The sequence below is a fragment of the Pseudomonas sp. 2024-210 genome, from assembly GCF_045062345.1.
Taxonomy (GTDB): Bacteria; Pseudomonadota; Gammaproteobacteria; order Pseudomonadales; family Pseudomonadaceae; genus Aquipseudomonas.
In genome coordinates, this window is the sequence record NZ_JBJGEJ010000021.1 from 1 (window position 1) to 55,379 (window position 55,379).

Below are 55,379 nucleotides of genomic sequence, written 5' to 3' on the forward strand. Positions count from 1 at the left end.
CCACCAACACCCCCAGGAACATGCTTGATGACGGGCGCTCGTTATGAAGCACTGTCTGCCAGTAGCGCTATTGGTCAGCGGGTTGCTGCAAGGTTGCATTGAGTCGCGGCCGACGATGTTGGGGGCTCCCGTTTCAGGGATTAACCACACTTCGGCCGCCATCAATCAATTCAGCGTCAATGGCGGCGGAGGCCCGAACCTCGGCCCCTACGGCGGTGGCCCAAGTAGCGAGATGTGCTGTGCGATGTTGCCGGTGCAATGGCGCGAAGGGCTGACCGTGGTGGTGGAGTGGGAGAAGGATCCGTCGCCTCATGATTATGCGAATTGGACAGAGCCACTGTTTTCTGATGCCTGGAGTGGACGTATGAAAGGACATCAAAGCAAATACACCCGTCACCGCGCCGTCGTTGAAGTTGCACCCTATAAAGAGCTGGGCGTCGTTGATGTGCATTTTCTGCCCTGCGATCAAGTGGTGGTGTCGGCTGTAGCGCAACTGCCCGGAATGCCGGATTACCCCTATAACTTTCCCCGCCGAATGGAAGTGCCCAGCCCATGCCCGACACCATGATTTGCCGCGTATTTCTGCTGCTGGCGGCCACCCTGATGCTGCACGGTTGTGTCGAGTCGCGGCCAACGATGTTGGGCGCTCCCGTTTCAGGGATTAACCACACTTCGGCCGCCATCAATCATTTCAGCGTCAACGGCGGCGGAGGCCCGAACCTCGGCCCCTATGGAGGGGGGCCGGGTAGCCAGATGTGCTGTGCGATGTTGCCGGTGCAATGGCGTGAAGGGCTGACGGTGGTGGTGGAGTGGGAGAAGGATCCGAATGTGGGGGCTTCGTTGAATTGGCCTAAACCCCGCTACTCCGAAGGCTGGTTTGCCGCAGCGAAAGAGCATCAAAGCAGATACACCCGTCACCGTGCTGTCGTTGAGGTTGCACCCTATAAAGAGTTGGGCGTCGTCGATGTGCATTTTCTGCCCTGCGATCAAGTGGTGGTGTCGGCTGTAGCACAACTGCCCGGAATGCCGGATTACCCCTATAACTTTCCCCGCCGAATGGAAGTGCCCAGCCCATGTCCGACTCCGTGAATACGTTCGATAAACGCCCGCCAGCGGAACCTCTGGCGGTGACCCCGGAATTCCCTGAAAAGGGGTTGTTACCCTCTCATCCTCAGCAGGTGGCCGATAACGGTATCGCGCAGCGCAAAGTGGAGCGTCAGATTGCGATTGAAACCGAGCGGGCTGCCCTGGCTGCACATCGGGGTTATTTTGGTCCGCCGTGTATGGATGTGTTGAACATCACCTTGTGCTTTGACGGCACCAATAATCATGAGCCGTCAGATAAATTGAGCAAGCCACCCACCACCAGTAATGTGGCGCGGCTTTACCATGCGAGCCTCGGCGACCTTGAAGGCGCATTGCAAACCCGAATCGGTCAGTTGGCTTTTTATCGTTACTACATCCCCGGTGTGGGCACCGAGTTCAAGGAAATTCACGAGTTCGGGCCGAGCAGCTCGGGGCTGAGCACGGCTACTGGGGGCGAGAATCGCATTAACTGGGGACTGACCCGATTGCTGGATGCCCTGAAAGTGTCCTGTCGTGAAAAACGGCTTGCACCTGCTGATGCCTACGCACTCATCCAGAAAATGGGCACGTCTGTGGGCATGGATGCCTTGGGGGCTTCACTCGTTAGCGACGGTTATGCCCGGCGCAAGGCTGTCCTTGAAGGCCCAATTCGCGAGTTACAACAAAAGGTCGAGTTACAGAACCGCCTGAAAACCGCCCCGCTGATCAAGGCCATGCGCCTGTATGTGTACGGCTTTTCTCGTGGTGCTGCCGAAGCACGGGCCTTTGCCACTTGGCTGGAGGCGTTGACCAAGGTCGAGGTCGAGGGTGAAACCTGTTATCTGTTTGCAGGATTGCCCATCAGCATTGCCTTTATGGGGCTGTTCGACACAGTGGCGTCGGTGGGTGTGGCGTATCTGGCGCCCTTTGCCAGCGGGCATATGGGCTGGGCTGATGATTCGCTGCGCCTGTCGGATTCGGAGGTGTTTCTGGAGCGCTGCGTGCATCTGGTTTCGGCCCACGAGCAGCGCGCCTGTTTCCCGCTGGATTCGATACGGCGCAAAGCGCGGCCTGACGATCCGCTGTGCCCCTCGACCTATCGCACTGGCACCGTTGAATATCTGTACCCCGGCATGCACTCGGATGTGGGCGGTGGCTATCCGCCGGGAGATCAGGGGAAGTCACTGGAAGGCAGTCAGGACGTTTTGTCGCAAATCGCCTTGCACCATATGTTCAGTGAGGCCTACAAAGTCGGTGCGCCTTTGCAGGCGCCCAGAGATGCGCTTCATGTTGACCAACGGGAGCGGAGTCCTTGGCTGGTGATGGATGAAGAGACCGAGATTGAATATGGCCTTAGCGAATCCCTCATCCAACACTTCAACACCTGGCGCACCACCCTGATCCCCGGCTCGCTGGAAACCGCCATGGCCCATCAGGCCGGGCTGATCACCGGTTGGCGCATCCACCGTTATGCCAGTTACTGGTTCGAGGATTCAGCCGCTTACTCTCACGTCACCGGTAAGTACCCTGGCGAAAGCCCGGACATGACCGTTAAAGAACGCGAGGCATTCAAGGCCTTGCACGCGATGCAACTGGCAGAAGATCAGGCCGCTCGTTCCGGCCAGCCGTTACCCGAATGGTCGGACAGCGAGCGCGAAGCGCGTATGCAGCATGAGCACACCAAGCGGGCCTTCGAGCAGCGCATCGGCGCGTCCACCCCCGTCGCCATCAACACCGCCAAAACCTTTGAACCCTCGCTGGACCACAGCCAGTTGAGGGCCGCCATGAACGAGTTCCGCGTTGACTACGTGGCCGAGTGGCAATTGCCGGAAAACTCGGAGATGTTCACGGTCGGTCGGTTCGTCGATATGGCCGCCGGCGGGCTGGTGTATCTGACCAACGAAGAGGACGAAGCCCAGCAGTACGCCGCTCTGCGCCGGGCGGGCAATCGGGCCTACTCCCGGTTGTTCAATGAGCAAAATCAGCCGCTCAATGATGAGGCCAGGCAACTGCTGAGGCTGTTCGATGAGTATGTGCACGATTCCCGTGCCTGGTTTATGCATTCGTTTCTGGGCGAGCGTGAACCGTTCAGCGACTACTTTCGTTACCGCACGATTTTTTTCGACGATGAGAGCAACAAGGCGCTGTCGTTACTGGCCCGGGCCGGGCAGGTGGTGGGTGTCGCGGTGGCGATCGCCAGTGTGGGCTTGAGCATCAAGCGGCGTGATCCGCGCTATCTGGTCGGGCTCATCATACCTTCGCTGGGGCTTCCGGTATTTCGCGGCAAGGTCGGGGCGCCTGAGTTCAGCGCCATCGATACCCTGACCGGCGTGGCTTTGCCGATGCTTGAAGACACCCAGGGCGTTCGCGCGTTTACCCAGGACACCGGCAGCATCGTGAAGCTGCTCGATTCACTGCCTTTGCCACCCGCGCTCGATGAAACCACTGCGACCACCCCGGCCCTGCAAACCGTGCTAACCGCCGCGCTGGCCGCTGCGGCCGTGCGAAAAGCCGAGGAAGAGGCGGCGTATCAGGCCAGCTTGACCCCCGAAGACAGACGCCGTTTGCTGAAAGCCCAGGAGCTTGAGGAGCGAAAACGCCTCTGGATTGAGCAGGCCAAAGCGGCGGTGAGCAGATTTTGACGCCTACTAGTAAAAGGTGCGCTCGGCCTTGAAGGTCAGCAGTCCGTCACACTGGCTGTTCTGCCCCGAATAGGCAGAACACTCGGCGCCATCGAGGCTTGAGTCGCTGTAAATCAGGTTCAGGTCAATGCCCATCCAGGGGCGCGAGAAGGTCACTGACCAGTCATTGAACGCGCGCACGCTGCCACCTTCGGCGATGGAGACGGGGGTGCCCAGTTGGTGGGTGGTGTATTTCATGCGCACCCCAAAGCCAAATGGCTGGTTGACGCCAAGGTCGGCAAACAGCGTGCTGTCGTGCCGGTCTGGGTCATTGCTGAAGGCCGCACCAAAGCGGGTACCCAGCACGGTAAGCCCGGCAAAAATCTGCTGGCTGTCGAGGGAGGTAACTTTGGGGTAGCTGTAATGAATCAACCCCAGCTCGTAGCTCAGGCTTTGGTCGAAAGGGTGTTTGTAGCCCAGGTAGGAGTCGACTTCGAGGTTGCTGCCGGGTTTGATGCCCATGGTCGGGGCCCATTGCCCCACATACCAGCCGCTTTCGTGGGTCACGTCAAGCCCGCCGTGAAAGGTCGATCCGGGGCTGGTGGGCTTGACCAGACCCTGCGCCATGCTGCGGGTCGGTTGAGTGGCGAGCTTGAGGTCGAAATCACCCAGCTCGCGGGAGAACACTTGCGCATGCACTACCGTGCTGGCCAGCAACGTGCCGGTCAGCAGTAACGTCTTTATGAGCATAGTGACCCCCTTGGCGGCTGGAAGGCTTGATTTAGACGCTTCAGAGCATACGGATGATTGCCGACCGACGAACGCCGTTCGTCAGTTTTTGACTGATCGTAAAGGTTAAGTGCGAAATAAACGGGGTAAAGCGAGAGTCCTAGCGCCTTGAGGGCAAAGCGCGTAAGGACCGGATGACGCGAGGGGTGTTACTTTTTACCGAGCGTGATTTGCTTGGACGGGCCGAAAGTTTGGCCGCTGACACCTTTGTTGATTTGCTGGATTTCGCCGCCGGATTTCAAGAATGCTTCGATTTGAGCATTGATGGAATCACTGGTTTCAACAGCGGGAGCTGGCTTTGCTTTGCTGGCGGATGCTTTTACGCGCATGGCGGCTATTGACCTGTAGAAAATAACTAGGTCGGCGATAGTACCTGAAAAGCTTGACAAATGCTTGTTAAATATCTTTCTGAAATAACTGAGGCGCATGGAGAATATATATAATTTTCTGCCCGATAGTTCTCTAACTCGCTGTTTTAATTCATAACCCCATCACCTTTCAGGCGCTGGGGAGGCAGGCTTTCAACGGTTGCAAGCCCGCTTTTGACTGACGAATGGCAGTTGGGGTGCGACAAAAAGTCCTGATATATCAGGCGTCTCTGCGTTTTTTTGATGGCCGGGTGGCACCACGCGAATGCGCCCACCTAAACTCGGGTAGAATGTCGCCCACGTAATGAGGGTATTGGACATGGCTTTAATCGGTCGCTACAACAGTTTGCAAGTGGTTAAACATACAAACTTTGGTTTGTATCTGGATGGCGGGGCGGACGGCGAAATACTCTTGCCTAACCGATATATCCCTAAAGATATTCCAAGTGAAGATGAAGACTGGCTTAACGTCTTTGTTTATTTGGACAGCGCTGACAAGTTAATTGCCACCACTGAAAAACCTAAAGTTCAGGTCGGTGAATTTGCCAGCTTGAAAGTCGTGGAAGTTAATAGCATCGGTGTGTTCCTTGATTGGGGCCTGCCGAAAGATTTGCTGTTGCCTTACTCCGAAGAAAAACGCCAGATGACCGCCGGCGAATATGTCGTGGTCCACGTCTATCTTGACAAGCACACGCGCCGCATCACCGCGACGGCCCGTCTTGATCGCTACCTGGACAAAACCCCGGCCAACTATCAAGTGGGCCAGGAAGTGGATTTGTTGGTGGCAGAAGCCACGGACATGGGCTTTAAAGCCGTGATCAACAACAAACACTGGGGCTTGATCCACAAGAACGAAATCTTCAAGTTCATGCGGGCGGGCAAGCAAGAGAAAGGTTTCATCAAGGAAATTCGGGCTGACGGCAAAATCAGTCTGAGCTTGCAGCCGGTCGGGCAAGAAGCCTCCAGCAGCTTGAATTCCAAGATCCTCACCCAGTTGCGTGACAACAACGGCGTGTTGCCGGTCAGCGACAAAAGTGCGCCTGAGGTCATCAGCAACCTGTTCGGAGTCAGCAAAGGCAACTTCAAAAAAGCCATTGGTGCACTCTACAAGGAAGGCAAGATTGCGATCCACCCGGACCGCATCGAATTGATCTGAATACCACCCAAGGAGGTCGGCATGAGCAAGGCAGTGTGGGCGTATAGCGGTGCGTTACTGGCTTTTCTGGTGCTCGACGGCCTGTGGTTGGGTGTGCTCATGAGCTCTACCTATAAAGAGCTGCTGGGTTCACTGATGCTGGCCCAGCCCAAGTGGGGGCCAGCCATTGTCTTCTACCTGATGTACGTACTGGGCGCTGTGTACTTTGTGGTACTCCCGGCCCTGAGCCGAGGCAGTGCGCGCAGGGCTGCGCTGGCCGGTGCGTTCTTTGGGTTGGTGGCCTATGGCACTTACGACATGACCAACTGGGCGACGCTGCAAGGCTGGTCGGCCCAGTTGGCTTTGATGGACATGGCGTGGGGCGGTTTATTGACCTGTCTCGCCTCACTCTCGGGTTATTGGGCCGCTCGCAAAATGGCGGCTTGACCCCTCCCGTTTACAACTGAGCTGTTGAGCTTTTTTCAGGTAGTACTATGAGTGTTTCGCGGCGAGCACCGGATGCTTTCGCACTGCAGGTCATGTTGGGACTGTGCCTTATCTGGGGCGTGCAACAAGTCGTTATTAAACTTGCAGCCCCAGACATTGCACCCGTGATGCAAGCCGCCGCGCGTTCTGGCATTGCAGCGCTGCTGGTGGCCGGGCTGATCTGCTGGAAAGGCGGCTGGGACCAGGTGCCCACTACTTGGCGCGGAGGTTTGCTCGCCGGTTCGCTGTTTGGTCTGGAGTTTTTCTTTATCGCTCAAGGCCTGGCGTTGACCAGCGCCGCCCATATGTCGGTGTTCCTCTACACTGCGCCCATCTTTACCGCCCTTGGCGTCAACTGGCTGCTGCCCAGCGAGCGCTTGCGGCCGTTGCAGTGGCTGGGAATTTTTCTCGCGTTTGTAGGCATTGCCTTCTCGTTTGCAGGGGGCGTGTCGTTTGCCGACATGGATCGCAACATGTTGCTGGGCGATGCTTGCGGGATTCTGGCGGGCATGGCTTGGGGCGCAACCACTGTGGTGGTGCGTGGCTCGCGCTTGTCTGAGGCACCGGTCACGCTGACGTTGTTTTACCAATTGATGGTCGGTTTTATCGGGTTGCTGGTGATTGCTGCTATTAGCGGTCAGATCAGCCATGTCAGCCTGACCGGTGTAGCGGTCGCCAGCGTGCTGTTTCAGGGGTTGGTGGTGTCCTTTTTCAGTTATCTGGTGTGGTTCTGGCTGCTCAAGCGCTATATGGCCTCCAACCTCGCGGTGTTCTCGTTCATGACGCCTATGTTCGGCATCACGTTTGGCGTGCTGGTCCTCAAAGAGCCTTTGAGCGCCAACTTTTTAGCGGGCGCGGTATTGGTGTTGTTGGGTATTACCTGTGTCAGCGCTGAGCAGTGGATTCGTCGCAAGGTGCGTGCGTTGCTGGAGCATTGACGCTCTGCACGGCCAGCAGCCCGGCCAGAACCAGCCCGCTGGCAGCAATAATCAGTGCCGGGTGCAGCCCGCCACTGAAATGGCTGCTGAGCGCGGCAAGCAATGGCCCGCACAGTTGACCGACGGCGAAACATGCGGTCAGCAGAGCGGCATTGCGCTGCGTGGCGTGGGGCGCCAAGTCCCGCGAGCTTTGCATCACCAACGGCATGCAGGCTAAAAATGGCGTGCCGCACAGGATGACACCCAGCGCCAGCCCGGCGCTGCTCGGCAGCAGGCAGGCCATCACGCCCAGCGCCTGAACCCACAAAGCGCCCATTAACCACCAGCGTGTGGTGCCCGGATGAGGGCGGCGTAGACTGATCAGTACCACCCCAATCGCTGCACACAAACCAAAGGCGGGCCAAAACAAATCGGCTTGCCACTGGCCGTGAAACTGGGCGCTGGCCATCTGCGACAAAAAGGTGGCGGGGATGATATAGCCCAAGCCATACAGCCCATAGATGGCGCCGAGTCGGCGGATGCCCGGCTGGCGGGCGTCGAGCGGGGCAACCTGAGTCCGATGCGGCAATACAACCGGCTTGGGCAATAAAGGACTAATGCCCAGCACCATGATCAGCGCGGCCGCCGCATAAATCAGCCACAGCGTGGCCGAGCTTTGCCCTAGCAGGTTAGATCCCAGCGCCAGCAGGCCGGTAAGCAATACACCGGCGCCCGGCCCGGCAAACACCAGTGCACCCAGGCGGGGGCGATTGGCACTGACTGCCAGTTGCTGACTCAGTGAGGTGATCATCACCATGACCCAGGCGCTCGCGATACCCGCGCCGAAGCGCAGCAGCAGATGGGGCCAAAACCCGTGCGCCCAGAATGACACCAGCGTCAGCCCGACACACAACCACAAGCCGGTGTGCAAGCGTGCGCGCACTTGATCGGGGCCTTTGGCGCGCATCGCATCCAGTGCGCCGACCAAATACCCCAGGTAGTTGGCGGCTGCAATCAGGCCGGCACCCGTGAGGTCAATCTGGCCTTCGCTGATCAAGTGTGGCAGTTGCGGGGTGAGGGAGAATCGGCCAATGCCCATCGCCATAACAAGTGCGGTAAAGCTGGCGATCAAGCGGGTCAGGGGAGACATGGTGCAGATTCCTGAGTGAAGACAATGACCGTCAGGCTATCGAGTGTTGACTTTCTTTAAAAATGAATAATAGTGAGAGACTTGTTCAGTTTTGGAGAATGCAGTGGAATTCAGCCAATTGCGGATTTTTCAGGCGGTGGCCGAAGAAGGTTCGATCACCCGTGCGGCTGAGCGCTTGCATCGCGTGCCCTCTAATCTGTCGACCCGCCTCAAGCAACTGGAAGAACAGATGGGTGTTGATCTGTTTTTACGAGAGCGCCAGCGCTTGCAGTTGTCGCCCGCGGGTAAGGTACTGCTGGATTACACCGCGCGTCTTTTCGCCCTGCACGATGAGGCCTTGAGTGCCGTTCAAGGGGGGGTGCCGTGCGGCACGTTTACGTTGGGGACGATGTACAGCACGGCGGCTATTCATCTGCCCAGCCTGTTGGCGCACTATCACCGGACATTTCCGGCGGTGAACCTGCAGGTGCAGTCAGCACCCAGTGGCGAATTGCTGACGGGTCTGCTGACCGGGGCACTGGATGCTGCACTGGTCGATGGCCCGCTGGAGTTGGCCGGGCTGGACGGCGTCGAGTTTTGCCAGGAGCAACTGGTCTTGATCAGTGATCTCGACCACCCCCCGATTACCCGTGCTCAGGATGTGCAGGGCAGTGAGGTGTTTGCCTTCCGCCAGGGATGTTCGTATCGGGCACGTCTTGAGGCTTGGTATGCCAGCGATCGGGCGGCGATGGGCCGGGTCATGGAAATCGAGTCTTATCAGGGTATGTTGGCGTGTGTGGTGGCCGGATCAGGGGTCGCGTTGATGCCCGCGTCGATGTTGGCCAGCTTGCCGGGGCGCGAAAATGCGCGTGTACATCCCTTGCAACAACCTTTTGCCAGCGCCACGACCTGGCTGATGTGGCGAAAAGGGCGGGTGGGGGCCAATCTGAACGCTTGGATCGAACTCCAGCAGGCCCGGCCAGACAGCGTTTCGGCGTTGCAACTTGATGTTTCGGCGTAGGTCCTATTTGTAGGAGATTAGCCTAAAGTTCATTGACCTTAAGCAAGCATCTTGTAGGACTTAGGACTATTATCTGTCTGAAGCGATCGCAGAATTAACGTCGCCAGCGTCACCCCAAGGGGGAAATATGAAAGACAAACTGCAAACCTGGCTCCATGACCTCGGCGTTGCCTTGGGTTTGCTCGAGCCGCCCATGCAACCTGTGCCGATCCCGGTCGAAGATCCGCGCCGTCGGCCACAACGTCGTCGCTAAGCGGGCACCCGCTTGCAGGAGCAACACCTGGTTGCTCCTGCAAGCCGAGTCTTAGACAGCGCTTGCCAACGTGGCAGGGCGTCGATCCAACAGGCTGACCACTACAAAACTGACCAAGGCCACATCCAGGCTGTAGTAAATCGGTGTGTTGGCTTCCAGCCCATCCTTGAACATAAACACCAAGGCCGTGATAAAGCCCAGGCCCATGCTGGTAATGGCGCCGGCAGTGGTGGCGCGTTTCCAGAAAATCGCCCCGATCAATGGCACCAGCATGCCGCCGACCAGCAGGTTATAGGCCAGGGTGAGGGCGCTGATCACGTCATTGACCACCAGAGCGATTCCCAGCACGGCAAAGCCGGTCAACAAGGTAAATAGCCGATTGATGGCCAGGCTCGATTGTTTACCGCCACGCAATTTAGGTAGCAGATCTTCGGTCAGCACCGTGGAAGCCGCCAGCAAGCCTGCGCTGGCGGTGGACATCATGGCCGCCAGTGCAGCGGCAATCACCAACCCGCGAATACCGTCCGGCAGCGACACTTTGACGATGGCGGCAAAGGCGTTGTTGACGTTGCCCAGATCCGGAATCAACACGTGAGCGGCCATGCCGATCAAGGCGCAGGTCAGGCCATACACGATGCAATAGAGACCTGCCACAGTACCGGCATACTGGGCCACTTTTGGTGTTTTGGCGGTAAACACGCGCTGCCAGATGTCTTGCCCGATCAAGATGCCGAAAAAGTAAATCATGAAGTACGTGATGATCGTGTCCCAGCCGATGCTGGTAAAGCTGAAGCTGGAAGCGGGCAGTTTGCTCACCAGTTCATCCCAGCCGCCTACTCGGTACAGGCAAATAGGCAGCAGTACAAACATCAGGCCAACGGTCTTGATCACAAACTGCACGATGTCGGTCAAGGTCAGCGACCACATGCCACCAATGGTCGAGTACACAACGACCACGCCGCCGCCCAGCAGTACCGAAACCCAGAAAGGCAGGCCGAACAGCACTTCAAGCACGGTGCCGATGGCCAGAATCGAGGTCACGCCGATCATCAATGCGTAGGCCAGCATGATCACGGCGCTGGCTTGACGGGCCATCGGGTTGTAACGCTTTTCCAGCACTTGGGTCACGGTGAAAATCTTGAGCTTGAGCAGCGGCTTGGCCAGGAACAGGTTGAGCGCGATGATCCCGCAGCCCAGTGCGGCGCAAAGCCAAAAGCCGGAAATCCCGTGTACATAACCCAGGCGCACGGTGCCGACTGTTGAAGCGCCGCCCAGCACGGTGGCGGCCATGGTGCCCATGTACAACGTCGGGCCCAGGTTGCGACCTGCCACCAGATAATCTTCGTGGGTTTTAGCCTTGCGCATGCCGTAGTAACCCAGCACCAGCATTGCCGCAGCGTAGATAAGGACGACCAGTAGATCTAAAGCCATGGGGGCGAGTCTCCAGTTTATTGTTATGAGGGGCTCAGGCGATGCGAGGCATCACGGCAGGTTCCAGGGCAGTGATGCGCTCACGGCGCGGATCATCGGGCGCAAAGACCGCGCCGGGTTCCGGGAACAGACTAAGCAGGGCCAGGTACAGGAGCGACGCCAAACCGAGCGTCACCGGCAGGCTGATGTCGATGCCTTGTGCCAGATTGCCCAGCGGCCCGACGAACTGGCCCGGCAAGTTGACGAAGCACAGACCCACCAGCGCGCTGGGAATCCAGGCGCCCAATCCGCGCCAGTTCCAGCCGTGCTTGAACCAGTAGCGCCCGCCGCGCTCGCCACGGGTGAAGACTTGCAGGTCATCCGGGCAATAGAACCCGCGCCGTGTGATCAGGCCAATGATCATGATCACCATCCACGGCGTGGTGCAGGTAATGATCAAGACAGCAAAGGTCGAGACGCTTTGCACCAAATTCGCGGCGAAACGGCCGATAAAGATGAAGGCAATCGACATCACGCCGATCAATAGCGTCGCCTTTACCCGCGACAACAGACGTGGGAACACGCTGGACAGATCCAGCCCGGTGCCATACAGCGACGTTGTGCCGGTGGACATGCCGCCGATCAGGGCGATCAGGCACACCGGCAGGAAGAACCAGCTCGGCGCCACAGCCAGCAGCCCACCGACGTAGTTGTTGGCGGCGATATAGTCCGGGGCTTTGCTGGCAACGATGGTGGCGGTGGCCAGTCCAAACACAAACGGGATGAGTGTCGCGAGCTGCGCTGCAATCACTGCCAGCATGATGCGGCGCTTGGGTGTGTGGCGGGGGATATAGCGTGACCAGTCGCCGAGGAACGCACCGAAGGAAATCGGATTGCTCATGGCCACCAGTGCAGCCCCGATAAAGGCGGCCCAAAAACCGGTTTGACCGAGGGCGACACTGCCGGCGAAGTGGCTGTCGAATGCCGGGGCAAACGCGACAATCCCCAGTAGAAACAGCAAGCTTGCGGCCCATACGGCAATGCGGTTGACCCACAGCATAAAGCGAAAGCCGTAAATGCAGACCGTCAGCACTAGGATCGCAAATACGCCATAAGCCAGGCCCAGACTGAGGTCTGTTTCAGGTAGGCCGACCATGCGCTTGGCACCGCCGATCAAGGCATCCCCTGAGCTCCACACCGAGAGTGAGAAGAAGGCAATTGCGGTCAGCAGTGACAGGAATGAGCCGACGATGCGCCCGTGCACACCGAAATGCGCCCCTGAAGACACCGCATTACTGGTGCCATTGAGGGGCCCGAACAGCCCCATCGGCGCCAGTATCAGCGAGCCGAGCACCACCCCTAGGACAATGGCCCAGAGTCCGGCTTCAAACGACAGGCCAAACAGCACGGGAAAACTACCCAGTACTGCCGTGGCAAAGGTATTGGCGCCGCCGAAAATCAAGCGAAACAAATCGCCCGGCCCGGCACTGCGCTCGTTATCCGGGATCTGTTCGACCCCGTGGGTTTCTATCTGACGCACATTCTTATGGTTATTTTTATTATTCATGATCAGCTCCGATCACATTGGCTAAGGGGGCGGCAGCCCTTCCGGCATCGCGGATAAATGTTCATGACAGGCCAGCCACAGGCCTTGTTGTTCTTGTGCGCTCGATGCTTGCCTCTTGAAGACAATGGTCTCGCGTTCCTGGCTAAAAAGTTGCTCCCCATGCATGCGCAGCTCGGTGGCCACGTCATGCACAAACACCGCCGTGTCACCGTGCAGGCTGACAAAGGCGTTGCTCGAGGTGCAGCTCAGCACCTCGAAGCCCTCGTCCCGACGCCAGCTGTCCCACATCGCCTGATAGGCGTCGCGGCTGTATAGCGGCTGGGGCAAGGTGTAAAACACAAAGCTGGCATCGGCGCTGAACGCGCCGAAATAGGCTTCGCGGTCGTTGCGCGCAAAGGCACAAACCAGTTGCGCCGCAGCGCTGAGCACCTCATCACGTTCGCTCATCATCGGCCCTTAGCGGTGCGTCACACCGGGGAGCACGCAGAGCATTTCGTAGAGCAAATTGGCCCCCAGCAACGAGGTGTTGCCGGTGGTGTCGTAAGGCGGCGAGACTTCTACCAGATCGCACCCGACCAGGTCGAGGCCCTGGCAGCCGCGAATCACTTCAATCGCCTGGATGGTGGTCAGCCCGCCGATTTCCGGGGTGCCGGTGCCTGGGGCCCACGCTGGGTCAATGCCGTCGATGTCGAAGCTGAGGTACACCGGGCCGTCGCCGACTTTTTCGCGGACTTCGGCCATCAGCGGGGCGAGGGATTTGTGCCAGCACTCTTCTGCCTGCACCACGCGGAAGCCTTGTTTGCGGCTCCAGTTGAAATCTTCAGCGGTATAACCCTGAGCGCGCAGACCGATTTGCACGACACGGTCGCAATCAAGCAGGCCTTCTTCCACCGCGCGGCGGAAGGTGGTGCCGTGAGCGATTTTTTCGCCAAACATGTGGTCGTTGACGTCGGCGTGGGCATCGATGTGCACCAGCCCGACTTTGCCGTGTTTTTTATGGATTGCGCGCAGGATCGGCAGCGTGATGGTGTGGTCGCCGCCCAGCGTCATCGGGATCACATTGTGCTCAAGGATTTCATCGTACGCCTCTTCGATGATGCGCACGGCGTCCAGCAGATTGAAGGTGTTGATGGCTACGTCGCCGATGTCGGCGACCGACAGCGAGTCGAAGGGAGCGGCGCCGGTGGCCATGTTGTAGGGGCGGATCATCACGGATTCGGCGCGGATTTCGCGTGGGCCGAAGCGGGTGCCGGCGCGCAGCGACGTACCGATGTCCAGCGGCACGCCGATAAAAGCAGCGTCCAGCCCGGCGGCGGATTGCAAATGAGGCAAACGCATCATGGTGGCGATGCCGGCGAAGCGTGGCATTTCATTGCCACCCAGTGGTTGATGAAGAATTTTGTCCACGGTAAGGGCCTCGTCGTTTGTTGTGGTTATGGCGGCCGATTCTGCGAAAGGAGCGAGGCGGGAAGAATCGCTGGAGGCAAATACTTAGTTCAGGTTTTTCTAAACTAATGGGCGGGATCTGGGTAGACTTTGCGCCATTGGCCCTCACCCTCACCCTCTCCCGGAGGGAGAGGGGACTGATCGCCTGCGGTTTCAAGAACACCTCAAATCAGCCTCCTCTCCCGGAGGGAGAGGGTACTGATCGCCTGCGGCTTCAAGAACACCTCAAATCAGCCTCCTCTCCCGGAGGGCGAGGGGACTGACCGCATGCGGTTTCAAGAACACCTCAAATCAGCCCCCTCTCCCTCTGGGAGAGGGTTGGGGTGAGGGTAAGCCACGCCGCCGAACTGAAATAAGCCCGGAGCCCATATGGCCAACGCTTTGCCCGACCTGAAACTATTGCGAATATTTACCAGCGTTGTTCGCCATCAGGGCTTTGCCAATGCACAGCAGGCGCTCAACCTGTCCACCTCGGCCATCAGCACCTATATGAGTCAGCTGGAGTCCAGTCTGGGTCTGGTGTTGTGTCACCGTGGTCGGGGTGGCTTCAGCCTGACCAGCAAGGGCGAGTTGTTCCATCAGGAGACCTTGCGCCTGTTGGGCGAGCTGGAGGGCTTTGAACAGTACGCGGCGGCGCTCAAGGGCGAGCTGCGCGGCACGTTGAACCTGGGGGTCATTGACTCAACCGTCAGCGACAAGGCGTTGCCCTTTGCCCAAGCGATTGGTGCCTACAACCAGGAGCACCCGGCCGTTCACTTGCATTTGTCGGTGATGAGCCCCTACGAACTGCAATTGGGTGTGCAGGACAACCGCCTGGACTTGGCGATTGGCGCGTTTTCGTCGCGAATGAGTGGGTTGGTCTATCAACCGCTGTATCGCGAACAACACTGGCTGTATTGCAGTTCCCGGCATCCGCTGTTTTCTGAACGTCGCATCCCTGAGCCGGTGATCACCCAGCAGCGCATGGTCGGTCGGGGTTACTGGAGTCAGGCCGAGCTGGCGCGTCATGGTTTCAAGCACAGCGCCGCCACGGTCGACAGCATGGAAGCACAGCTGATTCTGGTGCTGTCGGGGGCTTATATCGGTTACTTGCCCGAACACTACGCCGAACCCTGGGTAGACAAGGGCGATTTGCGCGTGCTGTTGCCTGCGACCTTTGGCTATCAGGCGCCTTTTTCAATGATCGTGCGCCGAGGCCGTAGCCGTGAGCCGCTGATCCAGACGTTCCGCGACCTTTTGAAAGCGCAACTCAACCCACTTTGATCGAGAGTTTTACTCCCATGTCCCGAGCTCAATGCTCTCGTTGCATGCGCCCGCAAACGCACTGCTTGTGCGCCTTGATCCCGCAACTGGATAGCCGCACACGGGTGTTGCTGTTGCAGCACCCCAGTGAAGTCAGTCATGCGCTGAACACGGCGCGACTGGCCGCATTGGGATTAACCCATGCGCAATTGCTAGTTGGCGAGGTGTTCGATGATCTTGATGCGTTGATTCACCTGCCGGGGTATCAGGCGCGATTGCTGTTTCCGGGTGAAGACGCGCAGGTGCTCACTGCCCATGCGTCAACGGATGCAAGCCTGCCGCTGTTGTTGGTGGTGCCCGATGGTACTTGGCGTAAAGTGCGCAAACTGCTGCACCTCAACCCCTTGCTGGCGCAATTGCCTCGCGTCACGTTGCCGCAAGGCGCGGTGTCGCGTTATCGGCTGCGCAAGGCGCCGGGGCCGGGCGCGCTGTCGACGCTGGAAGCGATTGTGCAAGCGTTGGAAATCCTTGAAGCACCGACGTCGTTTGCACCGCTGCTGCGCCCGTTTGAAGCGTTGATCGAGGGCCAGATTGAGGCCATGGGCGCTGATACTTATGAGCGCAATCATGGTGATAAACCCTGAGCGCCTCGATTTTTTCGTAGCAGCTGTCGAGCTCTGCGAGGCTGCGTCCGAGGACGAAGTCCTCGTCATGCGGCTGCTTCGCACCCGAACGCGGCCTCGTTTCACTCGTCCGCTGCTACGAATGGGGGAGGGTCAGGGTTTTTCGAGGGTTTTCTGGCGCAGGATGTAGATCGTGACACACACGGCACTGGTTAGCATGAAGCCTCGCGCCCATAGCAGGGGCACCAGGTAGCAAGACAGTCCGATACTCAGCCACATGAGGCCAATGGCATAGACCTTGCCCTTGAGGGGGATGCCATTGCCTTCGAGGTAGTCGCGGATCCAGGGGCCCAGACGCGGGTGGTTGACCAGCCACTGATAAAAGCGCGGCGAACTGCGCGCAAAACAGGCGGCGGCCAGTAACAGAAAGGGGGTGGTGGGTAAAACTGGAAGGAAGATGCCAATCACCCCCAACGCTACGCTCAGCCAGCCAATCGCAAACAGAACATAACGCAGCAACCGCGAACGGTTGCTGAATGAGGGCGGTGTCACAGAATCAGTGGTGACGTGGCTTGAGGATCGCCGGCTTCTCGTCAGGTGCCTGGCACAGCAGGAACAGGGCGGTCAGCGCTTCAGGGATTTGCACGATCATGTCGTCCATCAGGTTGGCGTCCTGAGCGATGTCGGCGAACTCAGGTTGGTCGTCGAACAGGCCCGAACCCACCATGATTGGCAGCAGCATTTCGCTGACTTCTTCTTCAGCGGTTTCAAACCAGGCGGCTTCGCGCATGAATACGCCTTCCATAAAGCCGATGCACCAGCCGCGCAGGTCGGAGTCATCCGGCTCGTCGCCCAGGTCCAGGTCACACGGCAGTTCGAACTCTTCGTCCGCTGCCAATTGGCGGGCAATGTGCGCCTTGAGTTGAATCAGGGTCGCTTCGATCTCTTCGCGCTGGGCGTCGTCTTTGTAGTGCGGGGTTTCGGAGAAGATGGCATCAATCCACTCACGTTCCGGCACTTCTTCAGAACAGATTGACAAGGCAGTCAGGAAGCCGTGAGTGGCCACGTAGTCCAGCGCCTCGTCATGCAGCTCGTCGGCGTCGAGGAAGACTTGCAGGCGGGTTAGTTGCTCAGCGAAGGACATTAAAGGACTACCTAGTAAATAAACAATGCCGAATTCTAGGCTTTCTTGAGCGTTCAAGCCAGTCACAGCGCACATTTGCTGTGACTTCCCGGCGATCGGCAGGGCAATTACAGCGCCCTGCACGCCGGAGCGCTCGGGTATACTGCCGCGTTTTGTGATGCCCTGCGACCATTCCGGCATATCCCGCGTCTCGTGCCCGAGCTTTTAACAGGGCTTGCGGCCGGCCGGTACGCCTGTTTGCAGGGGTGTTTCGGCGATTTCTGGAGTTTCTATGCTCGAACAGGCTCAACGCGTACTCAAAGACATCTTCGGCTACGACAGTTTCCGTGGCCGTCAGGGTGACATCATTGAGCGCGTGGCCAACGGTGGCGACGCCTTGGTGTTAATGCCCACCGGCGGCGGTAAATCCTTGTGCTTCCAGGTGCCGGCGCTGTTGCGCGACGGCCTGGCCGTCGTGGTATCGCCGCTGATTGCCTTGATGGACGATCAAGTGGCCACGCTGGAAGAGTTGGGGGTGGCTGCGGCCGCGTTGAATTCGACGCTGAGCGCCGAGCAGCAGCGTGACCTGGCCAGCCGGATCAAGCGCGGTGAAGTCAAAATGCTCTATCTGGCCCCCGAGCGTCTGGTGCAGCCGCGCATGATGGCGTTCTTGCAGAGCCTGGACATTGCCTTGTTCGCCATCGACGAAGCGCACTGCGTGTCTCAGTGGGGGCATGACTTCCGCCCTGAGTATTTGCAGCTGGGTCAGTTGGCCGAGGTGTTCCCCACGGTTCCGCGCATTGCCCTGACCGCAACCGCCGACAAGCGCACCCGCGAAGAAATCGTCACCCGGCTGCATTTGCAAAACGCCGAGCGCTTTTTGTCGAGCTTTGACCGGCCCAATATTTTTTACCGCATCGTGCCTAAAGAGCAGCCGCGCAAGCAGTTGCTGGCATTTCTGTCGGAGCGGCGCAGCGATGCGGGCATTGTTTACTGCCTGTCGCGTAAAAAAGTCGACGAAGTGGCGCAATTCCTCTGCGCTCAGGGCTTCCCGGCGTTGCCTTATCACGCAGGCCTGCCCAGCGAAACCCGTGCGGCCAACCAGAAGCGCTTCCTCAATGAGGAAGGCCTGATCATGGTGGCCACCATTGCGTTCGGTATGGGCATCGACAAATCCAACGTGCGCTTTGTTGCGCATCTGGACTTGCCAAAGTCCCTTGAAGCTTATTATCAGGAAACCGGCCGGGCAGGGCGTGATGGCTTGCCCGCCGATGCGTGGATGGCCTACGGCCTGCAAGACGTGGTGATGCTCAAGCAAATGCTGCAAAACTCCGAAGGCGACGAGCGACACAAGCGCCTGGAGCACCACAAGCTCGATGCCATGCTGGCGTTGTGCGAAGAGACCCGCTGTCGCCGTCAGACCTTGCTCGCCTATTTCGATGAAGAAATGCCGCAACCTTGCGGTCATTGCGACAACTGTGTCGATGGCGTGCAAACCTGGGACGCCACGGAGCCGGCGCGTCAGGCCTTGTCAGCGGTTTACCGCACGGGCCAGCGCTATGGCACCGGCCACCTGATCGACGTGTTATTGGGCCGCGAAAACGAAAAAATCCGCAGCATGGGCCACGAGCGTTTGGCTGTTTTCGGTGTCGGCAAAGCCCGCGCTGAAGGCGAATGGCGCACCTTGTTCCGCCAATTGGTGGCCCGCGGTCTGGCTGATATCGACATCGAGGGTTACGGCGGTTTGCGCCTGAGCGACAGCTGCCGGCCGTTGCTGCGTGGCGAAGTAAGCCTCGAGCTGCGCCGCGAGCTTAAACCGCAAACGTCGGTTAAAAGCACCTCCGCCAGCCCGGCCAGCCAGCTGGTGCGTGGTGAAGAGCGCGAACAATGGGAAGCCCTGCGCGCCTTGCGCCGCAAGCTGGCCGAAGAGCACGGCGTGCCGCCATACGTCATCTTCCCCGACTCGACCTTGCTCGAAATGTTGCGCAGCCAACCCGGCACGCTGTCCCAAATGGCCACCGTCAGCGGCGTGGGCGCGCGCAAACTGGAACGATACGGCGAGGCGTTCCTCGAAGTGCTGGCCGGTCAGGCCGAAACACCGAAAGTCGTGGCCGATATCCGTCACGAATTGATCAGCTTGGCCCGCGCCGGCATGACGCCCCTACAAATTTCCGGGCAGTTGCAGTGCTCGGAAAAGAACGTTTACACCATGTTGGCTGAGGCCATCGGGCGCCAGGAACTGTCGTTGGAACAGGCGCTGGACTTGCCGGAAGAGTTGATGGCTGAAGTGCAAGATGCCTTCCTGGACGGTGAAGGCGAGCTGCCTAGCGTTGCCAGCATTGCAGAGCAATTCAAGGGGCGAGTACCGGAAGGGGTGCTGTATTGCGTGCGTGCGGCCCTGCAAGCTGAGTTTGAGATGTAATGCTTATGTGATTTGTAACGAATCATTGACTTGCGGGTCTTGCCTATGAACCAACTCCATGCTTAGCTGGCTAATAATTAGTTTCACTCTTTTTTAGTCTAATCATTGAGTTTTTTATGCCTTTAACCGATCAACACCGCTTTGGCATGCAGCTGGCCCAAATGTCCCGTGGCTGGCGTGCCGAACTCGATCGTCGTCTAGCCGGTCTGGGCTTATCGCAGGCTCGCTGGTTAGTGCTGTTGCACCTTGCGCGATTCGAAGAAGCCCCGACTCAGCGCGAATTGGCACAAAGTGTCGGGGTTGAAGGCCCGACGCTCGCCCGCCTGCTCGACAGCCTTGAGGCTCAGGGTCTGGTTCAGCGTCATGCCGTGGCTGAAGACCGACGCGCTAAAAAGATCGTTCTGAGTGATTCTGCCCGGCCTTTGATCGCCCAGATCGAAGCCATTGCTTCAGCGTTGCGTGAGGAGCTGTTCGTCGGCGTTGACGAAGAAGAGCAACGCATCTGCCAGCGGGTTCACAAGCGCATTCTGGAAAACCTCGAGAAGCAGTGATCTCTGCTGCAAGCCAGTGCCGCTCTGACAAGAGCGGCGCACATCAGGCCGTATTAAAACGTCTGACCCAAATTCAGATACAGCGCTTTTTGATCGTCATCGTTAAACCCGTAGCTAAAATTGAGCGGGCCCAGCGGTGTGTCGAAACCGATAAAAATGCTCGCCGCATTGATATAGCCGCTGTCGAAGTCGTTATCGTTGTTCCAAGCACGTCCGCGTTCCAGTGAGGCCCCGGCATACAACGGGAAATCAAACGGCAGGTATGAGCGCGGTGACAAGCGACGGTAGTACACGGCCCTCATCAAGCTGATGTTTTGTCCGGAGATGGCGTCCTGTCTGAACCCCGAAAGCTGCCGTGCGCCACCCAGCAGGAAGCTGGAGGTCACGACCTCGGCCTTGTCCAGCGTGCGCCCATAACGCCCGCCCAGAATCCAGGTGTCAGGGCCGTAGCTCAAGGCTTTGTCCAGATGAAACTCCCATTGTCGATAACGATCATCAGAACCCAGCGCCGGGTCGAATTGCCGCACACTCAGGCCGATGTCATAGCCCGAGTGAGGGAAATAGACGTTATCGAGCGAATCGAATGAGTATTTGATGTCATAAAACCCTTCGTTGAAGCTGGTGCTCGGCAAGTCATGATCGCCAATTCGTACGTCTGCCTTGCCCCATGCCTCACCAATGCCCACTCGGATCTCACCGCTATTGCCGATCTGGCGTCCCAGATTCAACCCGAACCCGTAACGCTCCAGCCGGTATTCCGCGATGGGGTCGTTGTCGAGGATGGATTCGACGTTCTGTGATTGTGCATTGATGTACGGCGCCACAAAGTAGCGCGAGCCCACATCCAGGGGTTGATAGAACTCGCTGTACAGTTCTTGCTTGTCGCCGATCTGCACCCGCGTCAGCCACTCTGCGCCCAGCCGGTTGATACCGTTGACCCGGTAACTGGCGCCCAGGTTAAAGGCACTGTCGCCGCGCATGTCGTCCGACAGGTTGAGCCCAAGGCGCAGGAAGTCGGTGCCGCTGCGTTTGGCCCGGGCGCTGATCACCAGGGTGCGCTCCTTACCCTTGTGCACGACGCGGTACTGCACCTGATCAAAGTAGTCGAGCCCGTACAGAGTGCCCATGTCACGTTGCAAACGCCCCAGATCAAGCGGTTCGCCCACAGGTTGGCGAATGTAATAGCGAATGACCGCGTCGTCAATTTTCGAGTCATTCTCAATCTTGACCTGGGTAATCACCGGGGTGCGTTCTTCCGCTGTGCGGGCTATGTCGAGTTGCACGTCAGCCGGGTGGCGCAACTCAGCCAGGCGCGGTGCCAACGCCTGTGTCGCGCGATAACCGGCGCTGATGATGTCTTGCGAACGGCCAAAGTCAGTGGCGCCAATGCTGCTCAGCGCAGGCTGGATCAAAATGTCGTCAGGCGTCAGCGAGGCCAGTTGCACCTCCGAGTTGCTGCGGGTCATCAGGGTGGTGGACTGGTTGAGGATGTCGAATACCGTGGTGAGTTGCTTGCGCGGGCGCAGCGGGGTACCGATATCGACCACAATCACTCTGTCCACGCCCATTTCGCGGGCCACGTCCACCGGGATGTTGTCGACCATGCCGCCGTCAACCAGCAATTGGCCGTTGATTTCCACCGGCGCAAACACGGCCGGGATCGACATGCTGGCCCGTATGACTTGGGGCAAGTGACCTTTGCGAAACACCACTTTGTCGCCGTTGACGATGTCGGTTGCCACGGCACGAAAGGGAATGGGCAGTTTGTCGAAGTCGCGTATGTCACTGCTGTGGGCCAACAAGCTTTCAAGCAACAGTGACAGGTTTTGCCCTTGAATGACCCCTAATGGCAAGCCGAGGCTGCCATCGTCGCGGAAACTCAGTTTTTGCCTGACCAGAAAGTCGCGGTCATCCTGCTTGCGTCGGAAAGGTATGTCTTCGCGAGGCGGATCGTCTGACAGCGCTTCTTGCCAGTCGATGTCCAGTGCGAGCTTTTCCAGTTCGTCGATCTTGTAACCCGAGGCATACAGACCGCCGATCACCGCGCCCATGCTGGTGCCCGCAATGGCGTCGACACGAATGCCTTGCTCTTCAAGGGCCTTGAGCACGCCGACGTGGGCGAGGCCACGGGCTGCGCCTCCGGAGAGTACCAAGCCGATTTTCGGCTGTGGCTTTTCGACGGCAAACAGTGCCAAAGGGCATAAACACAGAAGCAGACAACTCAACAGGCGGCGCATCATGAATCTCTGGGCAAGCGACAAAGGCGGCTATTATAGCGGCGCCTTTCTTTCAGGAACCTGTGAAATGATGCCCGTCAGCAAACCCGAAATCGTGATTACCTATTGCACCCAGTGCCAATGGCTGCTGCGTGCGGCTTGGCTGGCGCAGGAACTGCTCAGCACTTTCGGCGAAGATTTGCGCCGGGTCGCGTTGGAGCCCGCAACTGGCGGGGCTTTTCGCATTACCTGTGACGGTGTGCAAATCTGGGAGCGAAAGACCGATGGCGGCTTCCCGGAAGCCAAGGTGCTCAAGCAGCGGGTGCGCGACCAGATAGACCCGCAGCGTGATCTTGGGCACAACGACCGGGTTCAGTGAGCGCCAGCGTTCAGCACCGGTTTGACTGGCGCGCTGCTGCCCATGCGGCTCGACACCACAATGGCCGCAATGATCAGCGCGCCGCCCAGCAGCATGCGCACGGTCGGGGTTTCGTGGAACAACAACCAGGCTAATGTGATGCCGTACACCGGCTCCATGGCAAACACGACAGCGGCGGTGCGGGCCTTGATCACCGCCAGGCTGGCGACGAACAGGCTATGGGCCACGCCCGTGCAAAAAATGCCGAGCAAGGCGATCCATACCCAGTCCAGCGGACGCACCTCAGTCAGGCCTGGAGCCGCGAAGGGCAGTAAACAGAGCGCCACCACGGCGTTTTGCCACAGGGCTGCCTGCACCGCTGGCAACCGCCCTGAGTGGGCGCGGTTGTTCAGCGACAGCAGCGAAAACAATAAGCCTGAAGCCACGGCCCACAACAGGCCTTCAGTGGCCTGGCTGGCGAGGTCAAAGGTCGGGGTGACGAGAATCAGCCCGGCGCTGACCGCCAGCACCAGCAGGATTTCGTTGACGCGGATGCGTTCGCGAAAAATCAGTCCTTCAAGAATGACGGTGAACGCTGGAAAACTGGCAAATCCCAAGGTGGCAATGGCTACCCCGGCCACTTTGACCGATACAAAAAAGCTCACCCAGTGCCCGGCCAGCAGCAGCCCGCTGATCAGCAAGCCACGTGCATCACGCAGTGAGGGCTTTTGCCAGCGCGTCTGTTTGGCCAGTGCGCCAAAGCACGCCAGCGCCAGTACCGCGAACCCGGCGCGGCCAAACACAATAATCGAGGCTGAGGCGGCGGCCAGTTTGCCGAATACCCCGGTGAGGCCAAACATCAACGCGCCTATATGCAGGGCGCCCAGTGCGGTACGCGGAGTCATTGCAATCCTTAAGTCGTCACAGGCAAGGCAGGCAGTCTAAAGCGCGGGGAGGGCGGCTGTCTGTCGCCAGGCTGGCGTCAGTTGTCGCCAGACTCGCGGCGCAGCGCGGAAGGCGAGGCGCCGAACTCACGTAGCATGGCGGCTGCAAAGGCGCTTTGCGAGGTGTAGCCGACCTGATGGGCGACTTCGCCGATGGCCAACGGGCTGTGGCGCAACAGCCGCAATGCACGGTTGAGGCGGCGTCGACGGATGTAATCCATCGGTGTCATCTGGCACTCACTCATAAAACGACTGTGTAGGCGGGCGCAGGACAGACCTGCCAGACGCGCCAGATCCGCGACTTGAAGTGGGTAGGCGGCGTTCTGGTCGATATAAGCGTTGAGTTCGGCAAACGGCAGATGCTTGCCTTGAGTCGGCTCGCGGGTATTAAGGCTGGCCAATAACAGGATGGCGCCTTGACGGGAAATCAGTGGATCACTGACGGGGCTGGTCGCCAGCCAACTGACCAACTGATGCTGTCTGGCGTCCAGACTCAGTTGGCTGGCGCTGTCGAGCAGGCGGCGACTGGCGTTGGCATGCGCGCCCAGCGTCTGGTTAAGCCAGTCCTCGCCTGGAACGTCGAGCACCAGGCAATGACTGCCCTGGTCACTGTCACAGGTGTGGTGAGCGCCCGCGGGGATCACGATCAGATGCTGCTGGCGTAACAGGCTGGGTCGGCCTTCAACCTCAAAATCGAGTGTGCCCGATAAATTGATGACCACCTGCGCATGCTCATGGCGGTGAGCAATCACCTCTTGGCGGTAGTGGCGCAGGGTCAGGATGGAGTCCATGGTGATCTCGGTGTTTTCCATTCACATCAGTGTCGCCAAAACGCCGGGATGCATAGCACGAACACGGTAATGATTTCCAGACGTCCGAGCAGCATGCCCAGTGACAAAATCCATTTGGCCGCATCCGGCAGGCTGGCAAAGTTGCCGGACGGCCCGATGATTTCGCCCAGCCCTGGCCCTACACCTGACACCGTACTGGCCGCGCCCGTCAGGGCGGTCATCCAATCCAGCCCCAACAGCGACAGCGCAAGCGCAATCACACAAATGGTGATGGCGAAGAAGAACGAGAACGTCAGAATCGAGCGTACGATTTCTTCATCGAGGCGGTGGCCGTTGTACTTCTGTTTGATCACCGCACGCGGGTGGATCAGCTGGTTAAGGTTAGCCTTGAGCAGGATATAAGCGACTTGAAAGCGGAAAATCTTGATTCCGCCCGCGGTTGAACCTGAGCATCCGCCGATGAATCCCAGGTAGAAGAACAGCATCAGCGAGAAATTGCCCCACAGGCTGTAGTCGCCCAAGGCAAAGCCGGTCGTGGTGACGACCGAAGTCACGTTCAGCGCCACATGGCGGAAGGCGTCCCAGTACGGCATGTTGGTGGTCCACCACAGCCAGGTGCCGAGCACAAACCAGGTCGCCACCAGCAGGCCAAGCAGCCCTTGTACCTGTTGATCCTTGATCAATGCCCGGCGATGGCCGCGCAGGGTTGCGACATACAGGGTAAAGGGCAGGCTGCCCGATATCATCACCACGATGGCGACCCAGTGCACGGCAGGGTGTGACCACTTGGCCAGTGACAGGTCCGAGGTCGAAAAGCCCCCGGTGGAAATGGCTGACATGGCATGGTTGATCGCGTCGAATACGCTCATGCCGGCCCACCAGAACGCCAGACTGCCCAGAACGGTGATGCCCACATACGTGGCCACAATCAGGCGGGCCACCATGTGTGAACGGGGCATGACTTTTTCGGAGCGGTCAGACGATTCGGTCTGGAACAGACGCATGCCGCCGATTCGCAGCAGCGGCAAAATGGCCACGGCCATGCCGATAAAGCCGATCCCACCCAGCCAGTGCAACATTGAACGCCACATCAAAATGCCGGGGGACATGGTGTCCAGCCCGCTGAGTACGGTGGAACCGGTGGCGGTAATGCCGGACATGCTTTCGAAGAATGAGTCGGTGTAGCTGATGTGCTGAGTCAACAAAAACGGCAGCGCGGCAAAAATGCCCACTACGACCCAGCTTGTCACCGTTAGCAGGTACATGTCCCGAGGGCGCAGGTGAACCTGTTCGGGGCGACCGGGGAGTACCAGTGCGAGGCCGGCGAGAAAAGTAATCAGGCTGGCCCATAGAAAGGAGGGCAGATCGCCCATGCGGTCGAAAATGACCAGCGTCAGCATGGGCACCGACATGCTGACGGCGAGCGTAATCAGGAAGATGCCGATGATAAAACCGATGATGCGTAAGGTCGGCAACGCCATGAAGTCAGCTCGGGATTGAAGTGGGGCGCCATTCTACCTGTGGGGTGGGCTATGTAAACCGCCTGCCTGCGAGGAGTTACCGTTAGAATAGCTGCACATTTTCTTCAGGAGGTAGCCAATGGAGGCTCTCGACGCTTTGCTCAACCGTGTTTCTGCCCCGCGCCTGCTCGATCCCGCGCCCACCGCCGAGCAGCGTGAAGTGCTGTTTACGGCTGCCTTGCGTGCTCCGGATCATGGTCAGTTGCGGCCTTACCGGTTTTTGACGATAGAAGGTGATGCGCGTCATCAGTTGGGTGAGATTCTTGCGCAAGCCGTGCAGGCGCAAGCGGGGGAAGTGACCCAGGCTGCGCTGGACAAGGCCCGCGCCATGCCATTGCGTGCGCCGTTGGTGATAGTGGTGGTCGCGCACTTGCAGGATCACTTCAAGGTGCCAAAGTCGGAGCAATTGATTACCGCGGGCTGCGCCGCTCATGCCATTGAATTGGCCGCTTATGCACAGGGCATTGGTGCGGTATGGCGCACAGGTGAGTTGTCGTATGCGCCGTTGGTGGCTAAAGGTCTGGGCTTGACCGAAGGAGAGGAAGTGGTCGCGTTCTTGTACCTGGGCACACCGCAGAATGAACTGCGCACGGCGCCGAAAGTTGAAATCGCTGAGTTTGTGCAGGCGTGGTCGGTGTAATCCTTGATCCCCTCGCCCTAACCCTCTCCCAGAGGGAGAGGGGACTAAAGCAAAAGCAGATAGGTGTAACGGCACAAATAAGCTCCCTCTCCCTCTGGGAGAGGGTTGGGGTGAGGGTTTTGACCTCAAACGCTACCGTTAGGCTCCAGCGGCAGTTCCAAGGTAGCCACAAAGCCGCCCTGTGGATGATTGCCCAGCACCAGTCGCCCGCCATGACGTTCGGCAGCGCGGCGTGCAATCGCCAGCCCCAGCCCATGCCCCGCAGCCGTCTGGCCGGGTGCGCGGAAGAACGGTTCGCCCAGTTGCGTCAAATATTCATCAGCGACTCCCGGCCCATGATCGCGAACGCTGATCACGATGCGCTCGCCTTCACGCAGTGCCGTTAGCTCAATCGGCTCTCCAAGCGGGTTGAAGCGTTGCGCGTTGCGCAGCAGGTTATCGACCGCGCGTTCAATCATCGTCGGCCAGCCTGTCAGGCTTAAGCCGGGTTCGGCTTTTAATTCGACACGTTGCTCAGGCGCAGCCAGCGAGGCGTCTTTTTGCACCGTATTGAGCAACCCGTTGAGGTCAACAGCTTCAGCACTCGCGTGGTCAGCATCGACCCGCGCCAGCGTCAAAATTTCACTGATCAATGACTCCAGTCGGTCGCATTCGCGGGTCAGTCGCGGCCACAGCTTTTCACGCTCCTCGGGGCTGGCGCGCTCGGCCAGCGCCAGTGCGATGCGTAAGCGGGCCAACGGCGAGCGCAACTCATGAGACACGTCACGCAATAGCTGGCGCTGGCTGCCGATCAGGCTTTGCAGGCGTGCGCCCATGCGGTTGAAGTCGGTGGCCAGCACGCCAAACTCATCGCGCCGCGACGCCAGTTGCGCCAGGCTGTTTTGTTGATAGGTGGTTTGCCCCAGATCATGCACGGCCACTCGCAGGCGGCTCAGCGGACGGGTAATCGACAGCGTGACCAACAAACTGAACAGGGTCAGCACCACCAACGCAATACCCAGTGCACTTAGTGGCCAGATCAGGCTTTGCCGGTGCCAGGCGTCCAGCTCGGGGTTAGGGATGCGGTAAATCAGCAAATAGGTTTCAGACGTTTTCGGGCTGGTGTATTCAACGGTCAGACGGCGCCAGGGCAACTGCTGCTCGCCTGTTTGCTGGCGGGCTTCCCATACGGCCGCACGGCGCGGGAAGGTGCCACGCACAACCGGATCGCCACTTTCGTTCAGTACTTGTACGTCAATGTGGTAACGACGCTTACGCCGTTCCAGAAATGCTTGTGCCGCATCGGCGCCTTGGGTTTCGTAGCGTTCAGTCCATTGTTGCGCCAGATTGGCGATGCCGGGGTGGCGGCTGAGGATCCAGGTGTCCTGATTCAGCATGTGCCCCAACAGGATCGAAAGGCCTGCGACCAAGGCTATTGCCAGCCAAAAGCTGGCCAAAATGCGCCAGAACAGTGATCGCACGGTAATTCCTCTCAGGTCATGGGCGTAAACGAGTAAAGCCCAACGACCGCAGGCCGTTGGGCTTTGTCAGCGCAGGGTTTATTGCGCTTTTTGAGCTTTTGATGCTTTCCAGTCTTTGAACTCTTTCCACTCGGCTTGACGCTCAGCGCGTTGCTTTTGCATCTCGTCGAAGCGTTTTTGCTGTTCAGGCTTGAGCACGGCACGGATCTCGCTCTGAGTCTTGTCGTGCTTGGCTTTCATTTCGTCTTTCAGGGCTTTCTGGTCTGCCGCTGGCAGTTTTTCCAGGTACTTCTCGACCAGTTGTTTACGGTCATGCATTTGCTCGCCCATCAGCTTGCGAATTTCCTGACGCTGCTCGGTGGTCAGGTCAAGCTGGCTGTAAGGGGCGTCACCGCGAGCGTGGTGGTCACCGCCGTGACGTGGACCCATTGGGCCATCGCCACCTGGCGCGGCCATTGCGACGGTTGGCAGTGCTGCAGCAAACATCAGAGCAATTAGAGTCTTACGCATGGTGTGTCTCCTTTCGAACGGTTCCGGTGAATCCGGATGTGCTCAGTGTAGAGCGCTCAGGGTCAAGCGCTGTCAATCATGCGTAAAGGTTATGTAAAGGGGATTTTTTCTGAATTTACAATGCGTTGCGCAAAAACTGCCTTGAGCGTGTTCAAGCGCTGTAGAAATAGCCGCGACCCCGCAGCGCAACAATGCGCGGGCTACCATCGGCGTGGGGGCCGATCTTTTTGCGCAAGTTGCTGACATGCATGTCCAGGCTTCGGTCATACAGGGTCAGTTTGCGGCCCAAGGCAATTTGCGCCAGTTCCTGTTTATCGAGTGGCTCGCCGGGTTGACGCAGCAATGCCTCAAGCAAGCGGCTTTCGGAAACCGTCAGGGTAATGTCGTGATGGTTGATCGTGACCACGCCACGCATCGGGCTGAAACACAGGTCGCCCAACTCCAGTTGGCTGGACACGGCAGGCGGGTGGCTGCGGCGCAGTACAGCGCGCAGACGGGCGGTCAACTCGCGGGGGTCACAGGGCTTGGCCAGATAATCATCGGCCCCCAGTTCCAGCCCCAGAATGCGGTCCAGCGGTTCGCCACGGGCTGACAACATCAGCACGGGCAGGTCGGGGTGATCGCTACGCAGCTGTTTGAGCAGCTCAAGCCCGCTGCCATCCGGCAGCATCACATCCAGGACCACCGCGTCCGGGCTGGTTTCAGCTAACGCCTTGCGAGCACTCTGGCCATCGTAGCAAGCACGGACCTGGAAGCCTTCCTGGCTCAACCAGCTGCTCAGAAGCTCACACAGCTCCTGGTCATCATCTATCAGTAACAGGTCGCTCATGGCGTACTCAGTTCAGCCGGCGCCGCGTTGATCACGCTGGCGCCGTCAGGGAGGCCGCGGATTACGGCAGGACTTGCTTGAAAGGTTTGACGCTGACAGAGGCATAAACGCCAGCGGCGACGTAAGGGTCGGCCTCTGCCCAAGCGTTGGCGGCACTCAGGGACTCGAACTCGGCCACAATCAGACTGCCGCTGAAACCGGCTGCACCGGGATCATTGCTGTCGATGGCCGGATTCGGGCCCGCCAGCACGATGCGGCCTTCAGCTTTAAGCTGTTGCAAACGCTCAAGGTGGGCCGGGCGCGCAGCCATACGGGCTTCGAGCGAGTTGGCGACGTCAGTGGCAACGATTGCGTAGAGCATGTCAGTCCTCGGATTTGGTGTTGGTCGGTGCAGCGTCAGCGTCATGCAGATGGCGCGACAGGTAGATACCCTGAGCAACCAGGAACAGTACGGTCATGCCCAGACTGCCGAATACCTTGAAGTCGACCCAGATGCTCTGATAAGTGAAGGCCACAAACAGGTTGGCCGCGCCACAAAACAGAAAAAAACCGATCCAGGCAAGGTTCAGGCGAGTCCAGATGGCCTCGGGCAGGGTCAATGCGTGGCCCATGATGCGTTTGATCAGCAGTTTGTCGCCGATAAAGTGGCTACCGGCAAACGCCAGCGCAAACAGCCAGTTCACCACCGGGGCTTTCCATTTGAGGAAGGTTTCGCTGTGGAAAGCCAGCGTCAGGCTGCCGAACACCAGGCAGGCAATCAGCGTCAGCCATTGGCTCTTTTCCAGCTTGCGCTGTTTGAAAAACAAAAAGCCGTAAACCACCAGAGAACTGATGATCAGCATGGCCGTGGCACTGTAAATGCCCCCGATTGTCAGGTTGTGGCCTGCAATATCGACGATGCGTGGTTCGATTTTGTAAACGATGAAAAACAGTAGCAGCGGGATGAAGTCGATGAATTGTTTCACAGTGGCAGCCAGAAGCAGGATGTGGCGGCATAATAACAAACATCAATGACAGCGAAAGTGTCAGCTAGAGGTTATTAAATTCCCGTGGAAATTGACTTGCATTGCCATAGCACAGCGTCTGATGGCGCGTTGGCGCCCGCCGTACTGGTTGCGCGTGCGTTCGAGAAAGGTGTGCGAGTCCTGGCCCTGACCGATCACGACACACTTGAAGGTCTGGACGAGGCCCGCGAAGCCGCGCTGGCGTTGAACATGACGTTGATCAATGGCGTTGAATTGTCCTGCACCTGGGGCGGTGCGACGATTCATGTACTCGGTTATGGCTTTGACGTGAATGCGCCGGCGCTGGTCGAGGCTATTGCCAAGCTTCATGACGGCCGTTGGCTGCGGGCTGAAGAAATCAGCCGCAAGCTGGCGCTCAAAGGCATGCCTGGTGCTCTTGAAGGCGCGCGGGCCATCCAGCAAACCTTGGGCGACAGCGGCAATGCGCCGGCCCGCCCGCACTTCGCGGACTTTCTGGTTGAGGCCGGTTACGTCAAGGACCGTGCCGAAGCCTTTCGCAAGTGGCTGGGCGCGGGCAAGCTGGGCGACGTCAAGTTGCACTGGCCGACCCTTGAAGACACCGTTGCCACCCTGCGCGCGGCGGGCGCCTGGATCAGCCTGGCGCACCCTTCGCACTACGATTTCACCCGCAGCAAGCGTCGTCGCCTGATTGGCGACTATATTCAAGCTGGGGGTCACGCGATTGAAGTGGTCAACGGGCATCAACCGGCTGAACAAGTCGGTGGTCTGGCGATTCTGGCGCGTGAGTTCGGTCTGCTGGTCAGTGCCGGCAGTGACTTTCATGGCCCGGGTGGATGGTCCGAGATCGGCGAGTACCGCCCCATTCCGGAAGATTTGCCGCCCTTGTGGCGTCGATTCAAATTAGAACCGCCCGTGGCCAACGTCTGAACAGGGAAACACTGTGAGCCAATTTTTCCAGATTCATCCGGAAAATCCGCAACCGCGGTTGATCAAACAAGCCGTTGAAATAATCAAGAAGGGTGGGGTGGTGGTTTATCCCACCGACTCGTCCTACGCCGTGGGTTGCCAGATCGGTGACAAGCACGCCATCGACCGCATCAAACGCCTGCGTAATCTGGACGACAAGCACAATTTCACCCTGATGTGCTGCGACCTGTCGCAACTGGGGTTGTTTGCCAAGGTCGAAACTGGCGTCTTCCGCTTGCTCAAAGCCCATACGCCAGGGCCATACACCTTTATTCTCAACGCCACCCGCGAAGTGCCACGCTTGTTGCTGCATCCCAAACGTCGCACCATCGGCATGCGGGTACCGCATCACCCGATTGCTTTGGCGTTGCTGGAGGAGCTGGGTGAGCCGCTGATGAGTGTCACGCTGATCCTGCCGGGCGAAACAGAGCCATTGGAAGACCCGGATCTGATCCGTGAAAAGTTGGATAAACACGTCGACCTGATTATTGATGGCGGCTTTGGTGGTCATAAGGCCTCCACCGTGATCAATCTGGTCGATGCGGATGATCCCTATGTCGTACGGGTCGGGTGCGGTGATCCAACGCCGTTTATGGTTGAGGCCTGATGTCTGACGTAGAAACTGTTGAGCAAGACCAAGCGGGCGCCCAGCAAGAACTGCCGTTTGCGATGGTGTATGGCCAGGCTGTGATCGAAATGCCGTTGGACCTGTACATCCCGCCGGATGCGCTGGAGGTGTTTCTCGATGCTTTCGAAGGCCCGCTTGACCTGCTGCTGTACCTGATTCGCAAGCAGAACATCAACATCCTCGATATTCCCGTGGCAGAAATTACCCGTCAGTACATGGGTTATGTCGAGCTGATGAAAACCGTGCGTCTGGAGCTGGCGGCCGAGTATTTGGTGATGGCCGCCATGCTGGCGGAGATCAAGTCACGCATGCTGTTGCCGCGTTCAGCCGAAGTCGAGGAAGACGAAGGCGACCCGCGGGCTGAATTGATCCGGCGTTTGCAGCAGTACGAGCGATTCAAGGCCGCGGCAGAAGGTCTGGACGGGTTAAGCCGGGTAGGGCGCGATGTTCTCGTGCCCAAACTGGATGCGCCCGAGGCGCGTGCGCGCAAACTGGTACCGGATGTGGCGCTCGAAGAGTTGCTGATGTCGATGGCTGATGTACTGCGCCGCAGTGACATGTTCGAGAGCCACCAGGTCAGCCGCGAGGCGTTATCCACCCGTGAACGGATGAGTGATGTGCTGGAGCGCCTCAAAGGCGGCGGTTTCGTGCCGTTTGTTGAGCTGTTCACGGCCGAAGAAGGCAAGCTGGGCGTCGTTGTGACCTTTATGGCCATTCTGGAACTGGTCAAAGAGCAACTGATTGAACTGGTGCAGAACGAGCCGTATGCGGCGATCCATGTGCGGGCGAAAGCCGAATAAAGAGCTGAAACCATGAATTTGACTGAACCCCGCGAGCTGGCCCCCCTGCTTGAGGCCTTTTTATTGGCCTCGGGAAAGCCGCAAAGCCTTGAACGTCTGTATGAGCTGTTTGAAGAGGGTGAGCGCCCTGAGCCGCCCGTGTTCAGGAAAGCCCTCGAATTACTGCGTAAATCCTGTGAGGGGCGGGCGTTTGAGCTTAGAGAAGTTGCGTCCGGCTATCGCCTGCAAATCCGCGAAAAGTACTCGCCGTGGGTGGGTCGGCTGTGGGAGGAGCGCCCGCAGCGTTACTCACGCGCGATGCTCGAAACCATGGCCCTGATTGCGTACCGTCAGCCCATCACGCGCGGCGAGATTGAAGACGTGCGTGGCGTGGCGGTTAACAGTCACATCGTCAAAACCCTGCTGGAACGTGAATGGATTCGTGTGGTGGGCTACCGCGAAGTACCGGGGCGACCGGCGATGTTTGCCACCACCAAGGTCTTTCTTGACCACTTCAACCTGAAAAACCTCGACGATTTGCCGCCCCTGGCAGAGCTTCGCGAACTGGAGCCAGACCCGATCCTGGACTTCGACGACGCGCCGGTGCCCGAGCATTTGCAGGCGTTGGCCGACGAAAGTGCGGAGCCGCAAGAGCCCAAAGACGAGACCAGCTTCCGTACGTTGCTGACGGAACTGGACTCCATGGAAGAAGGTCTTAAAACCGACTTTGATGACTTGTTGCGTGATGCAGTTGTCAGTGATGAGCCGCAAGCGGCCAGTGAAGCGCCGATGCCTGTGCCAGAGGCGCAACCCGAACCCGACGCGCCGCCACAACCGCAGCAACTGTCTGCGGCCGAGCTGGCCCGCGAGCGATTGCGCGCTGCAGTTGCTGCCCTGGAGCAGCGAGCCGTTATGAGTGACGAAGAGCTTGAGGCACAAGCGTTGGCCGACGCCATTGAGCAGGAGCGCCGCGAGCTGGAAGAGTGACCGCCGTACTTCGTAGCAGCTGCCGAAGGCTGCGTCCGGCGGCGAAGCCGTCGTAAAATCAGACGCTGGCCTATGACAGGTCATTCCAGGGTGAGCGAAGTTACGATCGCTTCGCAATCGGACGCAGCCTGCGGCAGCTGCTACGGTGTTTACGTTATTTGCGTCTGGGAGGTTAACCATGAGTTCAATCAAAGACCCCTGTATTGGCGTCTGCAAGTTCGCCGACGCTATTTGCATCGGGTGCGGGCGCACCAAGCGTGAAGTCAAAACCTGGAAGTCACTCGACAAGGATGAGAAGCGTGCCGTAATCGCAGAATCGGCAATGCGTTTGCTGGCGCTGCAAGCCACCGGTCGGCGGAAAAAGAAGTAAGCATTGATGCGTAAAGCGCTGCATCAGCGTATGATTCGCGACCCTTCGGCGCTCGCTCGAGCGCCAGGACCTTTTTAAGACCTCAGGCTGATGCCTGAATCGACACACCGGGAGGTGCCCAGATGAAAGATCTAGACCCTAAAGACAGCCAGGAAATTGGACCGGCAGGCGAAAAACTGCAAAAAGTTCTCGCCCGTATTGGCGTGGGTTCGCGTCGCGACGTAGAGAGTTGGATCAGCCAGGGCCGCATCAAGGTCAATGGCAAGGATGCAACCCTGGGTCTGCGTGTAGACCTGCATGACGCCATTTCCATCGATGGCAAAGTGATCAAGCGTGAAGAGGCTGCCGAGTCGGTTCGCCGCGTGATCATGTACAACAAGCCTGACGGCGAAATCTGCACCCGTGACGACCCTGAAGGCCGTCCGACCGTATTTGACAAGCTGCCGCGTCCAAAAGAAGGCCGCTGGATCAACATCGGTCGTCTCGACATCAACACCACTGGCTTGCTGATGTTCACCACTGACGGTGAGCTGGCTAACCGCCTGATGCACCCTTCCTACGAGATGGACCGTGAATACGCGGTGCGTGTGCGTGGCGAAGTGGATGACGAGATGATCGAGCGCCTCAAGGCGGGCGTGGTGCTGGAAGACGGCCCTGCGCGCTTCACCGACATCAAGCAAGCACCAGGCGGCGAAGGTTTCAACCATTGGTACCACTGCGTGGTGATGGAAGGCCGTAACCGTGAAGTGCGTCGTTTGTGGGAATCCCAAGGGCTGGTGGTTAGCCGCCTGAAGCGCGTGCGTTTCGGTCCGGTGTTCCTTAACTCCGACCTGCCGATGGGTCGCTGGCGCGAAATGAGCCAGTACGAAGTCGACATTCTCAGTGCTGAAGTTGGCTTGACGCCAGTTGCCATGCCCGAGATGAATGCCAAGAGCAAAGACAAGCTTGAGCGTATGCAGCGCAAGTCGTCGCGTCCGGTGGCTCGCGTTGACCGCGTAGCACGCACCCTGCGTCCAGCTGAAGGTGCTCCGTTGGCTCCGCGTCCTGCGCGTCAGCCACACATCGAAGGCGAGCGCCCTGGTCGTCCGGCCCGTGATGAAGCTGCACGTCCTGCGCGCAAACCGTCGGGTCGTACCGACCGTGTGCCTGCGGGTCGCGGTGCACCTGTGGCCGAGCGTCCGAGCGAAATCAACAAGCGTCCAACCAAGCCGAGCCGTTCGGGCCCCAAGCTGGTTGACGATGCACCGTCGGGCAAGCGCCGTGGCGCACCGGCCGGTTCCGGCCAGCGTCCGGGCTTCGGTCGTCGCAAGCCATAACAGGCTTTAGCGTCACCCAAAAAACGCCAACCTCCAGGGGTTGGCGTTTTTTTATGCCTGCGGTGTAGCCGCTGCCGAAGGCTGCGTTCGGTTGCGAAGCAATCGTGAAATCATTTATCGCGGTGAATCAGAAAGACCTCGCACTTAGGATTTGCGCTTGCTGCGCAACCGGGCGCAGCCTGCGGCAGCGGCTACACGTTAGCGCTTAAATAAGTGGAAAGTTTTCTTTACGGCTCGTCAATAAATCTATACAAATTCAAGCACTTATCGGCTAAAAACGAGCTGTAGCAGCGCTCTGTAATGAAATACTTCCGATTATTCAGCTTTTTGGACGCTTCCTACGGATTTCTTGGCTTGTTTCGTCTTGCCAGCAGCGGTGTGATGGGATCTTGCTTGCGTGCGGGTGTACAATGCGCCGCGTTTTAACTGTGACTCATTGGCGTACCCGCGCCTTCTGCGCTGCTCATGCTGCGTTGAGCGGCCAGAACTCGAAGGCATATCCGCCTTGCCAATTCCGTGATGCCACACGCATTGCGGGTTCGATTCCGTCACAGATAAAAACAAACAGGTGACGCATGACTCGTGAAACAACCTTGGATTCCTGGCGTCTGCGCTGGGGTTTGATTTGTGTTGTAGACCCTTCGATCACTGCCTCTGGTGCTCAAGCTACATCGCACTGAACGCCATCAAACCTTGTGTGGGACCTTTTTCAATGAGTGCAAATTCCTCGCATTCGGGCGAGCTTAAACGCGGCCTGAAAAATCGTCATATTCAACTGATCGCCCTGGGTGGCGCGATTGGTACTGGCTTGTTCCTCGGCTCGGCCGGGGTGCTTAAGTCCGCTGGCCCGTCGATGATTCTGGGCTATGCCATTTGCGGCTTTATCGCGTTCATGATCATGCGCCAGCTTGGCGAAATGATCGTCGAAGAGCCTGTGGCTGGCTCTTTCAGCCATTTTGCGCACAAGTATTGGGGTGGTTTCGCCGGGTTCATGTCGGGCTGGAACTGCTGGGTGCTGTACATTCTGGTGGGCATGTCAGAGCTGACGGCCGTCGGTAAATACGTGCACTACTGGTGGCCCGAGATCCCGACCTGGGCATCGGCCGCCGCCTTCTTCGTCTTGATCAACGTGATCAATCTGACCAACGTCAAAGTGTTCGGCGAGGCTGAGTTCTGGTTCGCGATCATCAAGGTGGTTGCCATTGTTGGCATGATCGCACTGGGCAGCTATTTGCTGGTCAGCGGCAGCGGGGGCCCTCAGGCCTCAGTCAGTAACCTCTGGGAACACGGCGGGTTCTTCCCTCACGGCATCACCGGCTTGGTGATGGCGATGGCCTTTATCATGTTTTCCTTTGGTGGTCTGGAAATGCTCGGCTTCACAGCTGCCGAGGCGGACCAGCCGCGCACCGTGATCCCCAAGGCGATCAATCAGGTGATCTACCGGATCCTGATTTTCTACATCGGCGCACTGGTGGTGCTGTTGTCTTTGACCCCGTGGGATGCGCTGCTTGAAACCCTTAACGCCGGTGGCGACAGCTACAGCAGCAGCCCGTTTGTTCAGGTGTTCTCGATGCTGGGCAGCAATACGGCGGCACACATCCTCAACTTTGTGGTGTTGACCGCCGCGTTGTCGGTGTACAACAGCGGCACTTACTGCAACAGCCGCATGCTGCTGGGCATGGCTCAACAGGGCGATGCGCCGAAAGTGTTGGCCAAAATCGACAAGCGTGGCGTGCCGGTCAACTCGATTCTGGCGTCGGCTGCGGTGACGGTGATTGCCGTGTTGCTCAACTACCTGATGCCCCACGATGCCCTGGAGCTGTTGATGTCGCTGGTTGTGGCGACTCTGGTTATCAATTGGGCGATGATCAGCTTTTCACACTTCAAGTTCCGCCAGCACATGGATAAAACCGGCCAAACCTCGCTGTTCAAGGCGCTGTGGTATCCATACGGCAACTACATTTGCCTGGCGTTCGTGGTGTTTATCCTGATTATCATGCTGATGATTCCGGGTATTCGCGTGTCGGTGTACGCGATTCCGGTTTGGGTGGTGTTTATGTGGGTGTGCTACCTGATCAAGAACAAGCGCGCCGGGCAGGCTTCGGCAGCGGGCTATAGTTCAGCGACCAAGTAAGCGCAGCGAAAGACCCGACAAGCCCGGCCATAGCGTCGGGTTTGTTGTTTGTGGGGTATCCTGCAGGCCCTGATGAGGACCGATTTTCAATGCTGGTGATTTCCAACAACGTGCACATTCCTGATACCGAGATCGAATTGACGGCGATTCGGGCGCAAGGTGCGGGTGGGCAGAACGTCAACAAGGTCTCAAGCGCCATGCACTTGCGCTTCGACATTCCTAACTCGTCGTTGCCGCCTTTTTATAAGGAGCGCTTGCTGGCGCTGCGTGACAGCCGCATTACCAGTGAAGGGGTGCTGATCATCAAAGCCCAGCAGTACCGCACTCAGGAGCAGAATCGGGCCGATGCACTGGAGCGGCTGACCGAGTTGATTGTCAGCGCGACCAAGGTGGAAAAGAAGCGCCGTGCGACCAAGCCGACACTGGGCTCAAAAAAACGTCGACTGGAATCCAAGACCAAGCGCGGCAGTATTAAGGCCGGGCGTGGGAAGGTAGATTTTTAATTGTCCGAAACCCTCACCCTAGCCCTCTCCCACAGGGAGAGGGGACTTGACCGAGTTGGCCGGACGCTATTCAGCGCTTTCTTCCAGAGGGTGGGGGCTGAGCCTTGCGCGTTTGGCCTGTCGATACAGATACACGCTCAACAGCAGCCCGCTAAACGCAGCCAGAGCTGCGAACAGAAAGATCGAGGCAAAGCCAAAGCCCGCTGCCACCGCGCCTACCAATGGCCCGGTAATCCCGAGCGACAGGTCGATAAACAGCGAATACGCGCCAACCGCCGCTCCCCGGCTTGAGGCGGGTACCAGATTGACGGCTTCCACGCCCAATGCCGGAAAGACCAGTGAGAAACCAAAGCCGCTCAGTGCAGCGCCAGCCAGTGCCAGTTCCGGGTTGGGTGCCAGCCATAGCAGCAGCAGGCCGAGGGTTTCGACACTCAAGCACACAATGGCGACCCGAAAACCGCCGATCCGGTTGATCAAGTTACCAAACAACAAACGCGCACTGATAAAGCTGGCGCCAAACAGGCTCAGGCACAGTGCCGCGTTTTCCCAGTGGTTGGTCGCGTAGTAAAGCGTGATAAAGGTTGCAATGGTGCCAAAGCCGATCGAACCCAGCGCCAGCCCTGTGCCGTGGGGCAAGACGCGGCCCAACACATGCAGAAACGGCAAGCGCACGCCGCTGACAATCGGTGCTGCCAGCTTGGGCCATGCCAGCAGCAAGCCCAGTGTTGCAAGGGCGATGATGCTGACGCCCAAACTCCACATGCCCAGATGGGCGACCATTACCACGCCCAGTGGCGCGCCAACGGCAATCGCTCCGTAACTGGCGATGCCGTTCCAGGAAATAACCTTGGCGGTATTGGCAGCGCCCACCCGGCCAATACCCCAGCCGATGGAGCCCGAGCCCACCAGGCTTTCCGCGCTGCCCAATACCAGGCGACCGATCAACAGGCTGGCAAGACTCAGTGCAGGGACGGCGGTCAGCCAGCTGGAGGCGAGCATGAACACGCCGCTCAAGCCGCAGCCGGCCAAGCCAATCATCACCGCGCGTTTGCTGCCTTGAGTGTCAATGATGCGACTGGCGTAAGGACGACTCAGCAATGTCGCCAGGTACTGGACGCTGATCACCAGACCGGCGATGACCGTGCCGTAACCCAGATGGTTGTGTACATAGCCGGGCAATACAGCCAGCGGGATGCCGATATTCAGATAGCCAATAAAGGTAAACAGAACGATGGACACCACTTGCATTGTGACCGCCAGTGGACGTTGTGTTTCAGGCATGGGGCGAAGGTCCTGCGGGTGCGAGGTTAAAGCGGGGCAACCAGACGGGTTGCGATCAAGGCCGCCAGAGCGTTCTCTTGGGTGCCAAAACGTTTTAGCAGAGTAGCCTGTTTTTCCGGGGTGAGACGCTCCCACAACTCAATCATTTTCTCGGCTGTGCCGATCAGAACGCTGGCCTGGGTGTCGCTGAAAGTATCGGTCACGCTTAAATCCTGAGGGGAAGGGGCCGCAATTGTGTCAGACGGTGTGAAAAACCGGTGGCTTTTCGCACCGCCTGATAGACAAGCGTTCAGTCTTCGCTGTCGCCTGTGAGGCTGTCTTGAGCCTCATCCAGTGCAGGGTTTTCGCCACTGGTGTGTTGCTGGATTGGCTGCTCGGGTTCGTGCAGTGATGGGAAGGGGAGGTTTGGGATTTCGTGCATCGTCGCGCTCCTCGCTGGTTGTGCATTAAGTAGCTGGCTAAGGATACAGGAGGGAGTGTGACAATTTGTCTTTTTCTTGCGTCTGGCTGGAATTATGTCGAACTTTTCATTTTTATGTTGTCCGCCTGAATGTCATCGCTGTTGCAGGCAGCGATGACGGGTTATGCCTTTAGCGGGTGCACACCTGCGCAATTGCCTTGGCCAGTTGATTCAGGCGCGTGCCGTCCACGCCGGCCATATTGGCCCGGCCCGAACCGACCATGTACACGCTGTGTTTCTCACGCAGTAATTTGACTTGCTCGGCGGTGAGGCCAGTGTAAGAAAACATGCCGCGCTGCTCATTGATATGGGCAAAGTGCTCGGCCAGCCCGAAGGATGCGAGGGATTCGACCAAACCGCTGCGCAGTTGGGCAATACGGGTGCGCATGGCCTCGACTTCCTGCGCCCACTGATATTTCAATTCGGCATCGCCCAAAATGGTGGCGACGACAGCGGCACCGTGGTCGGGCGGGTTGGACCACAGGTTGCGGGCCAGAAAGGCCAATTGGCTGCGCACGTCTGTCAGTTTTTCGGCGTCGCCCGCGCACACAATCAAGGCACCCACACGCTCGCGGTACAGGCCAAAGTTTTTTGAGCAGGAACTGGTGATCAACACTTCCGGCAGTTCACGAACGAACAGGCGTGTGGACCCTGCGTCCTCTTGCAGGCCGTCACCGAAACCCTGATAGGCAAAGTCGATCAACGGCAGCAATTGGCGCCGCCGTACGACGTCCAGCACCTGTAACCAGTCAGCCTGAGACAAGTCAAAGCCGGTCGGGTTGTGGCAGCAGGCGTGCAGTAGCACCACGTCGCCTTCGGGGGCCGCTTCCAGCGCTTGCAGCATGCCCGCAACATTGAGCTTGTTGTCGCTGCCCACATACGGGTAGTGACTGACCTTAAGGCCAGCCTCGGCAAAAATGGTTTCGTGAATCGGCCAGGTCGGATCGCTCAGCCAGATACCGCGACCCGGCAGGCAGTGTCCGATAAAGTCAGCGGCCAGTCGCAGTGCTCCGGTGCCTCCGGGTGTTTGGGTGGCGCCTGCGCGTTTGCTGGCCAGCAACGGCGAGTCGCCGCCCAGCACCAGTTCACTGATCAGTTGACCAAAACGGCTGTCGCCATGGCCGCCGATGTAGGTTTTGGTTTGTTGGTGATCAACCAGGCGTTGCTCGGCTCGCTTGACCGACGGCAAGATAGGCGTTTGGCCTTTGGCGTCTTTATAGACACCCACACCCAGATCGAACTTGTCCGGATTTGTGTCCTGATTGTAAGCGTCGATCAACCCCAGAATCGGGTCGCCCGGCACCCGGCCAATGGCTGCAAAGTGCATTACTTGCGGCCCTCAGCGGTTTTGGCGACTTCATCGGTGCGTGCCGCCATAATGAAGTCGTTGCGGTGCAGGCCTTTGATCGAATGGCTCCACCAGGTCACGGTGACTTTGCCCCACTCGGTCAACAGGCCCGGGTGATGGCCTTCGGCTTCTGCGATCTCACCCACGGCATTGGTAAAAGCCAGTGCGAACTTGAAATTTTTGAATGCAAAGACTTTTTCCAGTTGCATGACGCCGTCGCGAACTTCGATGTTCCAGTCCGGGATTTGCTTGAGCAGCACGGGCAGCTCTTCATCGCTGACTTGTGGAGCATCGGCGCGGCAGGCTTCGCAGTGGGCTTGGTTCAGTGCGTTCATGGTGTATTCCTGAAATCGTTTTTTATTGGTGAGTTGAAAAGCGTCTTAAGCGGCTTTGGGTTTAGGGGGGAACTTGGGGGCATGCAGCCCCAAGGTCATCCCTTTTTCGACCATGCCCATGATGTCTTCGTGAGCCAGATCAAACAGCCGCTTCAAATCGGGAAGGACAAAATACAGGGGCTGCAAAATATCGATGCGATAAGGCGTGCGCATGGCTTCGAGCGGATCGAAGGCTAGATGTTCGGGTTCTTCGGACAAGCTGTAAATGGTTTCTTTGGGCGAAGAAAGAATCCCGCCACCGTAGATGCGTTTACCTTCGGGTGTGTCGACCAGACCAAACTCAATGGTCATCCAGTACAGGCGGGCGAGGTAAACCCGCTGTTCCTTGCTTGCTTGCAGGCCCAACTTGCCATAGGTATGGGTGAACTCGGCAAACCACGGGTTGGTCAGCAGGGGGCAGTGGCCGAAAATTTCGTGAAAAATATCGGGCTCTTGCAGGTAATCCAATTCTTCGGGTGTGCGAATAAAGGTAGCCACCGGAAATTGCTTGTTGGCGAGCAATTCAAAGAAGGTTTGGAATGGGATCAGTGCGGGGACTCGGGCCACTTGCCAACCAGTGGTAGCGGCCAGCACCTCGTTGATTTCACTGAGTTGCGGAATGCGATCGTGGGGCAGGTCGAGTTTTTCGATGCCTTGCAGGTATTCAGGGCATGCGCGACCGGTCAGCAGCTTCAACTGGCGAGTGATCAGGGTTTTCCACACCCCGTGTTCCTCGGGTGTGTAGTCGATAAAGCCATTGGCATCAGGCTCACGGGCGACGTATTTCGTTTGCTTCATGGGGCTCTCCGCAAGGCAATCGTTTTTATTATTCGGTGATGTGCGATGCCTTATTGATACCTCAGGTCTTGGTGACGTGCAGCTGGCCTAAAGCCTTGAATGCTGGGATGATGCGCGTGCAGCGTAAAGATTTCGTTACGGTTCCGTGTTTAAGTTGATGCGCTTGCGAATTTACGCGCTCTAACTGTCACAATTTCGTGCCGCTTAAAATCACCGTGCGACAGATTCAAACGGTAATAACGGTCTGATCCTTTATCTATTCACCCGAGTCATGCCCCATGCGTATCAAAGTCCACTGCCAAAACCGGATTGGCATTCTTCGCGACATTCTTAACTTGCTGGTTGCCTATGGCATCAACGTCAAGCGCGGGGAGGTGGGCGGTGATCAAGGCAATGCGATTTATCTGTTCTGCCCTAACCTGATCAATCTGCAGTTTCAGGCATTGCGTCCCAAGTTTGAAACCATTGCCGGAGTGTTCGGGGTCAAACGCGTGGGCTTGATGCCCAGCGAACGCCGGCATATGGAGCTTAATGCGCTGCTGGGGGCGCTGGAATTTCCGGTGTTGTCCATCGATATGGGCGGCTCCATCGTCGCGGCCAACCGGGCAGCTGCGCAGTTGCTCGGGGTGCGCGTGGATGAAGTGCCGGGCATTGCGCTGTCACGCTATGCCGAAGACTTTGATTTGCCTGAGCTGGTGCGCGCCAATAAATCGCGGATTAATGGCTTGCGCGTCAAAATCAAGGGGCAGGTTTTCCTGGCCGATATTGCCCCCTTGCAGCTGGAGCATGACGACAGCGAGGCGATGGCGGGCGCTGTGTTGACGTTGCACCGCGCCGACCGCGTCGGTGAGCAGATCTATAACGTGCGCAAGCAGGAATTGCGCGGGTTCGACAGCATCTTCCAAAGCTCAAAAGTCATGGCGGCGGTGGTGCGCGAAGCCCGGCGGATGGCACCGCTGGATGCGCCGCTGTTGATCGAAGGCGAAACCGGCACCGGCAAAGAGCTGTTGGCGCGGGCTTGTCATTTGGCCAGTCCGCGCGGGCAATCGCCGCTGATGGCGCTCAACTGCGCAGGCTTGCCGGAGTCGATGGCCGAAACCGAGCTGTTCGGCTACGGGCCGGGCGCCTTTGAAGGTGCTCGGGCCGAAGGCAAGTTAGGGCTGCTGGAATTGACCGCGGGCGGTACGTTGTTTCTGGATGGTGTGGGTGAAATGAGCCCGCGGTTGCAGGTCAAACTGTTGCGATTCCTGCAGGATGGTTGCTTTCGTCGGGTCGGCAGCGACGAAGAGGTTTACCTGGATGTGCGGGTGATGTGCGCCACTCAGGTTGATTTGTCGGAACTGTGCGCGCGCGGTGAATTTCGTCAGGACCTCTACCATCGTCTTAATGTGTTGTCGCTGCACATTCCGCCGTTGCGTGATTGCCTGGACGGGCTGGAGCCTTTGGTTGAACACTTTCTGGATCAGGCCAGTCGCCAGATTGGTTGCCCACTGCCGCGCCTGGCACCTGCCGCGATGGAGCGCTTGAGTCATTACCATTGGCCGGGCAACGTCCGGCAGCTGGAAAACGTGCTGTTTCAGGCGGTGTCATTGTGCGACGGCGGGGTGGTCAAGGCTGAGCATATACGCCTGCCGGATTACGGTGTGCAGCAGCCGCTGGGTGAGTTTTCGCTGCACGGCGGGCTGGATCAGATTGTCGGGCGTTTTGAAAAGGCGGTGCTGGAGCAGTTGTACCTTGAGTATCCGAGCAGTCGCTTGTTAGGCAAGCGGCTGGGCGTATCGCATACGACCATCGCCAATAAATTGCGCGAGCACGAGATTATCAAGCCCGGTCGGGAGTGATTGCCCAAGACCCTCACCCTAGCCCTCTCCCAGAGGGAGAGGGGACTGATTTGTAGTGTGGTCAAAGCCCCCTCTCCCTCTGGGAGAGGGCTGGGGTGAGGGTCTGACGGCCTCACTCAGGACACCCCTTGCCGCAACCGGCATAACCTCGCCGTTTTTCTGTCTTTTGACCTGCCTCCTGTGCCTCGCGCATTCCGCCAGAACCCCGCCACATAAGCCTTTCCCACCGTCAAAAAAAAGTTGGTGCGCAAATTGCTTGACGCTCTGTAGTACAGCGGTGGGCGGCAAGCGTCCGTCAGACAGAGGAAAGACTGTGGACAAGTACCTTTATGTGGCAATGACCGGCGCCAGTCAGAACGCGCTGGCGCAAAAGGCGCATGCCAACAATCTGGCGAACATTTCGACCAACGGTTTTCAACGCGATTTGGAGCAAGCGCGCTCCATGCCAGTGTTTGGCGACAGCTTTCCGGCGCGTGCCTTCGCCTTGAGCGAGCGCCCGGCCACCGATTTCAGCCCCGGTGCAATGGTCGAAACCGGCCGTGATCTGGATGTGGCGGTGTCTGGCGACGGTTGGCTGGCGGTACAGGCACCCGATGGCAGCGAAGCCTACGTGCGCACAGCCAGCATGAATGTCGATGCAATGGGCATTCTGCGTGCGGGCAACGGCATGCCGGTCATGGGCAATGGCGGGCCGATTGCCGTGCCGCCCCAGCAGCAAATCGAAGTCGGCGAAGACGGCACCATTTCGATCAGGGCCCAGGGCGAAGGCCCGCAGGTCATGGCTCAGGTCGACCGTATCAAGCTGGTTCAGCCCGACCTCAAGACCATGAGCAAAGGCCTCGACGGCCTGATCCATACCAACAACGGTCAACCGGCGGTGGCCGATGCCAATGTGAAAGTGGTGTCGGGCTTTCTGGAGGCCAGCAACGTCAATGCCGTCGATGAGATGACCTCGGTGCTGGCCTTGTCCAAGCAGTTTGAACTGCACATCAAAATGATGAACACCGCCAAAGAAGACGATCAAGCCATGACCCGCGTCCTGGCAATGAGCTAATTACCTAAACGCTGCGCCGATAAACTGGCGCGCGAGGAGAGCACGATGCTTCCAGCACTGTGGGTTGCAAAAACCGGTTTGGCTGCACAAGACACTAACCTGACGACGATTTCCAACAACCTGGCCAACGTCTCGACCACGGGTTTTAAACGTGATCGCGCCGAGTTCCAGGACTTGCTTTACCAGATCAAGCGCCAGCCGGGTGCTCAGTCGACCCAGGACAGCGAACTGCCGTCAGGTCTGCAAGTGGGCACCGGGGTGCGCATTGTCGGCACCCAGAAGAACTTCTCGACAGGTAGCCTGCAAACCACCGACCAGCCGCTGGACATGGCGATCAATGGACGGGGTTTTTTCCAGATCATGCAGCCTGACGGAACAACCTCTTACACCCGTGACGGCACTTTCCATCTGGACGCCAATGGCCAGATCGTGACGGCCAACGGTTTTGCCCTTGAACCGGCGATTGTGGTGCCCGCGGATGCTCAGACCTTCACGGTCGGTCAGGACGGCACGGTTTCCGTCACCATTGCCGGCAACCCCGCGGCACAGGTGATCGGCAACCTGCAGACCGCCGATTTTATCAACCCAGCCGGTTTGCAGGCTCAGGGCGGCAACCTGTTCCTTGAAACCGCGTCCAGCGGCGCGCCGCAAGTCGGTACGCCGGGCCTCAACGGTTTTGGCTTGACCATGCAAAGCACCCTTGAGACGTCGAACGTCAGCACCGTGGAAGAGATGGTCAACATGATCACCACCCAGCGTGCTTACGAGATGAACTCCAAAGTGATTTCCACCGCCGATCAAATGTTGTCGTTTGTTACGCAAAATCTGTAATTACGTAAAAAGGCGGGAGAGGTCATGAAGCGCTTGTATTCTGTTCTGGCACTGGGTGCGGTCACGTTTCTGGCAGGCTGTGTCAGCCCGCCGCCACGCCCTAACGATCCGTACTACGCCCCTGTACTGCCGCGCACGCCGTTGCCGGCAGCGGCTAATAACGGCTCGATTTACCAGGCAGGCTTTGAACAGAACCTGTACAGCGACCGCAAGGCGTTTCGCATCGGTGACATCATCACCATTACCCTGAACGAGAAGACTCAGGCGAGCAAAAACGCCAACTCGGCCATTGGTAAAAACAGTAACACCAGTCTCGGCCTGACCTCCTTCTTCGGAGGTGGGTTGACCACCAACAACCCGCTGGGCAGTGGCGACTTGAGCCTGGATGCCGGTTACAGCGGCAGCCGCGCGACCAAGGGCGATAGCAAAGCCGGACAGGGCAATAGCTTGACCGGTTCAATCACCGTGACCGTGGCCGATGTGTTGCCTAACGGCATCATCGCGGTACGGGGTGAGAAGTGGATGACCCTCAACACCGGCGATGAACTGGTACGCATTGCCGGGCTGGTGCGCGCTGATGACATCGCCACCGACAACACGGTGTCCTCTACCCGGGTGGCCGATGCACGCATTACCTATTCGGGCACCGGTTCGTTTGCCGATGCGAGCCAGCCGGGCTGGTTTGACCGTTTCTTCCTTAGCCCACTGTTCCCGTTCTAGGTGATGGCCTCCATGTCCAACCTCAAGCATTTGCTGGCAGCGCTATTGTTGTTATCGACCTCACTGGGTGTTCACGCCGAACGGTTGAAAGACATTGCCAGCATTTCCGGCGTGCGTTCCAACCAATTGATTGGTTATGGCCTGGTGGTCGGACTTAACGGGACGGGCGACCAGACCACGCAAACCCCGTTCACCTTGCAGACGTTCAACAACATGCTGTCGCAGTTCGGCATCAAGGTGCCGGCGGGCACCGGCACTGTGCAGTTGAAAAACGTTGCGGCGGTGTCCATCAGCGCCGATTTGCCCGCATTCGCCAAGCCGGGGCAGGTGATCGACATCACCGTTTCCTCCATCGGTAACTCCAAAAGCCTGCGCGGAGGCACGCTGCTGCTGACGCCGCTCAAGGGCATCGACGGCAATGTCTACGCCGTGGCGCAAGGCAATCTGGTAGTGGGCGGGTTTGATGCCGAAGGCCGCGACGGTTCGAAAATCACCGTTAACGTGCCGTCAGCCGGGCGTATTCCGGGGGGCGCATCGGTTGAACGAGCTGTGCCCAGCGGTTTCAATCAGGGCAACAGCCTGACGTTGAACCTTAATCGCTCCGACTTCACCACGGCCAAACGCGTTGTCGACAAGATCAACGACTTGCTCGGCCCCGGTGTGGCACAGGCGATTGATGGCGGTTCGGTACGCGTGACTGCGCCGCTGGACCCAAGCCAGCGGGTCGATTACCTGTCGATTCTGGAGAATCTTGAAGTCGATCCGGGGCAGGCGGTGGCTAAGGTCATCATCAACTCGCGCACCGGCACCATCGTGATTGGCCAGAACGTCAAAGTGTCGCCCGCCGCCGTGACTCATGGCAGCCTGACCGTGACCATTACCGAAGACCCGATTGTCAGCCAGCCCGGCCCGCTGTCCAACGGCGAGACGGCGGTGGTGCCGCGTTCGCGCGTCAACGCTCAGCAGGAAGCCAAGCCGATGTTCAAGTTCGGCCCGGGCACCACCCTGGACGAAATTGTTCGGGCGGTGAATCAGGTGGGGGCGGCGCCAGGTGATTTGATGGCGATTCTCGAAGCGCTTAAACAGGCCGGTGCGTTGCAAGCCGACCTGATCGTGATTTGAGGCTGACGTTATGGACTTGAGCAAGCGCGGCGTCACTAGCAGCGATTCGGGGGCCTTCACCGACCTGAACCGGCTCAACAGCCTGAAAGTGGGCGATCGCGAAAGCGACAGCAATATGCGCAAGGTGGCGCAGGAGTTTGAGTCGCTGTTCCTCAACGAAATGCTCAAATCCATGCGCTCGGCCAACGAAGTATTGGGCAAGGACAATCCGCTCAATACCCCGGCTGCCAAACAGTACCAAGAAATGTACGACCAGCAGCTGTCGGTGACGATGTCCCGGCAGGGTGGCGGCATTGGTCTGGCTGACGTTTTGATGCGCCAGATGTCGAAGAACAAGCCCACTGCCCCTGATGATGCTGTGGTGACCACGGCGCTGACGAGCGAGCCCAAAACGCCCGCCTCAACGACGGTGGCAGCGACCCCCAGCAGCCCGTTCGTTCGCGCTTCGGGGCAGCGTGCCTTGTGGAGTGCGCGGGTTGCAGCACCCACGGCGACCGAAGGCGGTCATCAAAACGATATGGCCAAGATCAATCAGCGGCGCTTGGCCTTGCCGAGCAAACTGACCGATCGACTCCTGGCGGGCATCGTGCCATCTGCCGACCCGGCGCGCTCGACCCTCAATACCGGCACGGTGCCGGGGCGTACCTCGCCGGGTCTGGACGCCGTGCTTAAAGGCAGTCGCCAGCCCATGCTAAGTGCCAACGGCGTGCAAGGGCGTATGCAAATTTATGGGCGTGCCGTGGCGCAGCCGCCGCTGGCGCCGGCCAAGCAAGCGTTCGAGTCGCCGGATGCCTTTGTCGCCACGATGTTGCCGATGGCCCAACAGGCGGCCGACCGTATTGGTGTCGACCCGCTGTACCTGGTGGCCCAGGCCGCGCTTGAAACTGGGTGGGGCAAGTCGGTGATGCGCCAGCAAAATGGCAGCAGCAGCCACAACCTGTTCGGTATCAAAGCCACGGGCAACTGGCAAGGCGCGCAAGCACGAGCCATCACCAGCGAATTCAAGGGCGGGCAGATGGTCAAGGAAACGGCGGACTTCCGTTCCTATGACTCGTATCAAGACAGCTTCCACGATCTGGTCACCCTGTTACAAAGCAACAATCGTTATAAAGAAGTGCTGAACGCGGCCGATAAACCAGAGCAGTTTGTTCGAGAGTTGCAAAAGGCCGGTTACGCGACCGACCCCGAATATGCGAGCAAGATTTCGCAGATAGCCAAGCAAATGAAGACCTATCAGAGCTACGTCTCTACGGGTTCTTTAACGAATTTATAAGGTTTGAACCATGGCGAGTTTGATCAACATCGGGATGTCGGGGCTCAATGCCAGCCAAGGGGCGTTGGCGACGGTCGGCAATAATATTGCCAACGCGAACACCTCGGGCTACTCGCGTCAGCAAATCGTGCAGGGCACGGCGGCCTCGCAGCAGGTGGGCGGGGTGTTTATCGGCACCGGTACGACCTTGGCCGATGTGCGCCGGGTGTACAACGCTTACCTCGACGCCCAGTTGCAAACCACCACTTCGCTCAACGGCGACGCACAGGCCTATCTCGATCAGATTGGCTCGGTCGACAAGCTGCTGTCTGACTCCAGCACGGGCGTTTCGGCCGCGTTGAGCAGTTTTTTTACCGCCCTGCAAACCTCGGCAGCGGCGCCCGGCAATACCTCGTCCCGCCAACTGCTGCTGACCAGTGCGCAAACGTTGAGCAACCGCTTCAACTCTATTTCGTCCCAGCTCAACCAGCAGAACGAGGGCATCAACAGCCAGCTCGATACGCTGACCTCCTTGGTCAACCAGCACACGGCGACTTTGGCTTCGCTGAACAAGCAGATTGCTCAGGCGACCACCGCCGGCAACACGCCGAACGACCTGCTGGATGCGCGCAACGAAACCGTCCGCAGCCTCAATGAGCTGGTCGGGGTGACGGTTCAGGAGCACGACAACGTTTATGACGTGACGTTGGGTACGGGCCAGTCCCTGGTGCAGGGCAGCACCTCCAACACGATTTCGGCGGTGCCGGGCAAAGTCGACAAAAGCCAGTTCAGCATTCAGATCAACTACCCGCAGTCCACCTCCGATGTGACCTCGGTGATCAGTGGCGGCAAGATCGGCGGTCTGTTGCGCTATCGCGAAGACGTGCTGGCGCCGGCCATGAATGATCTGGGGCGCACCGCGATGGTGGTGGCCGACGCGATCAACACGCAGTTGGGGCAGGGACTGGATGCCAATGGCGAGTTTGGCTCGTCATTGTTCAACAGCATCAACAGCGCGCAGGCCATCAGCCAGCGCAGCCTGGCTTCGTCCAGCAACAGCGCCGGCTCAGGCAACCTGGACGTGAGCATTACCAACAGCGGTGCGCTGACAACGTACGATTATCAAGTCACGTTCAGCAGCGACAACGACTACACCGTCAAGCGCTCGGACGGCACCAGCATGGGCTCGTTCAAGCTGGATCAAAAACCGGCCGCCGTGATCGACGGCTTTACGATGACCCTCAACGGCGGGGATTTGAGCAAGGGCGATACGTTCAAAGTCAGCCCCACCCGTAATGGCGCCAGCGCCATCGGCGTGCAAATGACCGATTCGAGTCAGTTGGCCTTTGCCGCGCCATTGGTGGCCAGTGCAGGCAGCTCGAACACCGGCACCGGCGCTGTGAGCACGCCCACTCTGTCTGCGGCACTGGACATCTACGGCGGGGCAGCTTTGGGGCTGAAGCAGTCGCAGATTGAAAGCGCAATGCCGGTTCGCATTGCCTTTGACGAAGCGGTCAATGGCACGCAGAGCTACCGCGTACTGAATGAAAAAGGCGATGAGATCGGCACGGGCACCATCGTGCCGGGCCAAGGCAACAAAGTAACGATCAATGTGCCCGTCACCAACGCTGACGGCACCACGACCCAGATCGCTTTTGACACCACCTTCAGCGGCTCGCCGGGCAAGGGCGACAGCTTTGACATCAAGTTCAACAAGGACGCCAAGGCCGACAACACCAACGCCAACTTGCTGCTTGACCTGCAAACCAAAGCCACCGTTGGGGTGACTGCCGGGGGCGGTGGGGTGAGCATGACGGGGGCTTACACCCAACTGGTTTCATCGGTGGGTGGCAAGGCCAGCCAGGCGAAAGTGGATGCCACGGCCAACACGGCGGCGCTGTCCTATGCCAAGGAAGTGCGCAACTCGGTGTCTCAGGTCAACCTGGATGAAGAAGCGTCCAACCTGGTCAAGTTTCAGCAGTACTACACCGCCTCGTCGCAGATCATTAAAGCGGCGCAAGAAACCTTCACCACGCTGATCAACAGCCTTTAAGGGAGCCTTCGACGATGCGCATTTCCACATCCCAGTTTTATGAGTCGACCAGCGCGACCTATCAGAACAACTTTTCGTCGGTGGTGAAAACCCAGACCCAGATTGACTCGGGTGTGCGCATCCAGTCCGCAGGTGATGACCCGGCCGGTGCAGCGCAGTTGTTATTACTGCAGCAGCAAAAAGACATGCTGGGGCAGTACAGCACCAACATGAACACCATCAAGGCTTCCCTGAACAATCAGGAAAGCATTCTGGACAGCATCAATACGGCGCTGCAAAAGGCTAAAAACCTGACCATTCAGGCAGGTGGCATTATCAGTGATGCCGACCGTTCTTCTATTGCCAATGAAATTGGCGGCATTGAAGAACAAGTCTTCAGCTTGCTTAACAGCAAGGATGCCGACGGCAACTACATGTTTTCGGGTTCAAAAACGTCAACGCCGCCCTATGCGCGCAACAATGACGGCACCTATACCTACCAGGGCGATGACATTCAGCTGAACCTGAAAGTCTCGGACACCATCACGATGGCCGGCAGTGACACGGCCCGCAGCTTTCTGGAAGGCTCCCCGAATACCGGGCGCACTCAAGCAACGCTGCAGCCCCCGGCGGTCAATGATGGCAAGGTGTCTATTACTGCGGGCACGGTGACTTCAACGGCGGTGTATGACCAGGGGTTTACGGCGGGTCAGCCTTACACCCTGACGTTCACGAGCAGCACTCAGTTCACCTTGACGGACGGTACGGGCAAGGACATTACCTCTGAAATAGCCGGTAACGGGACGTTCGATTCGACCAAGGAAGGCGCCCACAGTGTCAACCTGCGCGGCGTTCAGTTTGATATCGGCATGGATTTCAGCGGCGCAGAGGACACAGTGGCTCAGGATGCACTGGCCAAGGACAAGGTCTTTACGCTTGAAGCCAAGCCTGACAGCTTCAATGTGTCACGCACCCCGAGCAATCCCTCTACGGCGCAATTGACCCGTGCGAGTATCGCCGACGCGAAACAGTACAGCGACAGCTTCCCCAGCAGCGGGGCGGTGATCAAATTCACCAGCGCCACCGAGTATCAAGTGTTTGCGCAGCCATTGAGCGCCAACAACAAGCCGCTGGCCGAAGGCACCATGACCGGCACCTCGGTGACGGCAGCCGGGGTTAAATTTGATTTCTCAGATGCCCCCAAGGCGGGCGACCAATTTGTGGTGAATGCTGACAACCACAAAAACCAGAGTGCTCTGGATACACTCAGCGAGATTCGCAAGGCATTGTTGGTACCCACCGATAATGACCCGGTGGCCAAGCTCAAGCAGCGCGACGTGCTCAGCGCCACCATCGGTAATCTGAGCAATGCCAGCGAGCACGTGGATAAAGCACGTGGCTCTATTGGTTCGCGGTTGAATGCCGTTGATATTCAGGCGGACGCCAACACCAGCATGGGCCTGGCCAACGACACCACCATGTCGGCCATTGGCAATACCGATATGGCCAGCGCGTCGGTTGATCTGGCGTTCCAGAAAGCCATGCTAGAGGCATCGCAACTGGCGTTCGTCAAAATTGCTCAGTTGAGCCTGTTTAACCAGCTCTGATGGCGCACTTAAATACGTAGCAGCTGTCGAGCCTGCGAGGCTGCGACCGGCGGCGAAGCCGTCGTAAATTCAGCCCCGCAGAAATCTCTATCGACTCTCGGGATTACTCCTTGCGATCGCTTCGCAATCGGACGTCGCCTTCGGCAACTGCTACGAATCGCCAGGTATCGTGCGAAATGTTTTGCAAAAACCACGCAAAATAGCGTGACCTGTGAGTCACAACGCGCATCTCACTGTATCGTGTGCAGCATACGGGCGGGTGCCGAGCCATTTACGGGCTATTTTTTGTATTTTCAGGCACTCATTCAAGCCCTTTTATTGTTAACGCCCCTCGATTGTTCGAGCGGTGATCTCCAGCTATTCAGTATTGGGAAGCCACAATGATTGGCATTAAAAGCATCGCCAGTTACGTGCCTGCGAACGGCGTAGACAACTACGCTCAAGGCGCGAAATTCTCCAAGGACGAAGAATTCATTCTGGGCAAGATTGGCTCGGCTTTCCTGCCGCGCAAAGGTGCTGACCAGGAAACCTCGGATCTGTGTGTCGAAGCTGTCAATGCACTGTTCGCCAACAATCCGCAGCTCCAGCGCGAATCTATTGACGCGCTGATTGTTGTTACGCAAAACGGTGACGCAGAAGGCTTGCCGCACACCGCCGCCATTGTTCAAGACAAACTCGGCTTGCCGACCCACGTCGCCGCCTTTGATATATCCCTGGGGTGCTCGGGGTACGTCTACGGCATTTACGCGATGAAAGGCTTTATGGAAGCCACGGGCCTGAAAAACGGCCTGTTGATCACCGCCGACCCGTATTCGAAAATCGTCGACCCTGAAGACCGCAACACCACCATGTTGTTTGGCGACGCCGCAACGGCCACCTGGATGGGCGAAGAGGCTCCCTGGCAGCTGGGCAAGGCCAAGTTCGGCACCGACGGTTCCGGAGCGCCGCACCTTAAGGTCAGCGATGGCGTGTTCTTTATGAACGGTCGTCAGGTGTTCAACTTCGCGCTGCTTAAAGTGCCAGCGCACTTGCATGAGCTGATGGAAGAGTCGCATTTGACCTCGCAAGACATCGACGCGTTCTGCATCCATCAGGGCAGTGCGGCAATTGTCGATGCGGTCGCGCGTCGTTTTGAGGGTGAGCCTGAGAAGTTCATCAAGGACATGGTCGAGACCGGCAATACCGTGTCTTCGAGCATTCCGCTGCTGCTGGAAAAACACGTGATGGACGCCACCTGGAAGCGCGTTGCGCTCAGCGGCTTCGGTGTGGGCTTGTCGTGGGGCTCGGCGATTATCTATCGGCCGTAAAAAATAGCTTCAAGCTTGAAGCGACAACGCAAAACGCCCATGGCCGAATACGCCATGGGCGTTTTGCGTTGGGGTCATTTGTGCGTAACCGTAAAGCGTTCCTTTCGGTATTTTTAGGTGCATATCCATTGCTGCGGTAACGGCCACTTAAGGTTCCGGCTTTACGCCGGGCCACTTTGAAAAGCGCAAAGTGGCCAAACGCTTTCGCCCCTACCACTCGGTGCCTCGCTGTGGCTCGGCATGCCCTCACACAGGCCTTGCTCCGTGGGCCCGCCGCGATCGGCCATCCTTGGCCGTGTCGCGGCTAACCCGGCGTCCTGCCGGGTCACCCACTGCGCAAAACCTGTGTGAGGCCAGCGTGGTTTAAGGGGGCTGATAAATCAAAAGCCAGATCAAGATCAACAGATCGCGCTATATCCCGGGAACCGTAGCAGTTGACGAGCTCCGCGAGGCTACGTCTCCTGCCTGCCGGATCTATCTGCAAACACAAGAAACCGTACTGTATGCCTTGAGCACGAGAGCGAAGGTGCCTTGAATCACTCTGTGAGCGAGAACTCGGTCAGGCAGAAGGTGGGCACGCCCATCTCTTGCAAACGCTTGGAGCCGCCCAGTTCTGGCAAGTCGATAATGGCGGCGGCTTCAAACACCTGCGCACCCATGCGACGTACCAGGTTGGCAGCGGCGATCAGTGTGCCGCCTGTAGCGATCAGGTCATCGACGATCAGCAGCGAGTCGCCTTCGCACAAGCTGTCAGCGTGCACTTCCAGAAAAGCTTCGCCATATTCTGTCTGATAGCCTTCGGCCAAGACGTCGGCAGGCAACTTCCCTTGCTTGCGAAACAGAATTAACGGTTTGTTGAGCTGATGCGCGAGCACCGAACCGATGAGAAAGCCGCGCGCGTCCATTGCGCCGATGTGGCTGAAATCAGCTTCGACGTAACGGTGAATAAAAGTATCGGCGATGACACGCATGGCGCGTGGTGATTGGTACAGCGGCGTGATATCGCGGAAAATGACGCCCTTTTTAGGGAAGTCAACTACAGGGCGAATCAAGGGTTTGAGGCAAAAATCGTCGGCGACCATGGTCGGGCTATCCTGGTGTGCGTTAAGCGCGTCAGTATAACCCGGACCGTGATGAATTCAGACTTCCAGTGAGCCGCCGGCCAAGGCGCATAGCTTGATCGGGTCAAGAATATGGACTTCTTTGCCTTCTGCCTGGATCAGCTCGTTTTCTTGCAGGCGGGTAAA

57 protein-coding genes (1 of these 57 running past the window's edge) are annotated in these 55,379 nt (G+C 58.4%); 31 read left to right on the plus strand and 26 right to left on the minus strand.

From position 1 onward, the window contains the following. Positions 1-43 precede the first annotated feature (43 nt). From ACI7MX_RS20795 to ACI7MX_RS20805, 3 genes are read left to right on the plus strand one after another with little or no spacing between them, the layout of a single operon-like run. Positions 44-568, plus strand: a complete 525-nt coding sequence (locus ACI7MX_RS20795; RefSeq protein WP_405591611.1) for a DUF3304 domain-containing protein — start codon at positions 44-46, stop codon at positions 566-568. Then, positions 553-1,089, plus strand: coding sequence for a DUF3304 domain-containing protein (locus tag ACI7MX_RS20800; protein ID WP_405591608.1), 537 nt, complete (start codon positions 553-555; stop codon positions 1,087-1,089). The genes ACI7MX_RS20795 and ACI7MX_RS20800 overlap by 16 nt, the downstream gene beginning before the upstream one ends. Then, positions 1,074-3,707, plus strand: coding sequence for a T6SS phospholipase effector Tle1-like catalytic domain-containing protein (locus ACI7MX_RS20805; RefSeq protein WP_405591605.1), 2,634 nt, complete (start codon positions 1,074-1,076; stop codon positions 3,705-3,707). The genes ACI7MX_RS20800 and ACI7MX_RS20805 overlap by 16 nt, the downstream gene beginning before the upstream one ends. Positions 3,708-3,713: 6 nt before the next feature. On the opposite strand, the gene ACI7MX_RS20810 is transcribed toward ACI7MX_RS20805, so the two are convergent. Both ACI7MX_RS20810 and ACI7MX_RS20815 read right to left on the minus strand, forming a co-directional pair. Beyond that, positions 3,714-4,436, minus strand: a complete 723-nt coding sequence (locus tag ACI7MX_RS20810; RefSeq protein ID WP_405591602.1) for a TorF family putative porin — start codon at positions 4,434-4,436, stop codon at positions 3,714-3,716. A 188-nt stretch (positions 4,437-4,624) separates the two neighbouring features. Next, on the minus strand, positions 4,625-4,804 hold the full coding sequence (locus tag ACI7MX_RS20815) for a hypothetical protein (protein WP_003441690.1): 180 nt from the start codon (positions 4,802-4,804) through the stop codon (positions 4,625-4,627). A gap of 358 nt (positions 4,805-5,162) precedes the next feature. On the opposite strand from ACI7MX_RS20815, the gene ACI7MX_RS20820 reads away from it, so the two are divergent. From ACI7MX_RS20820 to ACI7MX_RS20830, 3 genes are read left to right on the plus strand one after another with little or no spacing between them, the layout of a single operon-like run. Continuing rightward, positions 5,163-5,999, plus strand: a complete 837-nt coding sequence (locus ACI7MX_RS20820; protein WP_314489785.1) for a S1-like domain-containing RNA-binding protein — start codon at positions 5,163-5,165, stop codon at positions 5,997-5,999. A 21-nt stretch (positions 6,000-6,020) separates the two neighbouring features. After that, entirely contained in the window at positions 6,021-6,425 is a 405-nt protein-coding gene (locus ACI7MX_RS20825; protein WP_314489783.1) for a DUF2177 family protein, read from the plus strand. 47 nt (positions 6,426-6,472) lie between these two features. Beyond that, a complete protein-coding gene (locus tag ACI7MX_RS20830; RefSeq protein ID WP_405591597.1) occupies positions 6,473-7,402 on the plus strand; it encodes a DMT family transporter in 930 nt (309 codons plus the stop codon). Here ACI7MX_RS20830 and ACI7MX_RS20835 read toward each other — a convergent pair. Then, positions 7,350-8,531, minus strand: coding sequence for an MFS transporter (locus tag ACI7MX_RS20835; RefSeq protein ID WP_405591594.1), 1,182 nt, complete (start codon positions 8,529-8,531; stop codon positions 7,350-7,352). The genes ACI7MX_RS20830 and ACI7MX_RS20835 overlap by 53 nt on opposite strands. A 103-nt stretch (positions 8,532-8,634) precedes the next feature. On the opposite strand from ACI7MX_RS20835, the gene ptrR reads away from it, so the two are divergent. Together ptrR and ACI7MX_RS20845 are read left to right on the plus strand one after the other, a co-directional pair. Further along, positions 8,635-9,531 (plus strand): putrescine utilization regulator PtrR, encoded by an 897-nt coding sequence (gene ptrR / locus ACI7MX_RS20840; RefSeq protein WP_405591591.1) that lies wholly within the window; start codon positions 8,635-8,637, stop codon positions 9,529-9,531. 127 nt (positions 9,532-9,658) lie between these two features. Beyond that, a complete protein-coding gene (locus ACI7MX_RS20845) occupies positions 9,659-9,784 on the plus strand; it encodes a PA1414 family protein (protein ID WP_267129116.1) in 126 nt (41 codons plus the stop codon). Positions 9,785-9,835: 51 nt separating this feature from the next. Here the strand turns inward: ACI7MX_RS20845 and ACI7MX_RS20850 are convergent, their stop codons facing one another. The 4 genes from ACI7MX_RS20850 to speB are packed head-to-tail and all read right to left on the minus strand — an operon-like array spanning position 9,836 to position 14,168. Then, positions 9,836-11,215 (minus strand): sodium:solute symporter, encoded by a 1,380-nt coding sequence (locus tag ACI7MX_RS20850; protein ID WP_405591587.1) that lies wholly within the window; start codon positions 11,213-11,215, stop codon positions 9,836-9,838. Positions 11,216-11,249: 34 nt separating this feature from the next. Next, positions 11,250-12,761 (minus strand): purine-cytosine permease family protein, encoded by a 1,512-nt coding sequence (locus ACI7MX_RS20855; protein ID WP_405591584.1) that lies wholly within the window; start codon positions 12,759-12,761, stop codon positions 11,250-11,252. 21 nt (positions 12,762-12,782) lie between these two features. After that, the gene (locus ACI7MX_RS20860) at positions 12,783-13,208 is read right to left on the minus strand and encodes a nuclear transport factor 2 family protein (protein WP_314489773.1); all 426 of its coding nucleotides are present in this window, start codon (positions 13,206-13,208) and stop codon (positions 12,783-12,785) included. A gap of 9 nt (positions 13,209-13,217) precedes the next feature. Continuing rightward, positions 13,218-14,168, minus strand: coding sequence for an agmatinase (gene speB / locus ACI7MX_RS20865; RefSeq protein ID WP_122783858.1), 951 nt, complete (start codon positions 14,166-14,168; stop codon positions 13,218-13,220). A gap of 408 nt (positions 14,169-14,576) precedes the next feature. Here speB and ACI7MX_RS20870 point away from each other — a divergent pair, with 408 nt between their 5' ends. Together ACI7MX_RS20870 and ACI7MX_RS20875 are read left to right on the plus strand one after the other, a co-directional pair. After that, a complete protein-coding gene (locus ACI7MX_RS20870) occupies positions 14,577-15,470 on the plus strand; it encodes a LysR family transcriptional regulator (protein ID WP_405591579.1) in 894 nt (297 codons plus the stop codon). A 17-nt stretch (positions 15,471-15,487) separates the two neighbouring features. After that, positions 15,488-16,093, plus strand: a complete 606-nt coding sequence (locus ACI7MX_RS20875) for a tRNA-uridine aminocarboxypropyltransferase (RefSeq protein ID WP_405591576.1) — start codon at positions 15,488-15,490, stop codon at positions 16,091-16,093. A gap of 132 nt (positions 16,094-16,225) precedes the next feature. Here ACI7MX_RS20875 and ACI7MX_RS20880 read toward each other — a convergent pair whose 3' ends face one another. Together ACI7MX_RS20880 and ACI7MX_RS20885 are read right to left on the minus strand one after the other, a co-directional pair. Then, positions 16,226-16,624: a YbaN family protein gene (locus ACI7MX_RS20880; RefSeq protein ID WP_405591573.1), complete on the minus strand. Its 399-nt coding sequence runs from the start codon at positions 16,622-16,624 to the stop codon at positions 16,226-16,228. Between the two features lie 4 nt (positions 16,625-16,628). Continuing rightward, positions 16,629-17,216, minus strand: a complete 588-nt coding sequence (locus ACI7MX_RS20885) for a YecA family protein (protein WP_122783854.1) — start codon at positions 17,214-17,216, stop codon at positions 16,629-16,631. 271 nt (positions 17,217-17,487) lie between these two features. Here ACI7MX_RS20885 and recQ point away from each other — a divergent pair, with 271 nt between their 5' ends. Further along, complete coding sequence (gene recQ, locus ACI7MX_RS20890) at positions 17,488-19,617, plus strand: DNA helicase RecQ (RefSeq protein ID WP_122783853.1); 2,130 nt, start codon at positions 17,488-17,490, stop codon at positions 19,615-19,617. 116 nt (positions 19,618-19,733) lie between these two features. Then, complete coding sequence (locus ACI7MX_RS20895) at positions 19,734-20,168, plus strand: MarR family transcriptional regulator (protein ID WP_314489761.1); 435 nt, start codon at positions 19,734-19,736, stop codon at positions 20,166-20,168. 53 nt (positions 20,169-20,221) lie between these two features. Here the strand turns inward: ACI7MX_RS20895 and ACI7MX_RS20900 are convergent, their stop codons facing one another. Next, positions 20,222-22,405 (minus strand): patatin-like phospholipase family protein, encoded by a 2,184-nt coding sequence (locus tag ACI7MX_RS20900; RefSeq protein WP_405591568.1) that lies wholly within the window; start codon positions 22,403-22,405, stop codon positions 20,222-20,224. 70 nt (positions 22,406-22,475) lie between these two features. Here ACI7MX_RS20900 and ACI7MX_RS20905 point away from each other — a divergent pair, with 70 nt between their 5' ends. Next, positions 22,476-22,763, plus strand: a complete 288-nt coding sequence (locus tag ACI7MX_RS20905) for a SelT/SelW/SelH family protein (RefSeq protein ID WP_314489791.1) — start codon at positions 22,476-22,478, stop codon at positions 22,761-22,763. Here the strand turns inward: ACI7MX_RS20905 and ACI7MX_RS20910 are convergent. From ACI7MX_RS20910 to ACI7MX_RS20920, 3 genes are all read right to left on the minus strand, one after another. Then, positions 22,757-23,647, minus strand: coding sequence for a DMT family transporter (locus ACI7MX_RS20910; RefSeq protein WP_405591565.1), 891 nt, complete (start codon positions 23,645-23,647; stop codon positions 22,757-22,759). The genes ACI7MX_RS20905 and ACI7MX_RS20910 overlap by 7 nt on opposite strands. A gap of 77 nt (positions 23,648-23,724) precedes the next feature. Then, on the minus strand, positions 23,725-24,477 hold the full coding sequence (locus ACI7MX_RS20915; RefSeq protein WP_405591617.1) for an AraC family transcriptional regulator: 753 nt from the start codon (positions 24,475-24,477) through the stop codon (positions 23,725-23,727). A gap of 26 nt (positions 24,478-24,503) precedes the next feature. Further along, the gene (locus ACI7MX_RS20920) at positions 24,504-25,958 is read right to left on the minus strand and encodes a TrkH family potassium uptake protein (RefSeq protein WP_405591562.1); all 1,455 of its coding nucleotides are present in this window, start codon (positions 25,956-25,958) and stop codon (positions 24,504-24,506) included. A 118-nt stretch (positions 25,959-26,076) separates the two neighbouring features. On the opposite strand from ACI7MX_RS20920, the gene ACI7MX_RS20925 reads away from it, so the two are divergent. Further along, the gene (locus tag ACI7MX_RS20925; protein ID WP_314489752.1) at positions 26,077-26,637 is read left to right on the plus strand and encodes an NAD(P)H nitroreductase; all 561 of its coding nucleotides are present in this window, start codon (positions 26,077-26,079) and stop codon (positions 26,635-26,637) included. Between the two features lie 125 nt (positions 26,638-26,762). Here ACI7MX_RS20925 and ACI7MX_RS20930 read toward each other — a convergent pair whose 3' ends face one another. From ACI7MX_RS20930 to ACI7MX_RS20950, 5 genes are all read right to left on the minus strand, one after another. After that, a complete protein-coding gene (locus ACI7MX_RS20930) occupies positions 26,763-28,097 on the minus strand; it encodes an ATP-binding protein (protein WP_405591559.1) in 1,335 nt (444 codons plus the stop codon). 78 nt (positions 28,098-28,175) lie between these two features. Further along, positions 28,176-28,607, minus strand: a complete 432-nt coding sequence (locus tag ACI7MX_RS20935) for a Spy/CpxP family protein refolding chaperone (RefSeq protein ID WP_314489748.1) — start codon at positions 28,605-28,607, stop codon at positions 28,176-28,178. A gap of 151 nt (positions 28,608-28,758) precedes the next feature. After that, the gene (locus ACI7MX_RS20940) at positions 28,759-29,436 is read right to left on the minus strand and encodes a response regulator transcription factor (protein WP_314489746.1); all 678 of its coding nucleotides are present in this window, start codon (positions 29,434-29,436) and stop codon (positions 28,759-28,761) included. A gap of 61 nt (positions 29,437-29,497) precedes the next feature. After that, positions 29,498-29,797, minus strand: a complete 300-nt coding sequence (locus ACI7MX_RS20945; RefSeq protein ID WP_153382064.1) for a YciI family protein — start codon at positions 29,795-29,797, stop codon at positions 29,498-29,500. A gap of 1 nt (position 29,798) precedes the next feature. Next, the gene (locus ACI7MX_RS20950; RefSeq protein ID WP_314489742.1) at positions 29,799-30,401 is read right to left on the minus strand and encodes a septation protein A; all 603 of its coding nucleotides are present in this window, start codon (positions 30,399-30,401) and stop codon (positions 29,799-29,801) included. Between the two features lie 84 nt (positions 30,402-30,485). Between ACI7MX_RS20950 and ACI7MX_RS20955 the strand changes: the two genes are divergently transcribed. The 8 genes from ACI7MX_RS20955 to arfB all read left to right on the plus strand — a co-directional run bounded on the left by ACI7MX_RS20955 (position 30,486) and on the right by arfB (position 38,105). Then, complete coding sequence (locus ACI7MX_RS20955) at positions 30,486-31,349, plus strand: PHP domain-containing protein (RefSeq protein WP_146386420.1); 864 nt, start codon at positions 30,486-30,488, stop codon at positions 31,347-31,349. A 13-nt stretch (positions 31,350-31,362) separates the two neighbouring features. Then, positions 31,363-31,995, plus strand: a complete 633-nt coding sequence (locus ACI7MX_RS20960; protein WP_314489739.1) for an L-threonylcarbamoyladenylate synthase — start codon at positions 31,363-31,365, stop codon at positions 31,993-31,995. Between the two features lie 122 nt (positions 31,996-32,117). Continuing rightward, the gene (locus ACI7MX_RS20965) at positions 32,118-32,816 is read left to right on the plus strand and encodes a segregation and condensation protein A (RefSeq protein ID WP_405591614.1); all 699 of its coding nucleotides are present in this window, start codon (positions 32,118-32,120) and stop codon (positions 32,814-32,816) included. A gap of 12 nt (positions 32,817-32,828) precedes the next feature. Continuing rightward, entirely contained in the window at positions 32,829-33,782 is a 954-nt protein-coding gene (gene scpB / locus ACI7MX_RS20970; protein ID WP_405591552.1) for an SMC-Scp complex subunit ScpB, read from the plus strand. 178 nt (positions 33,783-33,960) lie between these two features. Next, positions 33,961-34,152, plus strand: a complete 192-nt coding sequence (locus tag ACI7MX_RS20975; RefSeq protein ID WP_405591549.1) for a DUF1289 domain-containing protein — start codon at positions 33,961-33,963, stop codon at positions 34,150-34,152. 122 nt (positions 34,153-34,274) lie between these two features. Further along, positions 34,275-35,468 carry a 23S rRNA pseudouridine(2605) synthase RluB gene (gene rluB, locus ACI7MX_RS20980; RefSeq protein WP_153386795.1) on the plus strand — a complete coding sequence of 398 codons (1,194 nt, stop codon included), beginning with the start codon at positions 34,275-34,277 and terminating at the stop codon, positions 35,466-35,468. A 712-nt stretch (positions 35,469-36,180) separates the two neighbouring features. Continuing rightward, the gene (locus ACI7MX_RS20985) at positions 36,181-37,602 is read left to right on the plus strand and encodes an amino acid permease (protein ID WP_314488831.1); all 1,422 of its coding nucleotides are present in this window, start codon (positions 36,181-36,183) and stop codon (positions 37,600-37,602) included. An 89-nt stretch (positions 37,603-37,691) separates the two neighbouring features. Next, the gene (gene arfB / locus ACI7MX_RS20990; RefSeq protein WP_314488824.1) at positions 37,692-38,105 is read left to right on the plus strand and encodes an alternative ribosome rescue aminoacyl-tRNA hydrolase ArfB; all 414 of its coding nucleotides are present in this window, start codon (positions 37,692-37,694) and stop codon (positions 38,103-38,105) included. A gap of 66 nt (positions 38,106-38,171) precedes the next feature. Here the strand turns inward: arfB and ACI7MX_RS20995 are convergent, their stop codons facing one another. The 6 genes from ACI7MX_RS20995 to phhA form a co-directional block, all read right to left on the minus strand. Continuing rightward, entirely contained in the window at positions 38,172-39,386 is a 1,215-nt protein-coding gene (locus ACI7MX_RS20995) for an MFS transporter (protein WP_405591544.1), read from the minus strand. A 26-nt stretch (positions 39,387-39,412) separates the two neighbouring features. Then, a complete protein-coding gene (locus ACI7MX_RS21000; RefSeq protein WP_314488818.1) occupies positions 39,413-39,589 on the minus strand; it encodes a hypothetical protein in 177 nt (58 codons plus the stop codon). Between the two features lie 86 nt (positions 39,590-39,675). Beyond that, the gene (locus ACI7MX_RS21005) at positions 39,676-39,807 is read right to left on the minus strand and encodes a hypothetical protein (protein ID WP_405591541.1); all 132 of its coding nucleotides are present in this window, start codon (positions 39,805-39,807) and stop codon (positions 39,676-39,678) included. A gap of 169 nt (positions 39,808-39,976) precedes the next feature. Then, the gene (locus tag ACI7MX_RS21010) at positions 39,977-41,173 is read right to left on the minus strand and encodes an amino acid aminotransferase (RefSeq protein ID WP_314488813.1); all 1,197 of its coding nucleotides are present in this window, start codon (positions 41,171-41,173) and stop codon (positions 39,977-39,979) included. Then, on the minus strand, positions 41,173-41,529 hold the full coding sequence (locus ACI7MX_RS21015) for a 4a-hydroxytetrahydrobiopterin dehydratase (RefSeq protein WP_122783831.1): 357 nt from the start codon (positions 41,527-41,529) through the stop codon (positions 41,173-41,175). The genes ACI7MX_RS21010 and ACI7MX_RS21015 overlap by 1 nt, the downstream gene beginning before the upstream one ends. Positions 41,530-41,574: 45 nt before the next feature. Further along, on the minus strand, positions 41,575-42,366 hold the full coding sequence (gene phhA / locus ACI7MX_RS21020) for a phenylalanine 4-monooxygenase (protein WP_405591537.1): 792 nt from the start codon (positions 42,364-42,366) through the stop codon (positions 41,575-41,577). Between the two features lie 278 nt (positions 42,367-42,644). Between phhA and ACI7MX_RS21025 the strand changes: the two genes are divergently transcribed. From ACI7MX_RS21025 to ACI7MX_RS21065, 9 genes are all read left to right on the plus strand, one after another. Then, entirely contained in the window at positions 42,645-44,207 is a 1,563-nt protein-coding gene (locus ACI7MX_RS21025; RefSeq protein ID WP_405591534.1) for a sigma-54-dependent transcriptional regulator, read from the plus strand. 313 nt (positions 44,208-44,520) lie between these two features. Continuing rightward, a complete protein-coding gene (locus ACI7MX_RS21030; protein WP_314488803.1) occupies positions 44,521-45,261 on the plus strand; it encodes a flagellar basal body rod protein FlgF in 741 nt (246 codons plus the stop codon). A 45-nt stretch (positions 45,262-45,306) separates the two neighbouring features. Then, positions 45,307-46,092: a flagellar basal-body rod protein FlgG gene (gene flgG / locus ACI7MX_RS21035; protein ID WP_314488800.1), complete on the plus strand. Its 786-nt coding sequence runs from the start codon at positions 45,307-45,309 to the stop codon at positions 46,090-46,092. A gap of 24 nt (positions 46,093-46,116) precedes the next feature. Further along, positions 46,117-46,812 (plus strand): flagellar basal body L-ring protein FlgH, encoded by a 696-nt coding sequence (flgH, locus tag ACI7MX_RS21040; RefSeq protein WP_314488797.1) that lies wholly within the window; start codon positions 46,117-46,119, stop codon positions 46,810-46,812. A gap of 12 nt (positions 46,813-46,824) precedes the next feature. Beyond that, complete coding sequence (locus ACI7MX_RS21045; protein WP_405591529.1) at positions 46,825-47,934, plus strand: flagellar basal body P-ring protein FlgI; 1,110 nt, start codon at positions 46,825-46,827, stop codon at positions 47,932-47,934. Between the two features lie 10 nt (positions 47,935-47,944). Further along, a complete protein-coding gene (flgJ, locus tag ACI7MX_RS21050; protein ID WP_405591526.1) occupies positions 47,945-49,207 on the plus strand; it encodes a flagellar assembly peptidoglycan hydrolase FlgJ in 1,263 nt (420 codons plus the stop codon). 10 nt (positions 49,208-49,217) lie between these two features. After that, entirely contained in the window at positions 49,218-51,239 is a 2,022-nt protein-coding gene (flgK, locus tag ACI7MX_RS21055) for a flagellar hook-associated protein FlgK (RefSeq protein WP_405612729.1), read from the plus strand. A gap of 14 nt (positions 51,240-51,253) precedes the next feature. Then, positions 51,254-52,825, plus strand: a complete 1,572-nt coding sequence (locus ACI7MX_RS21060) for a flagellar hook-associated protein 3 (protein ID WP_405591835.1) — start codon at positions 51,254-51,256, stop codon at positions 52,823-52,825. Between the two features lie 380 nt (positions 52,826-53,205). Then, the gene (locus ACI7MX_RS21065; protein ID WP_314488781.1) at positions 53,206-54,132 is read left to right on the plus strand and encodes a ketoacyl-ACP synthase III; all 927 of its coding nucleotides are present in this window, start codon (positions 53,206-53,208) and stop codon (positions 54,130-54,132) included. A 536-nt stretch (positions 54,133-54,668) separates the two neighbouring features. Here ACI7MX_RS21065 and ACI7MX_RS21070 read toward each other — a convergent pair. Together ACI7MX_RS21070 and fnr are read right to left on the minus strand one after the other, a co-directional pair. After that, a complete protein-coding gene (locus ACI7MX_RS21070; protein WP_405591839.1) occupies positions 54,669-55,214 on the minus strand; it encodes an adenine phosphoribosyltransferase in 546 nt (181 codons plus the stop codon). Positions 55,215-55,271: 57 nt separating this feature from the next. After that, a protein-coding gene (gene fnr / locus ACI7MX_RS21075) for a fumarate/nitrate reduction transcriptional regulator Fnr (RefSeq protein ID WP_122782168.1) crosses the window boundary here: on the minus strand, positions 55,272-55,379 show its 3' end. The gene runs 627 nt beyond the window's last position; the window shows 108 of its 735 coding nt (coding positions 628-735); its start codon lies off the right edge, out of view; it ends in the stop codon at positions 55,272-55,274.

Bases quoted from the DNA above. Each gene is read 5' to 3' on its own strand.
- ACI7MX_RS20885 (WP_122783854.1), bottom strand. From the start codon at position 17,216: ATGTCCTTCGCTGAGCAACTAACCCGCCTGCAAGTCTTCCTCGACGCC.
- ACI7MX_RS21060 (WP_405591835.1), top strand. From the start codon at position 51,254: ATGCGCATTTCCACATCCCAGTTTTATGAGTCGACCAGCGCGACCTAT.
- ACI7MX_RS21065 (WP_314488781.1), top strand. From the start codon at position 53,206: ATGATTGGCATTAAAAGCATCGCCAGTTACGTGCCTGCGAACGGCGTA.
- ACI7MX_RS20985 (WP_314488831.1), top strand. From the start codon at position 36,181: ATGAGTGCAAATTCCTCGCATTCGGGCGAGCTTAAACGCGGCCTGAAA.
- flgJ (WP_405591526.1), top strand. From the start codon at position 47,945: ATGGACTTGAGCAAGCGCGGCGTCACTAGCAGCGATTCGGGGGCCTTC.
- ACI7MX_RS20875 (WP_405591576.1), top strand. From the start codon at position 15,488: ATGTCCCGAGCTCAATGCTCTCGTTGCATGCGCCCGCAAACGCACTGC.
- ACI7MX_RS20995 (WP_405591544.1), bottom strand. From the start codon at position 39,386: ATGCCTGAAACACAACGTCCACTGGCGGTCACAATGCAAGTGGTGTCC.
- ACI7MX_RS21025 (WP_405591534.1), top strand. From the start codon at position 42,645: ATGCGTATCAAAGTCCACTGCCAAAACCGGATTGGCATTCTTCGCGAC.
- ACI7MX_RS20940 (WP_314489746.1), bottom strand. From the start codon at position 29,436: ATGAGCGACCTGTTACTGATAGATGATGACCAGGAGCTGTGTGAGCTT.
- ACI7MX_RS20945 (WP_153382064.1), bottom strand. From the start codon at position 29,797: ATGCTCTACGCAATCGTTGCCACTGACGTCGCCAACTCGCTCGAAGCC.
- ACI7MX_RS20820 (WP_314489785.1), top strand. From the start codon at position 5,163: ATGGCTTTAATCGGTCGCTACAACAGTTTGCAAGTGGTTAAACATACA.
- ACI7MX_RS20905 (WP_314489791.1), top strand. From the start codon at position 22,476: ATGCCCGTCAGCAAACCCGAAATCGTGATTACCTATTGCACCCAGTGC.
- rluB (WP_153386795.1), top strand. From the start codon at position 34,275: ATGAAAGATCTAGACCCTAAAGACAGCCAGGAAATTGGACCGGCAGGC.
- ACI7MX_RS20920 (WP_405591562.1), bottom strand. From the start codon at position 25,958: ATGGCGTTGCCGACCTTACGCATCATCGGTTTTATCATCGGCATCTTC.
- ACI7MX_RS20910 (WP_405591565.1), bottom strand. From the start codon at position 23,647: ATGACTCCGCGTACCGCACTGGGCGCCCTGCATATAGGCGCGTTGATG.
- ACI7MX_RS20800 (WP_405591608.1), top strand. From the start codon at position 553: ATGCCCGACACCATGATTTGCCGCGTATTTCTGCTGCTGGCGGCCACC.
- ACI7MX_RS20795 (WP_405591611.1), top strand. From the start codon at position 44: ATGAAGCACTGTCTGCCAGTAGCGCTATTGGTCAGCGGGTTGCTGCAA.
- ACI7MX_RS21070 (WP_405591839.1), bottom strand. From the start codon at position 55,214: ATGGTCGCCGACGATTTTTGCCTCAAACCCTTGATTCGCCCTGTAGTT.
- ACI7MX_RS20900 (WP_405591568.1), bottom strand. From the start codon at position 22,405: ATGCGCCGCCTGTTGAGTTGTCTGCTTCTGTGTTTATGCCCTTTGGCA.
- ACI7MX_RS20835 (WP_405591594.1), bottom strand. From the start codon at position 8,531: ATGTCTCCCCTGACCCGCTTGATCGCCAGCTTTACCGCACTTGTTATG.
- ACI7MX_RS20850 (WP_405591587.1), bottom strand. From the start codon at position 11,215: ATGGCTTTAGATCTACTGGTCGTCCTTATCTACGCTGCGGCAATGCTG.
- scpB (WP_405591552.1), top strand. From the start codon at position 32,829: ATGAATTTGACTGAACCCCGCGAGCTGGCCCCCCTGCTTGAGGCCTTT.
- recQ (WP_122783853.1), top strand. From the start codon at position 17,488: ATGCTCGAACAGGCTCAACGCGTACTCAAAGACATCTTCGGCTACGAC.
- ACI7MX_RS21010 (WP_314488813.1), bottom strand. From the start codon at position 41,173: ATGCACTTTGCAGCCATTGGCCGGGTGCCGGGCGACCCGATTCTGGGG.
- ACI7MX_RS20825 (WP_314489783.1), top strand. From the start codon at position 6,021: ATGAGCAAGGCAGTGTGGGCGTATAGCGGTGCGTTACTGGCTTTTCTG.
- flgG (WP_314488800.1), top strand. From the start codon at position 45,307: ATGCTTCCAGCACTGTGGGTTGCAAAAACCGGTTTGGCTGCACAAGAC.
- ACI7MX_RS20860 (WP_314489773.1), bottom strand. From the start codon at position 13,208: ATGAGCGAACGTGATGAGGTGCTCAGCGCTGCGGCGCAACTGGTTTGT.
- ACI7MX_RS20830 (WP_405591597.1), top strand. From the start codon at position 6,473: ATGAGTGTTTCGCGGCGAGCACCGGATGCTTTCGCACTGCAGGTCATG.
- flgH (WP_314488797.1), top strand. From the start codon at position 46,117: ATGAAGCGCTTGTATTCTGTTCTGGCACTGGGTGCGGTCACGTTTCTG.
- ACI7MX_RS21015 (WP_122783831.1), bottom strand. From the start codon at position 41,529: ATGAACGCACTGAACCAAGCCCACTGCGAAGCCTGCCGCGCCGATGCT.
- ACI7MX_RS21045 (WP_405591529.1), top strand. From the start codon at position 46,825: ATGTCCAACCTCAAGCATTTGCTGGCAGCGCTATTGTTGTTATCGACC.
- ACI7MX_RS21005 (WP_405591541.1), bottom strand. From the start codon at position 39,807: ATGCACGAAATCCCAAACCTCCCCTTCCCATCACTGCACGAACCCGAG.
- ACI7MX_RS20925 (WP_314489752.1), top strand. From the start codon at position 26,077: ATGGAGGCTCTCGACGCTTTGCTCAACCGTGTTTCTGCCCCGCGCCTG.
- ACI7MX_RS20845 (WP_267129116.1), top strand. From the start codon at position 9,659: ATGAAAGACAAACTGCAAACCTGGCTCCATGACCTCGGCGTTGCCTTG.
- ACI7MX_RS20870 (WP_405591579.1), top strand. From the start codon at position 14,577: ATGGCCAACGCTTTGCCCGACCTGAAACTATTGCGAATATTTACCAGC.
- ACI7MX_RS20915 (WP_405591617.1), bottom strand. From the start codon at position 24,477: ATGGACTCCATCCTGACCCTGCGCCACTACCGCCAAGAGGTGATTGCT.
- ACI7MX_RS20935 (WP_314489748.1), bottom strand. From the start codon at position 28,607: ATGCGTAAGACTCTAATTGCTCTGATGTTTGCTGCAGCACTGCCAACC.
- phhA (WP_405591537.1), bottom strand. From the start codon at position 42,366: ATGAAGCAAACGAAATACGTCGCCCGTGAGCCTGATGCCAATGGCTTT.
- ACI7MX_RS20805 (WP_405591605.1), top strand. From the start codon at position 1,074: ATGTCCGACTCCGTGAATACGTTCGATAAACGCCCGCCAGCGGAACCT.
- flgK (WP_405612729.1), top strand. From the start codon at position 49,218: ATGGCGAGTTTGATCAACATCGGGATGTCGGGGCTCAATGCCAGCCAA.
- ACI7MX_RS20810 (WP_405591602.1), bottom strand. From the start codon at position 4,436: ATGCTCATAAAGACGTTACTGCTGACCGGCACGTTGCTGGCCAGCACG.
- ACI7MX_RS20975 (WP_405591549.1), top strand. From the start codon at position 33,961: ATGAGTTCAATCAAAGACCCCTGTATTGGCGTCTGCAAGTTCGCCGAC.
- ACI7MX_RS20855 (WP_405591584.1), bottom strand. From the start codon at position 12,761: ATGAATAATAAAAATAACCATAAGAATGTGCGTCAGATAGAAACCCAC.
- ACI7MX_RS20815 (WP_003441690.1), bottom strand. From the start codon at position 4,804: ATGCGCGTAAAAGCATCCGCCAGCAAAGCAAAGCCAGCTCCCGCTGTT.
- ACI7MX_RS20895 (WP_314489761.1), top strand. From the start codon at position 19,734: ATGCCTTTAACCGATCAACACCGCTTTGGCATGCAGCTGGCCCAAATG.
- arfB (WP_314488824.1), top strand. From the start codon at position 37,692: ATGCTGGTGATTTCCAACAACGTGCACATTCCTGATACCGAGATCGAA.